General features: G+C 37.6%; 48 protein-coding genes, 1 pseudogene and 1 riboswitch (2 of these 50 only partly in view). Of the genes and pseudogenes, 35 read left to right on the plus strand and 14 right to left on the minus strand.

Features of this window, described 5'->3' with window-relative positions:
• The 4 genes from IGI63_RS01395 to trxB form a co-directional block, all read left to right on the plus strand.
• A protein-coding gene (locus IGI63_RS01395) for an acyl-CoA dehydratase activase-related protein (RefSeq protein WP_429975972.1) crosses the window boundary here: on the plus strand, window positions 1-80 show its 3' portion. Its footprint begins 4168 nt before the window's first position; the window shows 80 of its 4248 coding nt (coding positions 4169-4248); its start codon lies beyond the left edge, outside the window; the stop codon is at window positions 78-80.
• Window positions 81-285: 205 nt separating this feature from the next.
• The gene (locus IGI63_RS01400) at window positions 286-993 is read left to right on the plus strand and encodes a GntR family transcriptional regulator (protein WP_002357800.1); all 708 of its coding nucleotides are present in this window, start codon (window positions 286-288) and stop codon (window positions 991-993) included.
• Window positions 994-1810: 817 nt separating this feature from the next.
• Window positions 1811-2233, plus strand: a complete 423-nt coding sequence (locus IGI63_RS01405; RefSeq protein ID WP_429975175.1) for a cupin domain-containing protein — start codon at window positions 1811-1813, stop codon at window positions 2231-2233.
• Between the two features lie 178 nt (window positions 2234-2411).
• The gene (trxB, locus tag IGI63_RS01410) at window positions 2412-3326 is read left to right on the plus strand and encodes a thioredoxin-disulfide reductase (RefSeq protein WP_002357780.1); all 915 of its coding nucleotides are present in this window, start codon (window positions 2412-2414) and stop codon (window positions 3324-3326) included.
• Between the two features lie 42 nt (window positions 3327-3368).
• Here trxB and IGI63_RS01415 read toward each other — a convergent pair whose 3' ends face one another.
• The 3 genes from IGI63_RS01415 to IGI63_RS01425 all read right to left on the minus strand — a co-directional run bounded on the left by IGI63_RS01415 (window position 3369) and on the right by IGI63_RS01425 (window position 6985).
• Window positions 3369-3830, minus strand: coding sequence for a hypothetical protein (locus IGI63_RS01415; RefSeq protein WP_002373132.1), 462 nt, complete (start codon window positions 3828-3830; stop codon window positions 3369-3371).
• A gap of 196 nt (window positions 3831-4026) precedes the next feature.
• Window positions 4027-4527, minus strand: coding sequence for a plasmid sex pheromone cAM373 precursor (camE, locus tag IGI63_RS01420; protein WP_429975176.1), 501 nt, complete (start codon window positions 4525-4527; stop codon window positions 4027-4029).
• Between the two features lie 118 nt (window positions 4528-4645).
• On the minus strand, window positions 4646-6985 hold the full coding sequence (locus IGI63_RS01425; RefSeq protein ID WP_025188434.1) for an ATP-binding cassette domain-containing protein: 2340 nt from the start codon (window positions 6983-6985) through the stop codon (window positions 4646-4648).
• A 124-nt stretch (window positions 6986-7109) separates the two neighbouring features.
• Between IGI63_RS01425 and IGI63_RS01430 the strand changes: the two genes are divergently transcribed.
• Window positions 7110-7619 carry a MarR family winged helix-turn-helix transcriptional regulator gene (locus tag IGI63_RS01430; RefSeq protein WP_429975177.1) on the plus strand — a complete coding sequence of 170 codons (510 nt, stop codon included), beginning with the start codon at window positions 7110-7112 and terminating at the stop codon, window positions 7617-7619.
• Between the two features lie 37 nt (window positions 7620-7656).
• Here IGI63_RS01430 and IGI63_RS01435 read toward each other — a convergent pair whose 3' ends face one another.
• The 3 genes from IGI63_RS01435 to IGI63_RS01445 all read right to left on the minus strand — a co-directional run bounded on the left by IGI63_RS01435 (window position 7657) and on the right by IGI63_RS01445 (window position 11203).
• The gene (locus IGI63_RS01435) at window positions 7657-8520 is read right to left on the minus strand and encodes a sugar ABC transporter permease (RefSeq protein ID WP_002360454.1); all 864 of its coding nucleotides are present in this window, start codon (window positions 8518-8520) and stop codon (window positions 7657-7659) included.
• Between the two features lie 3 nt (window positions 8521-8523).
• Window positions 8524-9867: a carbohydrate ABC transporter permease gene (locus IGI63_RS01440; protein ID WP_002357775.1), complete on the minus strand. Its 1344-nt coding sequence runs from the start codon at window positions 9865-9867 to the stop codon at window positions 8524-8526.
• Between the two features lie 85 nt (window positions 9868-9952).
• Window positions 9953-11203 (minus strand): extracellular solute-binding protein, encoded by a 1251-nt coding sequence (locus IGI63_RS01445; protein ID WP_429975178.1) that lies wholly within the window; start codon window positions 11201-11203, stop codon window positions 9953-9955.
• A 259-nt stretch (window positions 11204-11462) separates the two neighbouring features.
• Here IGI63_RS01445 and IGI63_RS01450 point away from each other — a divergent pair, with 259 nt between their 5' ends.
• The 9 genes from IGI63_RS01450 to lpdA all read left to right on the plus strand — a co-directional run bounded on the left by IGI63_RS01450 (window position 11463) and on the right by lpdA (window position 26205).
• A complete protein-coding gene (locus IGI63_RS01450; RefSeq protein ID WP_429975179.1) occupies window positions 11463-13229 on the plus strand; it encodes a glycoside hydrolase family 13 protein in 1767 nt (588 codons plus the stop codon).
• A gap of 27 nt (window positions 13230-13256) precedes the next feature.
• The gene (locus IGI63_RS01455) at window positions 13257-14882 is read left to right on the plus strand and encodes a glycoside hydrolase family 13 protein (protein ID WP_174121290.1); all 1626 of its coding nucleotides are present in this window, start codon (window positions 13257-13259) and stop codon (window positions 14880-14882) included.
• Window position 14883: 1 nt separating this feature from the next.
• Window positions 14884-16497: a glycoside hydrolase family 13 protein gene (locus IGI63_RS01460; protein ID WP_429975180.1), complete on the plus strand. Its 1614-nt coding sequence runs from the start codon at window positions 14884-14886 to the stop codon at window positions 16495-16497.
• Between the two features lie 171 nt (window positions 16498-16668).
• A complete protein-coding gene (locus IGI63_RS01465; protein WP_002407466.1) occupies window positions 16669-17250 on the plus strand; it encodes a TMEM175 family protein in 582 nt (193 codons plus the stop codon).
• Window positions 17251-17331: 81 nt separating this feature from the next.
• Window positions 17332-17499, plus strand: a riboswitch (M-box (ykoK) riboswitch).
• Between the two features lie 223 nt (window positions 17500-17722).
• A complete protein-coding gene (mgtA, locus tag IGI63_RS01470) occupies window positions 17723-20335 on the plus strand; it encodes a magnesium-translocating P-type ATPase (protein WP_429975181.1) in 2613 nt (870 codons plus the stop codon).
• A gap of 598 nt (window positions 20336-20933) precedes the next feature.
• Complete coding sequence (gene pdhA, locus IGI63_RS01475; protein ID WP_002357768.1) at window positions 20934-22049, plus strand: pyruvate dehydrogenase (acetyl-transferring) E1 component subunit alpha; 1116 nt, start codon at window positions 20934-20936, stop codon at window positions 22047-22049.
• Window positions 22050-22051: 2 nt separating this feature from the next.
• Window positions 22052-23029 (plus strand): alpha-ketoacid dehydrogenase subunit beta, encoded by a 978-nt coding sequence (locus tag IGI63_RS01480; RefSeq protein ID WP_002357767.1) that lies wholly within the window; start codon window positions 22052-22054, stop codon window positions 23027-23029.
• A 142-nt stretch (window positions 23030-23171) separates the two neighbouring features.
• On the plus strand, window positions 23172-24791 hold the full coding sequence (locus tag IGI63_RS01485; RefSeq protein ID WP_002357766.1) for a dihydrolipoyllysine-residue acetyltransferase: 1620 nt from the start codon (window positions 23172-23174) through the stop codon (window positions 24789-24791).
• Between the two features lie 7 nt (window positions 24792-24798).
• Window positions 24799-26205, plus strand: a complete 1407-nt coding sequence (gene lpdA, locus IGI63_RS01490; RefSeq protein ID WP_002357765.1) for a dihydrolipoyl dehydrogenase — start codon at window positions 24799-24801, stop codon at window positions 26203-26205.
• Window positions 26206-26316: 111 nt separating this feature from the next.
• Here lpdA and IGI63_RS01495 read toward each other — a convergent pair whose 3' ends face one another.
• Window positions 26317-27303, minus strand: coding sequence for a PocR ligand-binding domain-containing protein (locus tag IGI63_RS01495; RefSeq protein WP_002382271.1), 987 nt, complete (start codon window positions 27301-27303; stop codon window positions 26317-26319).
• Window positions 27304-27464: 161 nt separating this feature from the next.
• Here IGI63_RS01495 and IGI63_RS01500 point away from each other — a divergent pair, with 161 nt between their 5' ends.
• From IGI63_RS01500 to IGI63_RS01520, 5 genes and pseudogenes are all read left to right on the plus strand, one after another.
• Window positions 27465-28604 (plus strand): glycerol dehydrogenase, encoded by a 1140-nt coding sequence (locus IGI63_RS01500; protein ID WP_410496469.1) that lies wholly within the window; start codon window positions 27465-27467, stop codon window positions 28602-28604.
• Window positions 28605-28616: 12 nt separating this feature from the next.
• On the plus strand, window positions 28617-29015 hold the full coding sequence (dhaM, locus tag IGI63_RS01505; RefSeq protein WP_002357762.1) for a dihydroxyacetone kinase phosphoryl donor subunit DhaM: 399 nt from the start codon (window positions 28617-28619) through the stop codon (window positions 29013-29015).
• Window positions 29016-29999 (plus strand): dihydroxyacetone kinase subunit DhaK, encoded by a 984-nt coding sequence (gene dhaK, locus IGI63_RS01510; RefSeq protein ID WP_002357760.1) that lies wholly within the window; start codon window positions 29016-29018, stop codon window positions 29997-29999.
• 13 nt (window positions 30000-30012) lie between these two features.
• The gene (gene dhaL, locus IGI63_RS01515; protein ID WP_010822768.1) at window positions 30013-30615 is read left to right on the plus strand and encodes a dihydroxyacetone kinase subunit DhaL; all 603 of its coding nucleotides are present in this window, start codon (window positions 30013-30015) and stop codon (window positions 30613-30615) included.
• 123 nt (window positions 30616-30738) lie between these two features.
• Window positions 30739-31526 (plus strand): annotated as a pseudogene (locus IGI63_RS01520) (hypothetical protein).
• Window positions 31527-31598: 72 nt separating this feature from the next.
• Here the strand turns inward: IGI63_RS01520 and IGI63_RS01525 are convergent.
• Window positions 31599-32750 carry a hydroxymethylglutaryl-CoA synthase gene (locus IGI63_RS01525; protein WP_002357756.1) on the minus strand — a complete coding sequence of 384 codons (1152 nt, stop codon included), beginning with the start codon at window positions 32748-32750 and terminating at the stop codon, window positions 31599-31601.
• A 185-nt stretch (window positions 32751-32935) separates the two neighbouring features.
• Between IGI63_RS01525 and IGI63_RS01530 the strand changes: the two genes are divergently transcribed.
• Window positions 32936-35347, plus strand: a complete 2412-nt coding sequence (locus IGI63_RS01530) for a hydroxymethylglutaryl-CoA reductase, degradative (RefSeq protein WP_429975182.1) — start codon at window positions 32936-32938, stop codon at window positions 35345-35347.
• Window positions 35348-35366: 19 nt separating this feature from the next.
• Here the strand turns inward: IGI63_RS01530 and IGI63_RS01535 are convergent, their stop codons facing one another.
• From IGI63_RS01535 to IGI63_RS01555, 5 genes are all read right to left on the minus strand, one after another.
• A complete protein-coding gene (locus IGI63_RS01535; protein WP_002357754.1) occupies window positions 35367-36419 on the minus strand; it encodes an AI-2E family transporter in 1053 nt (350 codons plus the stop codon).
• A 16-nt stretch (window positions 36420-36435) separates the two neighbouring features.
• Window positions 36436-37641, minus strand: a complete 1206-nt coding sequence (locus tag IGI63_RS01540; protein WP_164548328.1) for a YdcF family protein — start codon at window positions 37639-37641, stop codon at window positions 36436-36438.
• Between the two features lie 155 nt (window positions 37642-37796).
• Entirely contained in the window at window positions 37797-37997 is a 201-nt protein-coding gene (locus IGI63_RS01545; RefSeq protein ID WP_002357750.1) for a cold-shock protein, read from the minus strand.
• Between the two features lie 297 nt (window positions 37998-38294).
• Complete coding sequence (locus tag IGI63_RS01550; RefSeq protein WP_002357749.1) at window positions 38295-39416, minus strand: hypothetical protein; 1122 nt, start codon at window positions 39414-39416, stop codon at window positions 38295-38297.
• Window positions 39417-39752: 336 nt separating this feature from the next.
• On the minus strand, window positions 39753-40103 hold the full coding sequence (locus IGI63_RS01555) for a helix-turn-helix domain-containing protein (RefSeq protein ID WP_002365589.1): 351 nt from the start codon (window positions 40101-40103) through the stop codon (window positions 39753-39755).
• Window positions 40104-40294: 191 nt separating this feature from the next.
• Here IGI63_RS01555 and IGI63_RS01560 point away from each other — a divergent pair, with 191 nt between their 5' ends.
• The 5 genes from IGI63_RS01560 to IGI63_RS01580 all read left to right on the plus strand — a co-directional run bounded on the left by IGI63_RS01560 (window position 40295) and on the right by IGI63_RS01580 (window position 45355).
• Window positions 40295-41728 carry an MFS transporter gene (locus tag IGI63_RS01560; protein ID WP_429975183.1) on the plus strand — a complete coding sequence of 478 codons (1434 nt, stop codon included), beginning with the start codon at window positions 40295-40297 and terminating at the stop codon, window positions 41726-41728.
• 204 nt (window positions 41729-41932) lie between these two features.
• A complete protein-coding gene (locus tag IGI63_RS01565; RefSeq protein ID WP_002419777.1) occupies window positions 41933-42607 on the plus strand; it encodes a metal-dependent hydrolase in 675 nt (224 codons plus the stop codon).
• A gap of 9 nt (window positions 42608-42616) precedes the next feature.
• Window positions 42617-43936: a DRTGG domain-containing protein gene (locus IGI63_RS01570; RefSeq protein ID WP_002357743.1), complete on the plus strand. Its 1320-nt coding sequence runs from the start codon at window positions 42617-42619 to the stop codon at window positions 43934-43936.
• A gap of 13 nt (window positions 43937-43949) precedes the next feature.
• On the plus strand, window positions 43950-44903 hold the full coding sequence (locus tag IGI63_RS01575; protein WP_002357742.1) for a DHH family phosphoesterase: 954 nt from the start codon (window positions 43950-43952) through the stop codon (window positions 44901-44903).
• Between the two features lie 113 nt (window positions 44904-45016).
• Window positions 45017-45355, plus strand: coding sequence for a zinc ribbon domain-containing protein YjdM (locus tag IGI63_RS01580; RefSeq protein ID WP_002357741.1), 339 nt, complete (start codon window positions 45017-45019; stop codon window positions 45353-45355).
• Between the two features lie 60 nt (window positions 45356-45415).
• On the opposite strand, the gene IGI63_RS01585 is transcribed toward IGI63_RS01580, so the two are convergent.
• Window positions 45416-45814 carry a hypothetical protein gene (locus IGI63_RS01585; protein WP_002382283.1) on the minus strand — a complete coding sequence of 133 codons (399 nt, stop codon included), beginning with the start codon at window positions 45812-45814 and terminating at the stop codon, window positions 45416-45418.
• A 55-nt stretch (window positions 45815-45869) separates the two neighbouring features.
• Here IGI63_RS01585 and IGI63_RS01590 point away from each other — a divergent pair, with 55 nt between their 5' ends.
• From IGI63_RS01590 to mobA, 10 genes are all read left to right on the plus strand, one after another.
• Window positions 45870-47051 carry a VanZ family protein gene (locus tag IGI63_RS01590; RefSeq protein WP_002377637.1) on the plus strand — a complete coding sequence of 394 codons (1182 nt, stop codon included), beginning with the start codon at window positions 45870-45872 and terminating at the stop codon, window positions 47049-47051.
• 62 nt (window positions 47052-47113) lie between these two features.
• A complete protein-coding gene (locus IGI63_RS01595; protein WP_429975184.1) occupies window positions 47114-48487 on the plus strand; it encodes a DEAD/DEAH box helicase in 1374 nt (457 codons plus the stop codon).
• Window positions 48488-49006: 519 nt separating this feature from the next.
• Entirely contained in the window at window positions 49007-49690 is a 684-nt protein-coding gene (locus IGI63_RS01600) for a helix-turn-helix domain-containing protein (protein ID WP_002381934.1), read from the plus strand.
• Between the two features lie 345 nt (window positions 49691-50035).
• A complete protein-coding gene (gene alaS / locus IGI63_RS01605; RefSeq protein WP_429975185.1) occupies window positions 50036-52678 on the plus strand; it encodes an alanine--tRNA ligase in 2643 nt (880 codons plus the stop codon).
• Between the two features lie 202 nt (window positions 52679-52880).
• Window positions 52881-53597 (plus strand): tRNA (adenine(22)-N(1))-methyltransferase, encoded by a 717-nt coding sequence (locus IGI63_RS01610; RefSeq protein WP_429975186.1) that lies wholly within the window; start codon window positions 52881-52883, stop codon window positions 53595-53597.
• The gene (locus IGI63_RS01615) at window positions 53581-54699 is read left to right on the plus strand and encodes a Nif3-like dinuclear metal center hexameric protein (protein ID WP_429975187.1); all 1119 of its coding nucleotides are present in this window, start codon (window positions 53581-53583) and stop codon (window positions 54697-54699) included. Before IGI63_RS01610 ends, IGI63_RS01615 begins: the two co-directional genes overlap by 17 nt.
• Window positions 54700-54728: 29 nt before the next feature.
• Window positions 54729-55958, plus strand: coding sequence for a peptidase T (pepT, locus tag IGI63_RS01620; protein WP_002360428.1), 1230 nt, complete (start codon window positions 54729-54731; stop codon window positions 55956-55958).
• A gap of 145 nt (window positions 55959-56103) precedes the next feature.
• On the plus strand, window positions 56104-56370 hold the full coding sequence (locus tag IGI63_RS01625; RefSeq protein WP_002360427.1) for a DUF1294 domain-containing protein: 267 nt from the start codon (window positions 56104-56106) through the stop codon (window positions 56368-56370).
• Between the two features lie 19 nt (window positions 56371-56389).
• A complete protein-coding gene (locus IGI63_RS01630; RefSeq protein WP_002360426.1) occupies window positions 56390-57418 on the plus strand; it encodes a lysylphosphatidylglycerol synthase transmembrane domain-containing protein in 1029 nt (342 codons plus the stop codon).
• 139 nt (window positions 57419-57557) lie between these two features.
• Window positions 57558-57671: the beginning of a molybdenum cofactor guanylyltransferase gene (gene mobA, locus IGI63_RS01635; RefSeq protein WP_002361748.1), read on the plus strand. The gene runs 462 nt beyond the window's last position; 114 of the gene's 576 nt are visible here — the first part of the coding sequence; it begins with the start codon at window positions 57558-57560; its stop codon lies beyond the right edge, outside the window.

A 57671-nucleotide genomic window follows, 5' to 3' on the forward strand; every position in this document is an offset into this window, starting at 1 on the left:
TGGTTAATCAGTTGAACCGAATCCGTTTGATGATGGCCACAGCGAACAAGTTGTTGAAAGAAGAAAATGTAAAAAGATAATAACTAATAGCAATTCGTTTAAAAACATTTGACTTGGTCACTTTTTACTGACTAAGCCAAATGTTTTTGTTATAAAAGAAAGTATGCAACTAGACCAACTTTGATAAAAATTTCAATTTCTCTTTTATTTATCATTTTTTGGTTGTTTACACGGTCTATACCAGTTATAATAGAAGAGGAGATGAACGAAGAGGAGGAAGCGTAAATGGTTCAAAATATACCAATTTATATTCAAATTCACGATAAAATCAAAGAAGATATTGAAAAAGGTGTCTGGAGTATCGGGGATCGTTTGCCCTCTGAGCGAGAATTAGCCTTGAAATTTGATGTTAGTCGAATGACCTTACGCCAAGCCATCCAGACTTTAGCAGACGAAGGGATTTTAGAACGAAAAATTGGTTCAGGAACGTATGTAGCACGTAAGAAAGTTCAAGAAACAATGACAGGTACCACTAGTTTTACAGAAATTACCTTGTCTCAAAATCGCGTTCCTTCTAGTCGGACGGTGTCTTATTTTGTAGCGAAACCTAGTTCTAGTGAGATGGAAAAATTACAACTAGGTCCAGAAGATTCAATTTTACGAATGGAAAGAATTCGTTTTGCGGATGACATTCCGATTTGTTTTGAGGTGGCGAGCATTCCTTATTCATTGGTCTCGCAATATGGCAAATCTGAAATCACGAACTCTTTTTATAAAACACTTGAAGCCAAATCTGGCCACAAAATTGGCCATTCTAACCAAACAATCTCTGCTGTTCAAGCATCGGAGCAGATCGCAGAATATTTAGAGATTAAACGAGGCGATGCGATTCTGCGTGTGCGTCAAGTATCCTATTTTGAAAACGGACTACCTTTTGAATATGTTCGTACGCAGTATGCAGGAAGTCGATTTGAGTTTTATTTAGAGAAGTAGAGAAATGATAAGTATGGAAAAATGCCAAGAAATAGGCTGAGGTAAGATATTTTAACCTCCAAAAGTTGTATCTGAAAAATACAATTTTTGGAGGTTATTTTTTATGAACTTATCAGGTAGAATTCAAATTAAAATTAGTGAAAGCATCTCAATTCAAATAAATATTGAATAGAGTAGCAAGTCTGAATACCAGAAAAGTGAGATGGTTTGTCCCGCTATAAATATTGTTAAAAATAAACTTATAATAGCTGCTAGTTTATTTGCTTTTATTCTTTTTTTGGCTGTAGTTCATTTTTGTCCATTTTTTACATTTCTTTTTTAAACTGATAAACCGACATAAGTAATCTGGATAAAAATATCAAAAATTCAGGTTACTGACAAACATTTAATTAGCATCTAAAAAATAATCATGTAAATTAAATGAGCAACGAAAACATCTGTTAGGGTGCTATCAATTTTTTAAAATCTACATATGATTAAAACTTGATGCTATAATGTTACTAGTAAGGTTAATGTATACCATAGCAGTACTTGAGAAAAGTAGAAGTGTTTCTGATGTTAGATATGTGGGCTGTGTGTTGACTGATTTTCCTTTGAAGTTGAATAATAAGTTCGTGAATAATCGGAAATACTATATTTTTTCTGGTGAACAGATGGATTAGTGAAGATTGATACTGAACAGTCAATTGTTTTAAAAAAAGTGATTTTCAAATGGTAATAAAAGTATATTTAAAGGAACTCGAATTTTCAGAAAGTAGCTTCAAACTTAGTTTGAAAGAATAGCTTTCGGCTATAAAAAAGTTAAAAGGAGCCTGCCATGTTACAGAAATATATAGAAATTTTAACAAGAGACGAGGCCATCTTTCATAAAAAGCCAGATGGAACAGAAGTAAATTATTTTCTATTTCCAGAGTTTGAAATACATATAAATAGCTTGCCAGGAAAAACTGTGCAAGGTTGGCATAAGCATCACGAAATCGAAGAAGTTTTACTTGTGCAGTCGGGAAAAGTGAAAATAGAAGAGGTAGAAAATCAGCAAATTGTTTCAAGAATTTGTGCAGAAGGAGAACTTATTCGGATGCATAATAGTCTTCATCGGATTAGTAATCCTGATACGTTATCTGCATCATTTACAGTATTTCGTTTTGTTCCACAAGGGCAAAACCAACAGGAATGCATAAAAAATGATAAAGAGGAGTTCTCTGATGCGACAGTACAACGGCTTCTAAAAAATAAATGATTCGTTGTGATCGTTATTTTTAAACTTTTCTTTTCCCCTTCCTAGAAAACACAAAACCGTGGTACAATAACTTACGTAATAGACACACCTACTCCGAATGTCAAAAAAGGGCAGAAAAGTAGACAAGAAATTGTTTAAGGAGTAAAGTAAACTTACTTAAAATTTTGGGGGAAATAAAATGTATGATGTAATTATCATTGGTGCCGGTCCTGCTGGGATGACGGCAGCACTTTATGCATCACGGTCCAATCTTTCTGTATTGATGATTGAACGCGGTGCGCCTGGTGGGCAAATGAACAACACTGCTGAGGTAGAGAATTACCCAGGCTTTGATTCTATTATGGGTCCAGAATTGGCCTATAAAATGTATGAAAATGTAGAAAAATTTGGTACGGAAAATGCGTATGGCATTGTGATGGGCATCGAAGACCACGGATCCTATAAAGAAGTGATTTGTGATGACAAATCTTATGAAGCTAAAGCGGTAATTATTGCAACAGGCTGTGAACACCGAAAATTGGGTGTAAAAGGCGAAGAAGAATTTGCTGGCCGTGGTGTTTCTTATTGTGCCGTTTGTGACGGTGCCTTCTTTAAAAATAAACGCTTAGTAGTTGTTGGTGGCGGCGATTCTGCAGTTGAAGAAGCAATCTATTTAACACAATTTGCTTCTGAAGTAGTGATTGTTCACCGTCGTGATGAATTGCGTGCGCAAAAAATCATTCAAGATCGTGCCTTTGCAAATGAAAAGATTTCCTTTGTTTGGGATACAGTTGTCGAAGAAATTGTTGGCAATGAAATGGTTGTGACAGGTGTGAAAGCACGGAATGTCAAAACAGATGAAGTTTCTGAAATTGAAGCAAACGGCGTGTTCATTTACGTGGGGCTAGATCCATTAACAGAACCATTTAAGAAAGCTGGTATTACGAATGAGGCTGGTTGGATTGAAACAGACCAAGAAATGAGAACAAAAATTCCTGGTGTTTATGCCATTGGTGATGTCCGTGAAAAAACATTGCGTCAAATCACGACAGCGGTCGGTGAAGGCGGTATTGCTGGACAACAAGTATTTAACTATATTGAAGAATTAAAATAAAAAAATGCTTTTGCCTTTAATAATAAGGGCAAAAGCATTTTTTTAATAGGTTCCTTTAATGACAAAATAAGAGCCGCGAATGGTTCCAGCTAATTTTGATTTTTGACGAGCAAATTTGAATTTTCCTTCAAATTCTGCAGGGATTGCCATACCATCTGAAAGTTTAAACCCAACGGCGCGTTTGCCTTCCTCAGCTAATGTGTACATCACGTTAACTGCTAAGCCGTTTTCATAAAATACATAGGCCATTTTTATGCCATCTAAAGTGAAAGAAGAAATTTCAAGTGGCTTGTAAGGGAAATGTAACGCTCGTTCCAATAAAATTTTTTCAATCCAGGCCAATGTTTCTGGAGCTTCAGAGGCAGGGACGGTCGTAAAGCGATGTTTGTATTTATTCCAAAAATAGCGAGCTTCATTCGCTCTTAGTCCAGCAAGGGCAAGTGCCACTGGTGAACTTTCTAAACCAATAGTGGCTACTTCTTTAAAATCAACTGTATAAACCATGAATTGATACTCCCATCTTTTCTTTTAAACTAAGTATAACGGTAGCAGGGGTAACGAACAATTATTATTACTTAAAAGAATGAAATTGGGACAGAACGATCGGCTTCGGAAAATGTTAAGGTTTCCGAATGCGTAGGTTCTGTCCCAAAGAGTATTTTAAGATTTGGTTATTTCGTGATAAGTTATACGCTTGTGCTTATTTATTGGCATCTAAGGTAACTTTTTCATCTGCCGTAGTTGTTTTAACATCTACTGTATAAACAAGTTTATTGTTATTTTTGGTTAACTTCCAAGTCAAAATACGTGGAGAAAGTCCTCCAACTTCTTTTTTTGCTTTGGCTAAAACGTCGTTAACAGCGCCTAATTCTTTGACTTCAGCAGCTGAAAAGGCTGTCTCGTTTTCGCCAAGTTGATTTGCTTTAGTATTTTTGGTGACTTTTCCTGTTTCAGGATTCACGTAAAGTGTTTCTGTATCGTTGGTAAAGATATAGCTGTAGTCACTTGCTGGTTCTGTATCAAATTGGACATTTACTAATGGTTTGCTGTTGCCAGCTTCTTTTTCGTAGATTTCAGCAGCTTGCTGCAAACTAACTTTGTACTTAGTATCTGTGACAGCATCTTTTCCTATGCCACAACTAGCTAAAATAAAAATAGCTCCTAAAAGTGAAAAAAATAGTAAAAATGGTTTTTTTAACATGAAATTACCTCGTTTCTTTTTATTAAGCATTCACAATCATTTAGTATACGGTGGTTTTATAAAAATTACAAACAAAAAATAATCCTTTAAGAGAAATTAAAGGATTATTTTTTGTTATTTATTCTGCACGTAAAGCAACTGCCGCATCTTTTTTCGCTGCCATTCGGGCAGGAATATGGCCACCAATCATGGTTAAGATTGTGCTAATTACAATCAAAATAATCCCGTGAATTGGATTTAAGGTGGCAACATTTTCTAAATCAGTCAGGTTATAGAGCACTGCATTGATCGGAAATGTTGCGAGAAAGGCAATCACAACACCAAGAATACCAGAGGCAACGCCTAAAATAGCAGTTTCGGCATCGAACACCCGGGTAATATCTTTTTTACGAGCTCCTAACGCTTTCAGGATACCGATTTCTTTGGTCCGCTCAATGACAGAAGTATAGGTGATAATCCCAATCATAATCATACTTGTAACAAGGGAAATCCCAGCAAATGCAATCAGCACATAGGTGATGGCATCCATTAAACCACCTGTTAAGCGGGTCATTGTTCCAGCTAAATCAGAATAGATGATTTGGTCTTTTTTATCTTTTCCTTTGTTATAAGCATCTAAATAATCAAGAATTTTATCTTTTGATTTGAAGTCGTTTGGATAAATCATAATACTTGAAGGGATTTCGTTCGCTCCTAAATAAGACAATAGGTTTTCTTTCGCGGAAGCATCTAATGTTTCGTTAGTCATAACGTTAGTGTTGCTGGCTTCTTGCGCTTTAACAATATCAGAGTTTTTGTTTTTGGCAATCATATTAGTTGAAAGTGCATCGCTATAAGCAATTCCAGGTGCTAATAGATTCATTGTTGAAGAATCTTTAATTCGCAAAATCCCTGAAATTGTTAATTCAGTATTTTCTGGGTTATCGTAAACAGCTTGCAAATCTTGGTTAGGAATGAAGTTGCCTGTCGGTAATTTGGTGTAAAATGCATTATTATTGGCTAACTTCATTTTTGTGCCGACAATGTCTGAAAAGGCAATCTTTTGATTATCTTTCACGTCAAAGCCAAGATTTTTTAAGGCATTAATATTGGTGGTATTGTTACTATCGACGATTAAAACGACATCGGTTTCTTTTTCTGGATAATTTCCTTCAAGCAACGAGTAATTGTCTTTTAAGAAATTGTTTTTTCCATTTTCTAGTTGTTTAGGAAAAGCAGAAACGCCGACGCCAGTTTGGGCAGCCATCATAGAAGCCATCGCGTTTGATTGGCCGTCGGGTGCATCGTTTGAAAATTTGACAGCTTGTGCTTTCCCGTTGATTTCTCTTAATAAGTTCATATTGACTAGACGAGTATAGCCGATATTATTACTTAATTCAGGATCAATGTGATTGACATAGTCAATAAACTTTTGATCAATTAAATTCGTGTGTTGCGCACGGTCTGCATCGCTAATTTTAGCAGTCACTTCTTTTTCTTTCGGGAAGGTGCCTTTTTTGTCCTGATTATTGAAACTTTCTGGATCTTGATCGGTCGCTATTTTAGAAATGGTAATCGGAAATTGCGCTAACGTTTCCGACTGAGTTTTATCAATTTGTTTCTGGAATCCTGTTGAAAGAGAAAGGACAATCGCGATACTGATAATTCCGATACTTGAAGCAAAGGCGGTTAAAAAAGTTCGCCCTTTTTTAGTGCGGATATTATTAAAAGATAAACGCAGCGCAGTCGTGAATTTCATTTTGGTGCGTTTCAATTCGAAAGGTTCTTTTTTTTCATGTTCAATATGAGGACGCGAGTCATGACGAATTTGGCCATCTGAAAATTCAATAATTCGATCAGCGTATTCGTGAGCTAATTCAGGATTGTGGGTCACCATAATAACTAATTTTTCTTTCGAAAGTTCTTGGATAAGTGCCATAATTTGCAGACTGGTTTCTGAATCCAATGCACCAGTTGGTTCATCACAAAGTAAAATATCGGGATCATTAGCTAAAGCGCGAGCAATGGCAACCCGTTGCATTTGACCGCCAGATAATTGGGAAGGTTTTTTATGGATATGGTCCTTCAAACCGACACGGATGAGTGCATCTTCGGCTTTTTGGCGTCTTTCTGCTTTTGAAATACCACTCAGTGTCATACCAAGCTCGACATTATCCAAAATCCCTTGATGACTAATTAAGTTGTAACTTTGAAAAATAAAACCAATTGAGTTATTCCGATAAGCATCCCAGTCGGCTTCTTTAAAATTTTTTGTTGATTTGCCGTTAATGATTAAGTCACCAGAATCGTAATTGTCCAATCCGCCAATCACATTCAACATCGTCGTTTTACCAGAGCCGCTGGGACCCAGAATGGCTACAAATTCTTGTTTTCGAAAAGCGACAGAGACGCCATCTAAAGCTTTAGTGGTCGTTCCGCCGACAGTATAATATTTTTTTATCTCTTTGAGTTCTAGCATATTTTTCGCATCCTTCTTCCAATTTATCAACAACACAACCTTAAGTTAGTGTATAACGTAACATAATAGTTAACAAAAATCAATCATTACCATTTGATAATCAAGTGAATTTAGTATACACTAGGTGGGAAACGAGGGAGAACATATGGATAAAGAGAAGCATTCATCAAATTTAGATATTAGTGTCTTTACTGAAATTTTTTCATATATGAGCCAATTGCTTTTTAAAGACCTAGACTTGGAGGATCTAAAATTAACCAAGTTAGACATGTTAATTTTATTAATTGTGGCAACAAATGAAGGAATTAGTATGACGGAGTTAGCCAACCAAGTAGGAACGTCGAAAGTTCAAGTGAGTCGCTCTATTGCGGGGTTAGAAGAACGAGTAATTGTTCAACGTCGCCATAATCAAGAAAATCGCCGCGTGGTTAATGTTTATACGACAAAAGAAGGCGAGAAGCTCTTTAAGCAAAAAGAAAATCAAGTAAAACAGCAACTATCTGAAACGCTTAGTGTTCTTTCCTTAGAGGATTATCAAGAGGTCAATCAACACTTTTTGGCGGTCATGAAAATTTTGTCTAATTATCAAGCGCTACGAAGAAAAACGTGTAAGGAAAACAACGCCAAAAAATAAAAAACATCGTTTGGCTATAAACCAAACGATGTTTTTTCTAGCCTTTGACAGAGCCAGAAGTCACGCCTTCTACATAGAAACGTTGCATTAATATAAATAAAATAGTAATTGGAATGGCAATTAGCACACATCCGGCTGTAAAAGCCATGAATAGTGAATTGGCTGTTGATTTGGTCATCATCGAAAAGAGACCAATCGCAACGGTGTAATTTTCAACTTTATCACCCATAATAACTTTTGCGAAAATAAAATCCATCCAAGGGCCCATGAAGGCGGTTAAAGAAGTATAGACAATAATTGGTTTCGACAATGGCAACGTAATTTTTGTGAAAATTTGCCACTTGTTGGCACCGTCAATCATAGCCGATTCGTCTAAAGCCATCGGAATGGTATCGAAGAAACCTTTGGCGATGTAAAAACCTAGCGCCGAGCCTGCAGAGTAAACCAGAATTAAAGCGAATAAACTTTCAGTTAAATTTAAGGCTTTTAAAATATAGTAAACGGCAATCATGCTCATAAAACCAGGGAACATATTTAAAACGAGCGCCACTTTTAAAAATGGTTTTCTTAAGCGGAAACGTAACCGTGACAGCGCATAAGCCATTGCGATTGTAATAAAAGTTGATAACAGACAGCTTGCGATGGAGACGAACAAGGTGTTCAAAAACCAACGGACAAAGGGGAAGTTGCCAGTCTGATTTGTTAATAATACTTTATAATTTTCTAAAGTGAATGTTTTGGGAATGATATAGGGAACAAATGCACCGCCTTCGCCACGAAAACTTGTTAAGATAATCCACACAATGGGGAACATCCAAAAAACTGCTAAAATGGTTAGAATGATGTAAACGCTGGTAAGTGCAGTGCGTTGTTTTTTCTGGTAACTTTTTGCTTTAGCCATAAGTTACGCCTCCTTAAATGAATTCGTCCGTGTATAGGCAATTAAACTGAAGACTGCGGAGAGAATGAAGATTAAAATACCAATCACAGAGGCTAAATTGTAATCCATTGTATCGACAGTCAATTTGTATAGCCAGGTAACTAAAAGGTCAGTTGAGCCTGCACCGTAGAAGTTAGAATTGGCTGGACCACCGCCTGTTAATAGATAAATGACATTGAAGTTATTGATGTTGCCAATAAACTGTTGAATCAGCGCCGGGGTCATCACAAATAGAATTTGTGGAAATGTAATACTTTTAAAAATTTGCCATTTATTGGCACCGTCAATTCTAGCTGCTTCGATTTGATCTTCAGGAAGATTTTGGATAATCCCTGTAGAGATTAACATCGTAGCAGGAATACCAATCCACATATTGACAACAATAATGGTTAATTTTGCCCAATTCGGATCTGTTAAGAAGGGGATAGAAGAATCGATTAAGCCCCAGTTTAACAACAGAGCATTGATAGGTCCTGAACCATTTAAGAGGTTTCGCATAATTAAAAGTGAAACAAACGGAGGTACGGCCATCGTGATAACAAAAATAGTCCGCCAAAATGCTTTATATTTTAAGCCTTTTGTATTGATAAGCAAGGCTAAAATGATTCCAAAAAAGAAACAAGTTGCGGTTGCAAAAACAGCCCAAATCAAGGTCCAGCCAAGTACTGGAAAGAACGTTGAAGCCATATCGCCTGTGATTACATTACCTAGATTTGCCAATCCAACCCAAGTAAAAAGGTTTTTCGGTGGCAAATGATTATGGTCGTAGTTGGTAAAGGCAATTGAAATCATATATAACAACGGCAAGATGGTAAAGAAAAGAACGCCTAGTAAGGGAATCGTCATTAAAGTTGCATGGAAACGTTCGTTTAACAAGCTACGTAAATCATCCATAGTTGTTGGAATTTTTTTGCCGGCTGTCTTTAATTCATATAGGTGACGGGCGCTTTTTAAATTGATTACATATAAAATGATTAGCGATAAACAGACTAAAATTGCTGCAATTCCGAATAATAATAAGAGCATTGAATTATCGCCTTCTTTTAGAACTTCAATCCCTAAAGAATCATCATATACTAATCCTTGCTGTTGGGTCCCTAGTGTTCCTAGCATCATTAATGCGTGGAAACCATTACGGATTAACCAATAGATAAAGCCAATTTCAGCTGTTAAAAAGATGATTCCCTTTAACCACTGCTTGTTGGCAAAGTTTGCAGCACCCATAACTAAAAAAGATAGTTTTGTAGCGAAGTCGCCTTTTTTAAAGACCTCTCGAAATGACGTCTGGGCTTTCTTTTTCTTGAACATCTTCGTTCACTCACTTTCTACTTAAATAAAAAAGATAGAGGAAATGGGACAGCAGATTGAAGCTCGTCCCATTTCTTTACTCTTTTTATTCTTTTGCTTCTTTTGATGTGTCTTGGACTAATTTATCTAATTTTGCTTGATAATCCGCAGGTTTGATATTGCCTTTGTACGTATCATTGATCACTGCATCCATCGCAGGCCAGAATGAAACGATTTCTGGGATTTTTGGCATTACCACAGAGTGGGTTGGTTGTGCCATTTCTAAGATAGCTTTTGCAACAGTATCTTGTGTAATTTCTTCGTTTGTTTGTAATTTTTTGTTTGAAGGGACAAAGCCGATTTCTTTAAAGTAAGTCATTTGTGCTTTTTCGCTGGTTAAATAGTTTGCTAATGTCATTGCGGCCAATGGTGCTTGTGTTTGTTGGTTGACAGCAAAACTACGAACGCCCAAGAAAGCTTTCATTTGTTTTTCTCCATTGCCAAAATCAATGGTTGGGTAGGCAGCGGCCCCCATTTTGTCGCCAAGAGCTTTTTCTACATCGTTTTTAGACCAAGGGCCAGAAAGGAAGGCATCCGTTTTGCCAGAACCTAGATTAGACAATGCTTCTGTATTTGATTGGATCACACCAAGATTATTTTTTTGATCGGCAATCCATTGTAATACTTCTATACCTTGTTGGTTGTTAAAGTTGGTACCTTTTGGATCTTCGCCATTTTCACCATATAAGTAATCGCCGTTACTCATAAATAGAGGACCGAAGATATAATTTGCGCCATCTTCGCCAAAATTGGTACCGATTTTGCCTTTTTCAGTTAAAGACTTCCAAGTTTTGATTTCCTCTGGAGAATACGTATCTTTGTTATAATAAAGAACTTGTGACTCTACGGCATAAGGGTAGGCATAGACTTTGTCTTTCCAAGTGACTCCTTCGACTGCCGAGTCGATATTGTTTTCTTTGACTTCTTTTTCATATTTTGTGTTAGGGTAAATCAGACCAGCTTCTGCCATTTGACCAATTTGATCATGCGGCATCATGAAAACATCTGCGGCAGCTTTAGGATCTTTTGCAATGTCTTTTTTAGCATCTGCCGAATTTCCAGCAGTTAAGTTAACTTTAATATCGGGGTTTTCTTTTTCAAAATCGGCGACAACTTTTTTAAAGACGCCCATATATTCAGTATCAACCCATAATTTTACGTCACCAGCTGCTTTATTTGCTGAACCGCTTTCATTTTCAGCTTTCGTTTTTTCTGCGCCACCACAGGCAGTAAGTAAAACCGCAGAAGCACTTAAAAGGATACCGCCCATTAAAATCTTTTTCCAATTCGCTTTCATTTTTGAACCCTCCAAAAATTATTTTTTACAAGTTTTATTATGCAACCGATTGCGGAAATAATCAAGTGTTTTTCATCGAGAAAGTTAAAAAAGTTTTTTTGTTATAAATAACATACTGTTTATTTAAAGTGGTGTATACCACTAATTGAGCATTTTAAATAAAAAAGTAAAAAAGGGTATACAAATGCAATCGTTTGCGCTAAAATGTGTTCGAGTATTAGAAAATACACGAAAAGCGACAATTAAAGGAGAGAATTAAATGAACACTGCTGCAATCTACCATCGTCCAGAAAGTGAATTTGCTTATCTTTATACAGAAGAAACAATGCATATTCGTTTGCGTACGGCAAAAGGCGACATTGCCTCTGTCCAATTAGTGCAAGGAGATCCTTATCTTTTAGGGAAAGAAAAGTGGTACCAACAGTCGTTAACCATGGAGAAGTTAGTATCTACGGAGTTATATGATTACTGGTTTATTGCATTAAGTGCAAAATTTAAACGCCTTTCATATGCTTTTACTTTAGTAGGGACGGATGGCTTGACGGTGTTTTATGGCGAACACGGCATTTATCCTTTAGAAGAAAAGTATTTAGCGATGGCGAATAATTATTTTCGGATGCCGTATTTTCATGAAATCGATCGTTTTAAAGCGCCTGAATGGGTAAAAGAAACGGTTTGGTATCAAATATTTCCAGAGCGTTTTGCAAATGGTGATCCCGCCAATGATCCTAAAGGGACGTTGCCGTGGGGATCTAAAAGACCAGATCGACAAGATTTTTTTGGTGGGGATTTGCAAGGGGTGCTAGATCATCTTGATTACATTGAAGATTTAGGTGTTAATGGCTTATATTTTTGCCCGATTTTTGAAGCGTTTTCTAATCACAAATATGATACGATTGATTATTTAAAAATTGACCCAGCTTTTGGTGATGGCGCTACCTTTAAGCGTTTAGTCGAAGAGTGTCATCGACGGGGCATCAAGATTATGTTGGACGCCGTTTTTAACCATATGGGGGACACTTCGCCTCAATGGCAAGATGTGTTAAAAAATGGCCAGGACTCAATTTATGCCGATTGGTTCCACGTAAATGAGTTTCCAGCTAGCTATGAAGAAAGTGCTGATTTTGAAGAAGCAAGCAACATTACCTATGATACTTTTGCATTCACTCCGCATATGCCTAAATTAAATACAGCAAATCCAGAAGTGCAAGCCTATCTTTTAGAAATTGCTCGTTATTGGATTGAGGAATATGATATTGACGCCTGGCGTTTAGATGTGGCAAACGAAGTGGATCATGCGTTCTGGAAAAAATTCCGGCAAACATGTGATGACGCAAAAGAAGATTTTTATATTTTAGGAGAAATTTGGCACTCGTCGCAAAGCTGGCTCCAAGGAGACGAATTTCATGCAGTGATGAATTATGCATACACAGATGCGATTATGGGCTACTTTGTCAAGCAAGAACTGTCCTTGGAAAAGATGCTTTCTGAAATGAACAACCAGTTAATGCTCTATCGACAACAAACGAATCAAATGCAGTTTAATGTTTTAGATTCCCACGATACACCACGCTTATTGCATGAAACGAAAGAGGATAAAGAGTTGATGCGCCAAGTATTAGCGTTTACGTATATTCAACCAGGCGTCCCTTGTCTTTACTATGGTGATGAAATTGGTATGACAGGTGATATGGATCCTGATTGTCGTCGTTGTATGGTTTGGGAGGAAAATCAGCAAGATTTGGATTTGAAGGAATTTGTAAAATCATTGATTGCCCTTCGCAAAAAGTATGCGGCTGTTTTTTCTGGTGGAACAATCGATTGGACAGGAACTTCTTTTGAAACGGGGTTGATTAGACTCGCTTGTCGTTTGGAGGAACAGACGATTTATGGGATTTTTAATACTGGCCAAGAGACACAATTTGTCGATAGAACTGATCGAGAAGTTTTGCTAAGTTCTTCTATCGAAATTGCTTCAGAACAGATAATGGTTTTACCAAAAGGTTTTCTTTTATATCAAGCATAATAATTAAGCAAAGGAATGTGAAGAAGAATGGAAAAACATTGGTGGCAAGAAGTCGTGGTTTATCAGATTTATCCTCGCAGTTTTAAGGATAGCAATGGAGATGGCATTGGAGATTTACCAGGAATTATTGAAAAATTGGATTATTTGGAAACGTTAGGCATTGGGGCTATTTGGTTATCACCAGTTTATCAATCACCCAATGATGACAATGGTTATGACATTTCTGATTATGAAGCGATTATGACAGAGTTTGGGACGATGGCGGATATGGATCGTCTAATTGAGGAAGCGAAAAAGCGAAAGATTGAAATTATTATGGATTTAGTGGTTAACCATACGTCAGATGAACATCGTTGGTTTATTGAAGCGAAAAAAAGCAAGGAGAACCCCTACCGAGACTATTATGTATGGGCTGATCCTGCTTCAGATGGCGGTGTGCCTAACCGATTGAAATCTGCCTTTTCGGGTTCGGCGTGGACGTTTGATGAAGCGAGTGGGCAATACTATTTGCATTTGTTTAGTAAAAAACAACCAGATTTAAATTGGGAAAACCAACAAATGCGTCAGTCGGTTTACGAGATGATGAATTTTTGGATTGATAAAGGAATTGGCGGTTTCCGTTTAGATGTAATTGACTTAGTGGGTAAAATTCCAGGAGAAGAGATCACCGCGAATGGACCTCATTTACATCGTTATTTACAAGAAATGAACGCCGCGACATTTGGCGGCAAAGAGCTGTTAACTGTAGGTGAAACATGGGGGGCCACACCTGAAATTGCAAAAATGTACTCTAGTCCAGAGCGTCATGAATTATCCATGATTTTTCAGTTTGAACATATGAGCTTGGATCAACAACCAGGTAAAGAAAAATGGGACCTTCAGCCAATGGAAGTTGCCAAGTTGAAACAGGTTTTTGCAAAATGGCAAACAGAATTAGGAAATGATGGCTGGAATTCTTTATTTTGGAATAACCATGATTTACCGAGAATGATTTCGCGTTGGGGAAATGATCAGGAACATTGGTTGGAAAGTAGTAAGTTATTCGCTATTTTACTGCACATGATGAAAGGCACACCTTATATTTATCAAGGGGAAGAAATTGGTATGACCAATACGCCGATTACAGATATTCGTGAAGCGCGGGACATCGAAACGATTAACATGTACCATGAGTATCTAGAAAAAGGATATTCTAAAGAAGAAATTTTGCTGAAAATTAATACTAAAGGTCGCGACAATGCACGCCGGCCTATGCAGTGGACCGCTGAAAAAAATGCGGGCTTTACGACTGGTACACCTTGGATTGATGTTAATTCCAATTATCAAACGATTAACGTCGCTGCTGCTTTGGCAGATAAAAATTCACTATTCTATACGTACCAAGAAATGATTCGTTTGAGAAAAGAACATCCTTTAATTGTTTGGGGCGACTTTGAATTGCTGGAAACAGTGGACGAAGTGATCAGTTTTTATCGTACCTATGGTGAGGAACGCTGGCTTGTTGTAACGAACTTTTCTGACAAAGTTCAGCCATTTTCTGCAGACGTTCATGTAGAACAAGTAATGATTGAAAATATGCCGACAGATGTCACTGCTTTAGCAGACTATTCGTTAGCGCCTTGGCAAGCATTTGTTGTGAAAGTGAGTCAATAAGATGGGCCAATGGTGGAAAAATGCTGTCGGTTATCAAATTTATCCTCGGAGTTTTAAAGATAGCAACGGGGATGGCATTGGTGATTTGCAGGGAATTATTGAGAAATTACCGTATTTAAAAGAACTAGGGGTCGATTTTTTATGGTTAAATCCGATTTACACTTCGCCGAACGTTGACAATGGTTATGATATTGCGGATTATCAAGGGATTCAGCCAGAATTTGGTACGATGGAAGATTTTCAAGAACTTTTGGACCAAGCGCATCAATTAGGTTTGAAGATTATTCTTGATTTAGTGGTCAATCATACAAGTGATCAACATCCGTGGTTTGTTGAAGCGAAAAAAAGTTTAGATAATCCGTATCGTGAGTATTATTTATGGGCCGATGCGACACCAGATCGTATGCCGAATGAATGGCAAAGCTTTTTTGGTGGCTCGACTTGGACGTATGACGCGGGTACAAAACAAGCATATTTTCATGTGTTTGCAAAAGAGCAACCTGATTTGAACTGGGAAAATCCTAAAGTTCGTGAAGAGATTTATGCGATGATTCGCTGGTGGTTAGATTTGGGAATTGATGGTTTCCGATTGGATGCGATTAGTCATATCCAAAAAGAACCTTGGGATTTTAAAATTACCACGAATCCGTGGGCTCCATTTATGAATGTAAAAGGCATTGAAGACTATATGCTGGATTTGAAAGCTATTTTTGCTGAGTATGACATCATGACAGTGGGGGAAGCTAGTGGCGTTTCAAGTAAAAAAGCGGTGGAATGGACCAATGATGCGGGCTATCTGAATATGATTTTTGAATTAGAGCACAATGTTCGAGAAGGAAAGCCAGGAGAAGAACGGTTAAATATTTTAGGCTATAAAAAAGTAATGGCTCGCTGGCAAAAGCATTTAGGGACAGAAGGCTGGAATGCATTATATGTAGAAAATCATGATAATCCCAGAATCAATTCAATTTTAGGCAATGAAACCTCTCATTCTGCTAAGGCGATTGGAACAATCGCCTTGCTCTTGCGAGGAACGCCGTTTATTTATCAAGGACAGGAAATCGGCATGGTTAATTATCCGTTTCAACAGATTGACGAGTTAGATGCTAAAGATTCTCATAACCATTATCGTTTGCTTATAGAAAGTGGCTACGATGCGAAACAAGCATTGAAAGAAGTGGCGCATTGGACGCGGGACCATTCGCGTACGCCTATGCAGTGGACGAGTCAAGAGGCAAGTTCATTCACCTCGGGGCATCCGTGGTTAGCAATTCATCCCAATTTCAAAGAAATAAATGTGGCTGACCAAGAAACGGATGCACAATCCGTGTTGAATTATTATAAAAAGTTAATTGCGCTGCGGAAAGAAAATCCAGTCTTTACAGATGGACAGTTTGAACTATTAGCGCCCAATCATCCGTCTGTTTTTGCTTTTTTAAGAAAAACAACTGAGGCAACAGCGTTAGTGATTGTCAATTTAAGTGGAGAAAAGTGCCAATTTGACTTGCCGAATAAATTACTAGGCAGAAAGTGGCAACAATTATTAGGGAATCAAGATTTTACGGTGAAGAAACGGATGCAGTTAGCACCTTATCAGGCAGGCGTATTCCAATAACTGATTTGTTCTATAACGAGTGCAAGAGGCTTACTTTTAAGTGGGGCTCTTGCACTCGTTTTTAGGAACTTCAACAACCGAGAGACTTCATAAATAATTGAATTTTTACAGAAATGCGTTATACTTACTTTGAGTAAGTTATTTAATTTTTTATGAAAGTAGGGGGAAATGATGCCGAAAACACGTGTAGAAGCATTTACAGATGCAGTGATTGCGATTATTTTAACGTTATTAATTTTAGAATTAAAAATTCCTGAAAAAGCAGATTGGTCTGCTCTGACTCAATCTGGACACAAAATCATTATTTATTTAATTAGTTTTGTTACTTTATTAATTTACTGGAACAATCATCATCATTTATTTCAAAGTGTCCGTAAAATTGATGGACGTGTCCTTTGGATGAATAATTTTCTAATTTTGACGTTGACGTTTTTCCCGTTTGTTACTGGTTGGGTAGGTGAACATCCGTTTTCTTGGCCGCCACAAGCTTTGTATGGCTTAGTAGTATTAGGAGCTGATGTTGCTTATTATCTAGTGGTGCGGGCATTGATTCAGGCAAATGGGCCCAAATCCGAAGTACAACGTTTGTTTGGCCATTATCCAAAATTAACGCTTTCGATTGTGTTGAATATTATTGCGTTGATTGTAGGCAAACTGGTAGCGCCAATCGCTGTCCTGATTATTGATACGATTGTTTTAGTCATGTGGTTTATTCCTGAGCGAAAAGCAGAAATAAAGGAAATTTTAAAGTAGTCATTTTTTATTTATAACAAAAAAGTCATAAATCTTTTGACAAGAATGTCAAACTCCTCTATTATAAGAAGTGGATAAAAACTGAATAATTGTTAGGTGAGGCTCCTATTTGGACAAATGCTGCTGCCGCGAAAGGATCGAGAGACCCTTAGTTGGTTGAACAGGAATAATCGTGAAGGTTATTCATAATGTAGCTGATACATGTTATCTACGCCCTATAGTGCTAAAGCTCAACGATAGAGAATCTTATTTAAAGATGGTATTTTGGGACGTACTCTATTGTTGAGTAGGTCCTTTTTTGTGTGTTTGGCAAAAAAGCAATTATTCACTGGAAGTATAAATAAGAAAAAGAAAGGATGACTGTCATGGAAGACCCTGGAAGTGAACAGAGAAACAAAATACAGTCACCAACGAAAGGAGAAGATTTTAGCACTCTTTTCGGCAGGTGACCACAACCTTGGAGGAAAAGAAAATGATGAACAAAAAAACAATGGATATGAGAAAAGCAACCAAAGATCAAGAATTACGTAAATTGGCGTTGCTTTCTGAACGGGAATTAATGATGGAATTACGGACATCTGAAAAAGGACTCTCGAATGAAGATGCCGAAAAAAGATTAGAGGAATTTGGACCAAACGAAGTTTCTGCACAAAAGCCAACCCCAGCAATTATTTTATTTTTAAGTGCATTCAAAGATCCGTTTGTCTATGTCTTAGCCTTATTGATGGTCGTTTCAACTTTAACGAAAGATTTCGAAGCCGCTATCGTGATGGGCGTGATGATTTTAGCCAGTGTCTTGATTGCTTTTATACAAGAATATCGTTCTCAAAAAGCAAGTTTGGATTTAAAAGAATTAATTGAAAACACCGCTGCAGTGACACGGGAAGGAATTACGAAAGAAATTCCAATGGACGAAATTGTTCCAGGAGACATTGTAACTTTAGCTACAGGAGACATGATTCCTGCAGATGCCGTGTTGATTTGGACCAAAGATTTATTCGTTAATCAATCGTCGCTAACAGGCGAATCCATGCCTGTCGAAAAATTTGTGGATGCAGGTGTGGATCGTCAACAAACAGAGGTTTCTGCATTAGATATGCAAGACCTAGTGTTTATGGGCACAGATGTCTTGAGTGGACAAGGAAAAGCGATTATTTTAAAAACTGGGCAACATACATTTTTTGGTGATATTGCTAAAAATGCTACAACACAACGAGGAAAAACTAGTTTTGACTTAGGCTTAGCAAAAGTCAGTAAGTTTTTATTACGAATGGTAATGATTTTGTTTCCAATCGTTTTCTTGATTAATGGTTTAACTAAAGGTGCTTGGGGCGAAGCGTTTTTCTTCGCGATTGCCGTTGCAGTTGGTTTGACACCAGAAATGTTGCCAATGATTGTTACGAGTAACTTAGCCAAGGGTGCATTATCCTTATCGAAACATAAAGTCATTGTTAAAGAATTAGCGGCTATCCAAAATTTGGGTGGTATGGATGTGCTCTGTACAGATAAGACTGGAACGATTACCGAAGATCGTGTAGTTTTGGTTCAACATTTGAATCCATTAGGTGATTTGAGTGACGAGGTTCTAAATTTAGCCTACTTAAATTCTTCTTATCAAACAGGTTGGAAAAATTTAATGGACATTGCCGTTATTAATTTTTATGAAGAGCATCAATGGAAAACGCCGTTTAAAAATGTCACTAAAATTGATGAAATTCCTTTTGATTTTTCCAGACGCCGCTTAACGGTTGTCGTGAATGCAGATGATCATCAATTGATGATTACGAAAGGCGCCGTGGAAGAAATGGAAGAAGTGTGCACGCATGCGCAAATTAATGGCGAAATTGTACCATTAAGCAGTGCTGTGCGAGAAGAACTACGCCGAGTAAATGTTCAAATGAACAAACAAGGGATGCGTGTGTTAGCGGTAGCTGTAAAAAAAGATGTCCATAAAGAAGCAGTTTATTCAGTTGAAGATGAAAAAGAGATGACATTGATTGGGTTTATGGGGTTTCTTGATCCAGCAAAAGAGTCAGCCGTCAGCGCTATCCGCTCCTTACATGAACATGGTGTCAACGTGAAAGTGCTAACGGGCGATAATGACATTGTCGCCAAAAAAGTCTGTAAAGATGTAGGCATTGAAGTTTCCCATGTGCTATTAGGCTCTCAAATTGAAGTAATGACAGATGAAGAGTTGCGGGCGCAAGTGGAAGAAACTAATTTATTTGCCAAATTAAATCCGATGCAAAAATCTAAAATTATTGAATTGCTACAAGCAAAAGGTCATACGGTTGGTTTTATGGGGGATGGCATTAACGATGCACCGGCATTACGAAAAGCTGATGTGGGCATTTCAGTAGATACTGCAGCTGATATTACTAAAGATGCTAGCTCGATTATTTTACTGGAAAAAAGTTTAAATGTACTGGAATCTGGTGTGATTGAAGGACGAAAAGTATTTAGCAATATGATGAAATATATTAAAATTACCATCAGTTCTAATTTTGGGAATGTCTTTTCAATTTTAGTAGCCAGTGCCTTTTTACCATTTCTACCAATGCTTTCCTTACAACTCTTGATTCAAAATTTGATTTATGATGTGGCTCAGTTGACAATTCCTTGGGATAATGTCGATGAAGAAGAGTTATTAAGCCCTGTTCGGTGGGAAACGAACGGACTAGCGAAATTTACAGTATGTATTGGCCCGGTAAGTAGTATTTTCGATATTCTAACGTATCTTGTCATGTGGTTTGTGTTTAGCGCCAATAGTTTGGCAACTCAACATTTATTCCAAACAGGTTGGTTTATGGTGGGACTTGTTAGTCAAACGTTAGTTGTTCATATGGTCCGGACGCGGAAAATACCATTTATTCAAAGTCGTGCGTCAATGCCTGTGATGCTAAGTAGTTTAGGCGCAATCTTACTCGGTTTCTTGATTGTAGCAACGCCCATAAGAGAGGTTTTTGACTTTGTGAAACTTCCGGCTAACTACTGGCCATGGTTCTTTGGAATCATCATTGCGTACATGTTAACTGTTGAAATAGCTAAACGTTTATATATTAAAATTACCAAGGAATGGATTTAGTAAAATCTACTGAAAGAGAAAAGAATTTGCTAAGCTGTATTACTCGTTTTGCGAAAATTTGGTGATTTTAAGCAATGAATGTTCGTGATAAAACCTAAGGTAAAGTATTTGGCAAAAAAACGAGCCAAAAAAAATAAAAATTAACGAAAAAAACTTTGTTCTCCAAAAAATAAAAAACCGCATGCTGAGTAGGTTACTCGGCTGACGGTTTTTATTTTTTGGTTTTTTCAAGATAATTTTCATGAAAACGCAAAGTTCGGAAATCAGATTACTAGCCAGCTCGGGTATGAGGGGGCTCGAATTAATAGAACTGTTATATAATATTTTCAAAATAGAATATAACAGTTGGGAGAAAAATAGTACAGAAGAAGTGTGGAACAGAAACCGTTTTCTTGTTTGTGAAAATTATCACTAAACCGCAAAAACATGCGGTTTTGCTCTTTTGTGAAAAAATGAAGAAATTAGAGTTTTTTTCTTGCGCTTTTTCGAATTTAGTGATAATTTGTTAAGTGTAGTCGATAAAAAGTAATACAGTTTCGCACTCTGTTTTACTTTTATCGAAATTAAAGAAACGTAATAGAGAGGATTGTGTGACAAAATGGCAAAGGCTAAGAAACAAAAACCTATTGACTTTAAAGAGCTAATGGCTAAAGTCGACGCTGATTTCCCAACTTTCCAAATCTTGGATCAAGATGGAAAAATTGTGAATGAAGATTTAGTACCTGATTTATCGGATGAGGAATTAGTTGAATTAATGACACGCATGGTTTGGTCTCGTGTGTTAGACCAACGTTCTACTGCATTAAACCGTCAAGGACGCTTAGGATTCTTCGCGCCAACAGCTGGACAAGAAGCAAGCCAATTGGCAAGCCAATTTGCAATGGAAAAAGAAGACTACTTACTACCAGGTTACCGTGATGTACCTCAATTAGTACAACATGGTTTACCACTAAGAGAAGCTTTCTTATGGTCTCGTGGTCACGTAGCAGGGAACTACTACGCGGAAGATTTAAATGCATTACCACCACAAATTATCATTGGTGCTCAATACATCCAAGCAGCTGGTGTTGCTTTAGGATTGAAAAAACGTGGAAAAGAAAATGTTGTCTTCACTTATACTGGTGACGGCGGTTCTTCACAAGGGGACTTCTATGAAGCAATTAACTTTGCTGGTGCTTACCAAGCAAACGGTGTCTTCATTATCCAAAACAATGGTTTTGCGATTTCTACACCTCGTGAAAAACAAACAGCGGCTAAAACTTTAGCTCAAAAAGCTGTTGCAGCAGGAATTCCTGGTATTCAAGTTGATGGTATGGATCCATTAGCAGTTTACGCAATTGCAAAAGAAGCACGTGATTGGTCAGCTGCAGGAAACGGTCCAGTTTTAATTGAAACATTAACCTATCGTTATGGTCCACATACTTTATCTGGAGACGATCCAACACGTTACCGTTCAAAAGAAATGGATGACGAATGGGTACAAAAAGATCCATTGACTCGTTTCCGTAAATATCTAACAGATAAAGGCTTATGGTCTGAAGCAAAAGAAGAAGAAATTATTGAAAAAACAAAAGAAGAAATCAAAGTAGCGATTGCAGAAGCGGATAAAGCGCCAAAACAAAAAGTTTCTGATTTCTTGAAAAATATGTTTGAAGTTCAACCTCAAACAATTAAAGAACAAATTGCATTTTATGAAGCGAAGGAGTCGAAATAAAAATGGCACAAAAAACTATGATCCAAGCAATTACAGATGCCTTAGCTCTTGAATTAGAGAAAGACGAAAATGTCTTAATCTTCGGTGAAGACGTTGGTAACAACGGTGGGGTTTTCCGTGCAACTGAAGGTTTACAAGAAAAATTTGGTGAAGACCGCGTCTTCGATACACCTTTAGCTGAATCTGGTATCGGTGGATTGGCTTTCGGTCTTGCCTTGCAAGGTTACCGTCCAGTTCCTGAAATCCAATTCTTTGGTTTCGTTTTTGAAGTATTTGACGAAATCGTTGGTCAAATGGCTCGTACGCGTTACCGTATGGGTGGAACTCGTAATATGCCAATTACTGTTCGTGCCCCATTTGGTGGTGGTGTTCATACACCAGAACTTCACTCAGATAACTTAGAAGGATTAATCGCACAATCACCAGGTGTTCGTGTTGTTATTCCATCAAACCCTTACGATGCAAAAGGACTATTAATTTCATCTATTCGTAGCAACGATCCAGTTGTCTACTTAGAGCACATGAAATTATACCGTTCATTCCGTGAGGAAGTGCCAGACGAAGCTTATGAAGTGCCTTTAGATAAAGCGGCTGTAACTCGTGAAGGAACAGACGTATCAATCATCACTTACGGCGCTATGGTTCGTGAAGCGATTAAAGCAGCTGATAGCTTAGCGAAAGACAATATTTCAGCAGAAATCATTGACTTACGTACAGTGGCTCCTTTAGATGTGGAAACAATTATTAACTCTGTTGAAAAAACTGGCCGTGTGGTTGTCGTTCAAGAAGCACAAAAACAAGCTGGTGTTGGTGCTATGGTTGTTTCTGAAATTTCTGAACGTGCCGTATTGTCATTAGAAGCACCAATCGGACGTGTATCTGCTCCAGATACAATCTTCCCATTCGGACAAGCAGAAAATATCTGGTTACCAAATGCGAAAGATATCGAAGCAAAAGCTAGAGAAATCGTCGAATTTTAATAGTTATTCGAAGTAGATAAACGAAGAATTAAACAGGTGGAATACGGCTATAGGCATGAAATGTTCAGCTACTATAGTCGTTTCCCCGCGTTTTGCTCCTAAGAAAATAGACAGATCCAACGAAGAAGGGAAGACTTAAAAAATGGCTTATCAGTTTAAATTACCGGATATCGGTGAAGGGATTGCCGAAGGCGAAATCGTTAAATGGTTTGTAAAACCTGGCGATACAATCAACGAAGACGATACGTTATTAGAAGTACAAAATGACAAATCAGTGGAAGAAATTCCATCACCAGTAACAGGTACTGTAAAAAATATCGTTGTACCAGAAGGAACAGTTGCAAACGTTGGTGACGTGTTAATCGAAATCGACGCACCTGGTCACGAAGATAACGATGCAGCACCAGCAGCTCCTGCACAAGAACAAACACCAGCACAACCTGCTGCTGTACCAACAACCGAAGCAGCTGGCGGATTTTTCCAATTCAAATTACCAGACATCGGTGAAGGAATTGCCGAAGGCGAAATCGTTAAATGGTTCGTTAAAGCTGGCGACACAATTAATGAAGATGATTCATTATTAGAAGTACAAAATGACAAATCAGTAGAAGAAATTCCATCACCAGTAACAGGTACTGTAAAAAATATCGTTGTACCAGAAGGAACAGTTGCAAACGTTGGTGACGTGTTAGTTGAAATTGACGCACCTGGTCATAATTCAGCAGCACCGGCAGCCGCAGCACCAGCTACTGACGCTCCTAAAGCGGAAGCATCAGCTCCAGCCGCTTCAACAGGCGTAGTTGCAGCCGCTGATCCAAACAAACGCGTTTTAGCAATGCCATCTGTTCGTCAGTATGCACGTGAAAAAGACGTTGATATTACACAAGTAACTGCAACTGGTAAAGGTGGCCGTGTCATTAAAGCGGATATTGATGCCTTTGTTTCTGGTGGCTCTCAAGCAGCACCAGCTACTGAAGCTGCCGCAACAGAAGCAGCACCTAAAGCGGAAGCAGCTGCACCTAAAGCAGCGCCAAAAGCCTTTACTTCTGATTTAGGCGAAATGGAAACACGTGAAAAAATGACACCAACACGTAAAGCAATTGCTAAAGCAATGGTTAACAGCAAACACACTGCTCCTCACGTAACATTACATGATGAAGTAGAAGTTTCTAAATTATGGGATCACCGTAAGAAATTTAAAGATGTTGCTGCTGCAAATGGTACAAAATTAACATTCTTACCATACGTTGTAAAAGCATTGACTTCAACTGTTCAAAAATTCCCAATCTTGAATGCATCAATCGATGACGCAGCACAAGAAATTGTTTACAAAAATTACTTTAACATTGGTATCGCTACTGATACAGATCATGGCTTATATGTACCAAATGTTAAAAATGCTAATACGAAGAGCATGTTTGCTATCGCTGATGAAATCAACGAAAAAGCAGCATTGGCTATCGAAGGTAAATTAACTGCACAAGATATGCGTGATGGTACAATCACAATTAGTAACATTGGTTCAGTCGGTGGCGGCTGGTTTACACCAGTAATCAACTACCCTGAAGTTGCTATTTTAGGCGTTGGTACAATTGCACAAGAACCAGTTGTTAATGCAGACGGCGAAATCGTTGTGGGACGCATGATGAAATTATCATTAAGCTTTGACCACCGTATCGTTGACGGCGCAACTGCTCAAAAAGCAATGAACAACATTAAACGCTTATTAGCTGATCCAGAATTACTATTAATGGAAGGATGATTAACAAATGGTAGTAGGAGATTTCGCCATTGAACTAGATACAGTCGTAATCGGAGCTGGTCCTGGAGGATACGTTGCCGCAATTCGTGCCGCAGAAATGGGTCAAAAAGTTGCGATTATCGAACGTGAATACATCGGAGGCGTTTGTTTAAACGTTGGATGTATTCCTTCAAAAGCTTTAATTGCTGCTGGACATCATTACCAAGAAGCACAAGATTCTTCAACTTTTGGTGTAACAGCTAAAGGAGTCGAATTAGACTTTGCAAAAACACAAGACTGGAAAGATAACACAGTTGTTAAATCATTAACAGGCGGCGTTGGCATGTTATTGAAAAAACACAAAGTAGAAATTATTGAAGGCGAAGCATTCTTCGTTGACGAAAATACATTGCGTGTTATTCACCCAGACTCAGCACAAACTTACTCATTCAATAATGCTATTGTAGCAACAGGTTCTCGTCCAATTGAAATCCCAGGATTCAAATTTGGCGGACGCGTGTTAGATTCTACAGGCGGTTTAAACTTAAAAGAAGTTCCTAAAAAATTCGTTATTATCGGTGGCGGTGTCATCGGTGCTGAATTAGGTGGCGCTTATGCTAACTTAGGTTCAGAAGTAACAATTTTAGAAGGTAGCCCATCAATTTTACCAACTTATGAAAAAGATATGGTTAAAGTTGTCACAGACGACTTCAAGAAGAAAAACGTAACAATCGTGACTTCAGCAATGGCTAAAGAAGCTGTTGACAATGGCGATAGCGTCACTGTTAAATATGAAGTTAACGGAAAAGAAGAAAGTGTTGAAGCAGATTACGTAATGGTCACTGTTGGACGTCGTCCAAACACAGACGACTTAGGCTTAGAACAAGCGGGCGTTGAAATTGGCGAACGTGGTTTAATCCCAGTTGACAACCAAGGACGTACTAACGTGAAAAACATCTTCGCAATCGGCGACATCGTACCAGGTGCTGCGTTAGCGCATAAAGCAAGCTACGAAGCAAAAATTGCTGCTGAAGCAATTTCTGGTAAGAAAGTTGCAGTTGATTACAAAGCAATGCCAGCTGTTGCCTTTACTGATCCAGAATTGGCAAGCGTTGGTATGACTGTTGCAGAAGCAAAAGAAGCGGGAATCGAAGCAAAAGGCTACAAATTCCCATTTGCTGGTAACGGCCGTGCAATCTCTTTAGATAAAACTGAAGGATTCATGCGTTTAGTAACAACTGTAGAAGACAATGTCATCATCGGTGCACAAATTGCCGGTGTCGGTGCAAGTGACATGATTTCTGAATTAGCTTTAGCTATTGAATCTGGCATGAATGCAGAAGACATTGCTTTAACAATCCACCCACACCCATCATTGGGCGAAATTACTATGGATACAGCTGAATTGGCTTTAGGTTTACCAATTCATATTTAATAGTATCACTTTGTCGCACGACAGATATAATGCGCCTTTTGCACTTGTTGCATTAGCCACAGCAAGAGCAAAGGTGTAAAAAAACAACGACTTCTCGGAGTCGTTGTTTTTTTATGCTCTGTTCTTTCTTTTACGGTATTTAAGAGGTGTTTCACCCGTTTCTTGTTTAAAGATACGGACAAAATAGCTATCTTCAACAAACCCTAAATCTTCACTGATTTGGGCGATCGTTTTATCTGTCTCCAAAAGAAGCTGTTTAGCCCATGTGATTTTTAATTGTCGATAAAATTGACTAAAGGGAATACCAAACTCCTCTTTTAATAAACGACTTAAATACGTCGGTGTCAAATGAACAAGGTCTGCCAGTTCTTGTAAATTTAAACGCAGCGATTTGTTTTCCCAAAGGGCATCTAAAACCGGTTGTAATTGCTTATTTTTAGTTTGATAGGCACTTGAAGGAGTTAATTGAGCAGTTAATAAAGTTTGTTGAATATCTTTTTGGATCATATTTAATGGCTCCAGTTCTTCTTTTCGCGAACTAATCTGTAAGGATTGTTTGTACGTATTGATTAAATAATCTTTTTTGATGGCTTCAGAAATAATATATTGGCTTAGATCAGCGATTAATGTCGCGCTCTTTTCTAAGTCTGCTAGTTCTAAAACAGGGTATTGTTGATACAGCTCTTGGTGTGTTACTAAAAATTCTTGAATGAAGGCATCATTCATGGTTAAAACCTGTTCTAACTCTTCTTGGTGATCTTCGAGCAAAACTTCACCAGCCATAATGGCTCCTACATATTGGTCATCAACAATAATGGGGATGGCCATATCAACGATGTTAAAGTGACAACGGTAGATAAAAGGCTGACCAGTGCGAACAGCTTCCAAGCCACCACGAGCATCACATTTTTCACAAAGTTTCGAGAGCTCAGGGGAGTGACGTACCAGTTGGCAAAAGGGTTGAACTTGACTATGTTTCGTCACAGGTCGCCCTTTATAATCGACTAAAATAATGGCTAAACGAGTGCTTAAGGCCAATGATTCTTGCAATTTTTCCCACTTTTCTAAATCTAAAATATTTTTTAATTCTACAGTCATAAGGCAATCCTTCAATCTAAAGTTTAAAAATCATAATATTTTATTATTTCACAAAATAATTCTATCATTTTTTGCAAGAAAACGATACCAAAAGTTCAATGCTTTTTTTGATGAAAGCGTTTTATACTATGAATGTAAACAAAATATAGGAGGCTATCAACATGAGAAAAGCATTGATTTTACCAACGAAATATGTTCAAGGGGAAGATGAATTACTAAACTTAGGTTACTTCGTTTCAACTTTTGGAAAAAAAGCGTTACTAATTGCAAATCCTGCTGACGTTGATCGTGTACGTCCACAATTGGAAGAAACAGCGAAAAAGTTTGACATTACCTTCGTAGAGGGTGGCTTTAGTGGAGAAGTAACGCGTGAAGAAACAAAGCGCTTGCAAAACGTTGGACAAAAAGAACAAGCAGACTGTATCATTGGTTTAGGTGGCGGTAAAGCAATCGATGCTTCAAAAGTCGTAGCAGAAGGTGAAAACTTAATTATTGTACCAACGATTGCGGCTCAAGATGCACCAACTTCGCATTCAGCTGTACTATATCATGAAGATGGCTCATTTGATGATTATGCTTACTTTAAACAAAGTCCAAGCGTCGTTATGGTTGATACAAAAGTGGTTGCCAAAGCGCCAACTAGATTTTTAGTTGCTGGAATGGGGGATGCCTTATCCACATATTTTGAAGCACGCGCAACACACAATTCATATTCTCGGGTTAATGCTAGTTTGCCAATGGGTTCAAGAGAAGGCTTAACGCCTGCTGCTAGCGGCACATATGCAGCTTTAGCCATGGCAAAACTTTGCTGGGAAAACCTCCAGGAAGATGGGTTAAAAGCGAAATTAGCTTGTGATGCAAATGTGGTTACTGAATCATTGAATAAGATTATCGAAACAAATATCTTACTTTCAGGCTTAGGTTTTGAAAGTGGTGGTTTAGCTGCAGCGCATGCGATTCATAACGGTATGACAGTCTTACCTGGTGCGCACAGTTATTTACATGGTGAAAAAGTAGCCTTTGCAACGATTGCACAACTTGTATTAGAAGATGCAGCAAAAGACGAATTAGAAGCTGTTTTAGACTTTAGCGCTTCTGTAGGTTTACCATTAACGCTTTCAGATATTGGTGTCGATGAAATCACTTATGAAGAAGCGTTGAAAGTAGCCAAAATTGCTTGCATTCCAGAAGAATCAATTCATTCAATGCCATTCCCAATTGTCGTTGAAGAAGTAGCGAATGCAATCATTGTTGCAGATAAAGTCGGACAAGAATATAAAACAAGACATAAATTAGATTAAGGAAGTGTCCACATGAAAGCAGATATTTTACTCGTTTCACATAGCAAAATGATTACAGATGGTATTAAAGAGATGATTGAACAGATGAATGCCAGTGAAGAAATTACGATTCATTCACTTGGTGGCACATCAGATGGTTCATTAGGTTCAGATCCAATGAAAATCATTGACACGATTAACGAAGCGGACTCTGACCGAGAATTTTTAATTTTTGCCGATTTAGGCAGTGCCGTTTTAAGTTCAGAATTAGCTTTTGATATGCTAGAAGAAGACCAACAGAAACATTATCATTTAGTCGATGCACCATTGGTTGAAGGTGCCTTTGCGGCAGCAATTACTGCAGGTGTCTCAGATGATTTGACGCAAATTTTAGCAGAAGCTCAAAATGCTGGTAAGAAAGGGTGGAACTAAATGAAAAAAATTATTAATGAACCTGGTAAAATTGTCGAAGAAATGCTCCAAGGAATTGTGAAAAGCTATGGAAACCTTGTTCATCAAGTCGAAGATTCTCGCGTGATTGCTCGCAACGACTCAAACAAACAAGTTGGGTTAGTATCTGGTGGTGGAAGTGGTCATGAGCCTGCACATGCTGGGTTTGTTGGTGATGGAATGTTAAATGCCGCAGTTTTAGGTGATGTCTTTACTTCACCAACACCAGATCAAATTTTAACAGGGATCCAAGCGGCAGACCAAGGGGCCGGTGTTCTGTTAATCGTAAAAAATTATACAGGCGATATTTTGAACTTTGAAATGGCCAAAGATATGGCTGATATGGAAGACATTCATGTAGAAATGGTCGTTGTCGATGACGATATTGCAGTCGAAGATAGCACCTATACCGCTGGAAAACGAGGCGTTGCCGGGACTGTTCTTGTCCATAAGATTTTAGGACATCATGCCCGCCAAGGTGCTTCTTTAGAAGAGCTCGTTTCTTTAGGAGAAAAGATTGTAGCAGCCACGAAAACAATTGGAGTGGCTTTAAAAGCAGCCACTGTGCCTGAAGTTGGCAAACCAGGTTTTACTTTACCAGAAGATGAAATTGAATTTGGCGTAGGGATTCACGGAGAACCAGGCTATCGTCGTGAAAAAATCCAACCATCGAAAGAGTTAGCGAAAGAATTAGTTGAAAAAACATTAAGTAGCTATGAACAACAACCACAAACAGTTGGGGTACTTGTCAATGGCATGGGCGGCACGCCATTAATGGAACAATTTGTATTTATGAACGACGTGCTAACATTATTAGAAGATAAAGGTGTTCAAGTGACCTTCCATAAAGTGGGTAACTATATGACGTCTATTGACATGCAAGGATTATCTTTAACGATGATTGACTTGGCGACAAAAGACTGGCAAACAGCGCTAGAAAGCAATGTAACAACAATTTCTTGGTAAGGGTGATAAAAAGATGGAATTAACAGTAAAAGACATTCAAACATGGTTAGACAATTATTCAAAAGTTATTGAAGAAAAAAAAGACTATTTAAGTGAATTAGACACGCCGATTGGTGATGGGGATCACGGTAACAACATGGCTCGTGGTATGGCTGAATACAAAATTGCGTTTGACAAAAAAGTACCAACAACAATCACGGAGACATTTAAAGTCCTATCCATGGCTTTGATTTCAAAAGTTGGCGGAGCTTCTGGTCCTTTATATGGTACTGCGTTTATGAATATGACTAAAGCGACAAAAGATTTGGAAACCATCAGTTCGCTAGAGCAATTAAAAGAAATTGTTCAGCAAGGTCTAGCTGGGATTCAGATGCGTGGCAAAGCTGAACCAGGAGATAAAACGATGGTTGATGTCTGGGCACCTGTTGCTGAAGTAATTGGAACGGAACAATTTAATGAAGAAAAAATTGAACAATTTGCTGAAGCAACAAAAGATTGGGTGGCGAAAAAAGGACGTGCCTCTTATTTAGGGGAACGAGCAATTGGTCATATTGATCCAGGAGCAGCATCTAGTGCATTATTATTTGAAGAACTAGTCAAAGTAATCAATCAATAACAGTGAGAAAAAAGTTTAGCAAGTGCCTCTCTTGAAGCGCTTGCTAAACTTTTTTATAAATAATGGTTTCTTTTGTTCATCTATGGGATAATTTAAGTAACAAAAAATAACAAAGATAGACCAATGGGGGATTTAAAGATGAAAAAGCATGTGATTGTGGGATGTTTATTAATCGTTAGCTCAATGTTTGTAAGTGCTTGTGGAAATTCGTCAGACGTGACCACGGAAAAAACCAGTGTCACAAAACAAGTCGAAGCTACGGGACAAAGCACATCCTCTTCCGTAGACCAAACCAAGTATGATGCCATTATTACAGAAGCTAAAAAGTTAACGGCAGAGGGGCAAGGCAATATAAAGAATCAGAAGAAAAATTAGCTACGATCCCTGTTAGCGATTTAGGGAAACCACACTATTCGATCGTTAAAGAAACGGTTGAGAAACTAAATAATCAAAATAATGAAGGCTTAAAAAGACAAGAAGAAGTCGCGGTTGAAAGGCAAACGAAGTCGAGTCCGGCACCAACAGAATCACTTAAACCAATTCCAGATGAATTTGCTAAATGGGCAACCACGTATCTTTTTTATTATCCACGAGGAGATCAAAAGCAAGCGGGGTTAATCATTGAAGCGAATGGAGCGGTCACGCAGACGAATACGAATGGCGAAATTTACACAGGAAAAGCCGAAATAAGTGGAGCTTCGGGCACTATTTTAAGTTATGATACGACTAGTTATCGCCCGACGACCCAACCAGCTACAAAATCGATTACTCCAAATGTTAAAATCACTGTTACTTGGAACAATGGCGGCGGTGTTGATGTTTATTATGGCTACGTTTCTTATTCACAACGTTTAGCTTTGACAGATGGTATCGCCGTGACAGACGGGGTCAAAGAAGTTTGGCTTTCATAAAAAGAGCTAGACATTCAAGCAAAAACTTGAATGTCTAGCTCTTTTGTTGATTGAATCGGGGGATTTAAATACTTAGTTTCGATAAGAACGAACGGTATTATTAATAGCAGAAATACTATATTTTAATTCATCTTCTAACGTTTGATCAATGTCTGTGTCTAAAGTTTCTGCAAACATGGCTTCATATTCAGCGATAGAAAGTTCTGTCCGATTATCCAGCAGTGCTAAATGAGTTTCTTTTTGTAAATGATTTTGATAACCAGCTACTAATTCACCAGTGAAAAATTCAGCGACAGCACCAGAACCATAACTGAATAAACCAATTTGATTGCCTGCGGTTAAAGTCGTTGCATTTTCTAAAAGGGAAATGAGTCCCAGATAAAGTGAACCCGTATACAAGTTTCCTACGCGACGACTATAGATGATGCTTTCTTCATAACGAGCTAAAATTCGTTCCTGTTCTGCCTCAGTTTGGTCGGAGATTTTTGCTAATAAGGCTTTTTTGCCCATTTTTGTGTAAGGAATATGGAACGCTAAAGCATCATAATCTGCAAAATCAAGACCGGTCCGTTTTTTATGTTCATCCCAGACTTGGGCAAAAGATTGGATGTAGGTTTCGTTTGACAAAGGACCATCGACCATAGGATATGGATGGCCTGTTGGACGCCAAAAGTCATAGATATCTTGCGTCAGCATCACATTATCCTCTTTTAAAGCCAAGATGCGCGGTTCACTAGCAACTAACATTGCAACCGCCCCAGCTCCTTGTGTAGGCTCACCGCCAGAATTTAAGCCATATTTTGCAATATCTGCTGCTACAACCAAAACTTTTTTATCTGGATGTAAGGCTACGTGATTCTTAGCTAACTGTAAGCCTGCTGTTGCTCCGTAACAAGCTTCCTTGATTTCGAAAGAGCGAGCGAAAGGTTGAATCCCCATTAAACGATGTAAGACAACTGCGGCCGCTTTTGACTCATCGATACTGGACTCAGTCCCGACAATCACCATATCAATGGCCTCTTTATCTTCTTTGGTCAAGATGGCTTCTGCGGCATTGGCTGCAAATGTCACAATATCTTGGCTGATTGGGTTCACCGCCATTTGGTCTTGCCCAATACCAATATGAAATTTTCCAGGGTCTACATTTCTGGCTTCAGCCAGTGCCGTCATATCAATATAATAAGGGGGCACAAAAAAACTAATTTTATCAATCCCAATTGTCATTTCTTTAACTCCTTTACGATAAATAGATTCATTATATAAAATAGCACGAAATGAACCAAAATGGGGAATTTTTGTATTAACTTCATAGATTATTAAAAAATATCTTATAAGTCTGTTAACATTCAGTAATTCGCACTTGTGATTCTGGGATTTTATGATATATTTCAAGATGGAGGTGCATTTAGTTGAAAACAGTAGTTATTATTGATGCATTACGAACACCAATTGGAAAATATAAAGGCAGCTTAAGTCAAGTAAGTGCCGTAGACTTAGGAACACATGTTACAACACAACTTTTAAAAAGACATTCCACTATTTCTGAAGAAATTGATCAAGTAATCTTTGGAAATGTTTTACAAGCTGGAAATGGCCAAAATCCCGCACGACAAATAGCAATAAACAGCGGTTTGTCTCATGAAATTCCCGCAATGACGGTTAATGAGGTCTGCGGATCAGGAATGAAGGCCGTTATTTTGGCGAAACAATTGATTCAATTAGGAGAAGCGGAAGTTTTAATTGCTGGCGGGATTGAGAATATGTCCCAAGCACCTAAATTACAACGTTTTAATTACGAAACAGAAAGCTATGATGCGCCTTTTTCTAGTATGATGTATGATGGATTAACAGATGCCTTTAGTGGTCAGGCAATGGGCTTAACTGCTGAAAATGTGGCCGAAAAGTATCATGTAACTAGAGAAGAGCAAGATCAATTTTCTGTACATTCACAATTAAAAGCAGCTCAAGCACAAGCAGAAGGGATATTCGCTGACGAAATAGCCCCATTAGAAGTGTCAGGAACGCTTGTGGAGAAAGATGAAGGGATTCGCCCTAATTCGAGCGTTGAGAAGCTAGGAACGCTTAAAACAGTTTTTAAAGAAGATGGTACCGTGACAGCAGGGAATGCATCAACCATTAATGATGGAGCTTCTGCTTTGATTATTGCTTCACAAGAATATGCCGAAGCACACGGTCTTCCTTATTTAGCTATTATTCGAGACAGTGTGGAAGTCGGTATTGATCCAGCCTATATGGGGATTTCGCCGATTAAAGCCATTCAAAAACTGTTAACGCGGAATCAACTTACTACGGAAGAAATTGATCTGTATGAAATCAACGAAGCTTTTGCAGCAACTTCAATCGTGGTCCAAAGAGAACTGGCTTTACCAGAGGAAAAGGTCAACATTTATGGTGGCGGTATTTCGTTAGGTCATGCGATTGGTGCCACAGGTGCTCGTTTATTAACGAGTTTAAGTTATCAATTAAATCAAAAAGAAAAGAAATATGGAGTGGCTTCTTTATGTATCGGCGGTGGCTTAGGACTTGCTATGCTACTAGAGAGACCTCAGCAAAAAAAAAACAGCCGATTTTATCAAATGAGTCCTGAGGAACGCCTGGCTTCGCTTCTTAATGAAGGCCAGATTTCTGCTGATACAAAAAAAGAATTTGAAAATACGGCTTTATCTTCGCAGATTGCCAATCATATGATTGAAAATCAAATCAGTGAAACAGAAGTGCCGATGGGCGTTGGCTTACATTTAACAGTGGACGAAACTGATTATTTGGTACCAATGGCGACAGAAGAGCCCTCAGTGATTGCGGCTTTGAGTAATGGTGCAAAAATAGCACAAGGATTTAAAACAGTGAATCAACAACGCTTAATGCGTGGACAAATCGTTTTTTACGATGTTGCAGATCCCGAGTCATTGATTGATAAACTACAAGTAAGAGAAGCGGAAATTTTTCAACAAGCAGAGTTAAGTTATCCATCTATCGTTAAACGGGGCGGCGGCTTAAGAGATTTGCAATATCGTGCTTTTGATGAATCGTTTGTATCTGTCGACTTTTTAGTAGATGTTAAGGATGCAATGGGGGCAAATATCGTTAACGCTATGTTGGAAGGTGTGGCCGAGTTGTTCCGTGAATGGTTTGCGGAGCAAAAGATTTTATTCAGTATTTTAAGTAATTACGCAACGGAGTCGGTTGTTACGATGAAAACGGCTATTCCAGTTTCACGTTTAAGTAAGGGGAGCAATGGCCGGGAAATTGCTGAAAAAATTGTTTTAGCTTCACGCTATGCTTCATTAGATCCTTATCGGGCAGTCACGCATAACAAAGGAATCATGAATGGCATTGAAGCTGTAGTTTTAGCTACAGGAAATGATACACGCGCTGTTAGCGCTTCTTGTCATGCTTTTGCGGTGAAGGAAGGTCGCTACCAAGGCTTGACTAGTTGGACGCTGGATGACGAACAACTAATTGGTGAAATTTCAGTTCCGCTTGCTTTAGCCACGGTTGGCGGTGCCACAAAAGTCTTACCTAAATCTCAAGCAGCTGCTGATTTGTTAGCAGTGACGGATGCAAAAGAACTAAGTCGAGTAGTAGCGGCTGTTGGTTTGGCACAAAATTTAGCGGCGTTACGGGCCTTAGTCTCTGAAGGAATTCAAAAAGGACACATGGCTCTACAAGCACGTTCTTTAGCGATGACGGTCGGAGCTACTGGTAAAGAAGTTGAGGCAGTCGCTCAACAATTAAAACGTCAAAAAACGATGAACCAAGACCGAGCCATGACTATTTTAAATGATTTAAGAAAACAATAAAAAAACAGTTCAGCAGAAATTATTCTGCTGAACTATTTTTTTTCACATTAGGTAGCCGTTTCAGGCCACGAATTGGTTTTACTTTTAAGACATCTAAGAAGAAAGTGAACACAGGGATTCCTACAATAAGTCCCCATACACCAAAGAGACGCTCACTAACTAATAAAATGACAAACGTATAAAAGATTGGTAACTCTGTTTTACTAGACATGAATTTAGGATTTAGCACGTAAGATTCAAATAAATGGACGATTGTAATTAAAGCTAAGATATAAATCACATCGTTCAAGCCACCTTGGGAATAAGCGATGAAACTTAGCGGAATGCAGGAAATAATCACACCAGCAACTGGGACTAAGCTCAAAATGAAGATCATAATAGCTAAACTAGGTAGCTGAGTAAAGCCGATTATCGCCAAGGCCAAGGTAGTAATGACTGTATTCACCACAGCAATGAAAAACTGAGCTTCCATTACGACACCAAATGTGTTGACGAACTTGTTGGCAAAATAATAGATATCCTGAAAAAACCAATCAAAATCACTTTTTAAAAATAACTTAGAAAAATCAGCCATTTGCTTCTTCTCAATCATAAAGAAGAAACTTAAAATAAAGGACATGACAAATGATAAACCGACAGCGCCAATATCTTGAATGTAGCGTAAAATCATTGAAGCACCATTCTGGAGTTGAGAGAGTAAGTTAGATTTTTCCAAGTATTGATCAATAAATTGCAATACTTGATTTGTATCTGTATGTGGACTTTGATAAAAATCAACTACAGAATTAATCATTTGAGTCGTTTGGTTAACTAGAACGGGAACATATTTAGTAATCGCTAAATAGATTAGAAAAACAACCAATGCATAGGTTAAGAGAACGATGACAATCGTCGGGATTTTCATATAGCGTTGAACAAAATGGACCAAACGAACAGCTAAATAGGTAAAGATAAATGTTAAAAGAATTGTTGTAATCATGCTTCTGGATAAATAAAGCACAAAAATAATCAAAGCAAGGACGCAAAAACGTCGCAAACGTTCATTTTGAATAAATTTTTGATACAAACTCATAGGGGAAACTCCTTCTTTACTGAATAATCAATCCTGTTAAGAATAACATAACCATACCGATGGCAGCTAGGCCGCAAACAATAATATGGCGGCGTTTGTACATCACTACAATGGCGATGAACTCTCGAATAAACGCGTTAGGTAAAAAATAAAAAGCGGTTTTTGCACCAATGCCATCAGCTTTTAAGCCAGCCATTCGAGCGAAAAGACCCGCTCGGAAAAGGTGATAATTGTTTGTAGTAAAAATGGCTTGGAAATTAGCATTTCCAAAATCCTCAATCATTGTTTCTTTGGAAAAACGCATATTTTCTAGTGTGTTTTTTGAATGAGCTTCTACTAAAATATCATCATCAGGAATACCTTGTGTCAAAGCATACATTTTCATCGCGACACTTTCAGGAAGTAATTCATCGGGACCTTGGCCACCAGACATGACGATTTTTGGTGGATTTAACGTTGCGCGATTTTGAGCCTTGTAAAATTGAATTGCTTTGTTGATGCGGGCTTGCAATAATGGCGGCACAATCTCACCATTGATTAACCCCGAACCTAACACAACAATATAATCCTGTGTATATTTTGGCTGATTAAATTGATACAACGTAGAAACAGTTAAAAAATTATAAAAAACAAACGCGAAATAAGTCAAAATAAATGGCGCAATAGTTAATGGTAAGGAGAGCCACGTTGGTAACAACGATTGAAAAAAGAAATTATAAATTAATAGTAATGTTAAGCCAATTGCCAGCAACAACGTCAACAAGTTCCCTAGAGACCGACCTTCTTTTCTCATAACAACGACCGCATTCCAATAGAGGAAAATAATTAAGGCATAGAGTCCTAAAGCCAAAGCGATAAAAATTGCCAGCAGGGCAATAATTGCTAAGGTGATTAGAAAGTAGTTGTTTGTACGAATCGCAGTAATCCCTAAATAAGTCGCTAGAACCACAAGAAAAATATTAAATAATGTTCCATTCAGTAAACGCCTTTTTTCTTTGAAGTAGAAGAGCGCAAACAAGCCAAAAAAAGCAATGGGAATTAAAAAGAAGACTGTGCCACGAATGATTTCTAAATATAAAACATATGAGAAGAACATAAAGACGGTCCAGCCAAACATCCACGGCAACCAATCGTGTTCTTTTTTCTTTTTCCGCCACGAGGGAATGAAAAAGAGACCCAATAAATAAACACCTAAAAAGGTTAAATCACCATAAAATTGCATAAATAAACTCCTTTAAAACATTTTTCCTCTTCAGTATAACGAAAACTCTTCAAAAAAAATAGAGGAAGCACTTAGTTTCAGAAAGTTTTCTTGTTCTTTTTTTTATAAAAAAAACCTGACGATTAACGTCAGGTTTTTGAGTCAGTATTGTTTAATTAAGCTTTAGTAACGTTAGTTGCTTGAGGGCCACGTTGACCTTCTTCGATTTCGAAAGTTACTGCTTGACCTTCTTCTAAAGTTTTGAAGCCGTCACCTTGGATAGCTGAGAAATGTACGAATACATCGTTTCCGTTTTCTGCAGTGATGAAGCCAAAGCCTTTGTCTGAGTTAAACCATTTTACTGTACCTGTTTCCATAATAAATATCCTCCTAGATGTGTGTTATAACACATTCATATTTTGCAATTACTTGAAAGGTGAAAAATGTGGAAGATGTTTATTTGAAACAGCTACCCATATTACCGAACAAAAACTACATCTATTACTATAGCATACTAACTGGTTTTTGTATAGCGATAACCTTATTTTCTTTTTTATCGGATGTTTTTTAAAAACTAGAAAGTGAAGATAAGGCTGTTATAGTGCTGTTTCAATAAGTCTCAGAAAAAAAGCCCATTGTAAGGCGCTTTCTTACAATGGGCTTTTCGCCTGTTTTTAATAACGGAGGATAGCCGCTAAAGATTTTTCATCTGGTGCAGCTTTTTGGTCTAAAACAAAAACTTGACCGCCGTTTTGAATAACTTGGTAAGCAATGGTGTTTAAAAGTTTGCGACGATCATACTCTTCAGATGACATTTCATTGTTTTCAGTAACAAAGAGTGACGTTGCAATAAAAAGATGGGAAATTTTGCCGTCAGCTGCCGCTGGCGAAATATCTGTAAATTGGTCTAAGAATTTACGATCTAGTAATTTGTTATAAGAAGCTGTTTCTTTTTCTGTTAACTCTGCAGCTATTTTTTCACTAGCGCTGCGGATATCTTGAATGGTTGCTTGTGCAGGTGAAGCAGCAACTGAAATTGAGCAATCATAATAAGGATTTTTAGCAATCTTTTTAAAGAGTGTTTGGTTTTCTGGTAAAGCATAAAGATAAAGCGGTAATTTTTCAGGATTATCCAGTTGATCTTTTAAGAAAGTATCGACTGCTTGATAGTAGTTCACCCAATCAATTTCAACTTCTTTATCTTTAGTATTGATGCTATGATAAGCGACACCTTCTTTAGAACCGTTAGAACTACCTTGAGTTGAAAAGTTTAAATTACCACCCGTTAATTCATCACCTAAAGCTGTGACCACGTCTGTTGGTGCATCTTTAGGCAATTCAACAGGAGTCACAGTCGTATGATCGACCTTGTAAAGTTTCATTGAATCGCGATTTAGAGCAAGTAGGTAATAATGGTAGTTAAATTGTTTGTCTTTGACTAGTCCAAGTAAATAAGGAATCGTGTCCACGTAATATTGATCGTCAACGGGCACATCTAATCGTTGAACAAAGGTGTTTTCTGGAGATAAGATGATTGAAACACTTGCTGTGCCGTTGCGCCAGAAGGAAGCATCAGCTAGAAGTGCGTCAATTTTTTCTTGAAAAACGGCCCATTTTTCCTCAGGAAATTTTTTTTCAAAGCGTGTTTTTGCCGCTTTTGCAAAATTTTTCAAAACAAGCGAATCTTTTTCTACGTTTTGATGAGCGACATGGGTGTTAAACAAGAAAGTAACAAACGGTCCATGAACTTCTTCAGAAAATAATGTTGATAAGCTATCTTTTTTTTGATTTGCCATAATAAAATCCCCCTTCTAAAAGTAAGTGTAGCACAGGAAATCGAATGTTTAAAACAATATGTTCAATAAAAGAAAACGCTTTAAAGAATCTAAATAAAGGACTGTTAATGGTGTTCTAATAAAAGTTTTATAAAAAATATAGCTGAAACTCATGATAAAAAAGGCACAAACTACTATACTTACGTTATGCCAATTATCCCGAATTGGTTTTTTCATACTTACTCCTACCAAGAGTAAATAACAACCTTCATTTCCACCACAGACGACGGTCGTGGTGGTTTTTTTTGTTTAGGTTCTAGTTTTTGCTATTAATTGACTAGGAGAAGTGAACGTTCTTTAAGAATTTGTCATTTCAAATTTACGGAACCGCAAGAAACGATTTGCTTCTTCCTCTAACTGAGTAATTTCTTCTTCTGTTAACTCTTCCGTAGTAATGTGAATATGTAACTCTTTTTGTGTGCTTGTCATAGGTGCCTGATGATTAATCTCTGTTTGTTGGGTGCGGCCCATTAAATAGTCCAAGGAGACAGAAAAATAGTCTGCTATTTTTAAAAGATTCTCTACTTTAGGCGAAGAGGTATCCCAACGACGAATTTGTCCATTGGAAATGCCGACGTTTCTTTCTAATTGGGCGAGGGTTAGTTGCCTTGACTGAGCTAATTGTTTAATGCGAGAAATTAAGGTCATTTCAAGTCCTCCTTGTGTTTTCCGTTTGCTAATTTTAAATTAGCGTAAAAGCGAATGGTTGTCAATTGCGAGCGTGTAATAAGAAGGTGAACATCTCATGAGTGATTTTTTAGAAAATTTCCGATGAAAAAAAGAAGAAATAGAGTTATTATTAGTAAGTAAACTGTTTTGGAGCGAGAGGGGATGAATCAATGGAGAAAATTAAAAGTTACCAAGAGGATTCTGAAGTGCAGAAAAATCGTTGGTGGATCTTAGTTTCTGTGGCTATGTTTACCTTCATGTCTACATTAGATTCCAGCATTGTAAATATTGCTTTACCGACTATTTCAAAAGAAATGTCCGTACCCATGAATCAAGCGGAATGGGTCGTATCTATTTATTTAATGGTTGTCTGTGCTTGTTTATTATTATTTGGAAAAATTGGCGACAGTTTTGGAAAAATAAAAGTTTATCGAATTGGCACGGTTATTTTTACGATTGGTTCGTTACTTTGTGGCTTTAATCAATCGCTGAGCTTTCTATTATTTGCGCGAGTCGTTCAAAGTATTGGTGCTAGCATGACCATGGCGACCAATTCAGGAATTATTACGGAAGTATTCCCTTTAAATGAAAGAGGGCGGGCGCTTGGTGCAGTAGGTGCCTTTGTCTCTTTAGGCGCGATTGCTGGTCCTGGGATTGGTGGATTGATCTTATCAAACTTTTCTTGGTCGTATATTTTTTGGATTAATGTTCCCGTGGGGCTAATTACAATTTTAATTGGCGAAAAGTTTCTACCAAAAGATATTACAAAAACAAAAGAAAAAATCGATTTTTCAGGATTTGCTTGTATTGCCATTGCGATTATGACGTTCTTCGGCGGGATTTTCCTCGGACAAGAGAGCGGGTTTGGCTCGTTACAATCCTATTTATTGTTCATTATTGCAGTAATCGCACTAGGATTATTTATAATGGTTGAACGAAAAAGAAAAAGCCCACTTATTAAGTTCGCAATTTTTAAAAACAAAATTTTTACTTTAAGTTTATTGTCCGCCGTTTTAATTTTTGCCTCAAACTTTTTTGTAAATGTTGTCATTCCATTTTATTTGCAGGATGCACGCAAACTAAGTGCTAGTTATGCTGGTCTATTAATGATGGTATTTCCGTTATTAATGGTGGTTGGGGCTCCTCTGAGTGGCTATTTGACGGATAAAATTGGCCCAGGTATTTTAACATTTGGCGGATTGTTGCTTTTGTGCTGTACGTCGTTAATGTATATGTTTTTAGATATGAATTCGCCCATCTGGTATTATGTGATTGCAACAGCCATTATGGGCTTGGGAAATGCACTTTTCCAGTCTCCAAACAATACAATGGTTATGAGCAGTGTTGAAAAGCAAGATTTAGGTGTAGCAGGAAGTATGAATTCTTTTGCTAGAAACTTAGGAATGGTCATTGGGATTGCGTTGTCAACGACCATTTTATATCGTGGCATGAGCGAAGCCTATGGTGAACGAGTAACCACGTATCTGGCTAATCGCCCAGATATATTTATTTTGGGAATGCGTGAAACCTTTTTTGTCGCCTTTCTATTATGTGTGGCGGCCTTTATATTAACGATTTTACGTTTTCGGAAAACAACCAAATAAGTAAAAAGAAACAGACGAGAAAGATTCATGATTTTTCTCGTCTGTTTCTTTACTAGCTAAGAAAATAAGCAAATGCGATTGTATATTTCTAATTCTCTGTTACAATAAAGAAAGTAAACTGTACTAAACTGTACTACTTTTAAGAATGAATTTGACGATTAATTATCATAAGATTGTGTAGAAAATACCGTAGGAGGAATACAAATGGAACTGATAGGACATGGACATTCATGTATTGAAATTCGTCTAAACGACGGCACGAACCTTTTATTTGATCCTTTTATTAATGGCAACCCTTTAACGGACGTTTCACTTGCAGATTTACACCCTGATTACATCTTAATCACCCACGGACACAGCGATCATATTGGCGATATGCTAGCAATTGCTCAAGCCAACAAGGCAACGATTATTGCGATAGCTGAAGTGGCTACGTATGCGCAGTCGCAAGGGGTAAAAGCGCATGGAATGAATCTAGGTGGGCGTTATGTCTTTCCTTTTGGTTCGGTTAAATTTGTGCCAGCTTTGCATAGTTCCGGTTATGAAATAGACGGCGTAATGACCTACATGGGCGAAGCAAGTGGGATTATTTTAGAAGCAGAAGATAAAAAAATTTATCACGCTGGTGATACGGCGTTGTTTTCAGATATGCGCCTTTTTGCAAAAGACAAATCCATTGATGTAGCGTTCTTACCAATTGGCGATAATTACACGATGGGACCAGAGGATGCGCTACAAGCAGTCTCTTACTTAAATCCCAAAATAACCATTCCAATTCATTACAATACCTTTCCTGTTATCCAACAAAATCCAGCAATATTCGTAGAGCAAGTAGTTGGCGGGAAAGTATTAAACCCAGGAGAGACGATCCTAGTTTAGGAGGAAATTATGGCGACGAAACATGATCAAATTTTAAAACATATTGAAGAATTACCAATTGGCGATCGAATCTCTGTTCGAAGCATTGCCAAAAGTTTAAGTGTTAGTGAAGGAACAGCGTATCGGGCCATCAAAGATGCAGAAAATATTGGGCTTGTTTCCACCATTCAACGTGTTGGTACGATACGAATTGAGCGGAAGTTAAAAAAACATATTGAAAAATTAACATTTGGTGAAGTGGTCCGGATTATTGAAGGGGATGTGTTAGGCGGTAGCTCTGGTCTAGACAAAGTCCTTAATAAATTTGTAATTGGTGCGATGACAGAAACCGCGATGACGCGATATATTACTCCCGGATCCTTAATGATTGTTGGTAACCGCCAAGGCGTGCAAAAGCTTGCTTTAGAAAATGGGGCAGCCGTTTTAATTACAGGTGGATTTGAAACATCTGAAGAGATTGCGCAGTTAGCAGATCGTCTGGGTATGCCTGTCTTGAGAACCACATATGATACATTTACTGTGGCTACTATGATTAACCGTGCTTTAAGTGATCAGCTGATTAAAAAAGACATTTTACTCGTCAGTGATATTTATACAGCGCTTGAAAAAACCAATTATTTGTTGACAACTCAAACGATTGCAGATTATCAGGCATTATCTGAAAGTACCCATCATTCTCGTTTCCCAGTAGTAAATAAGAAATTACGTTTAGTGGGGATTGTCACAGCCAAAGATGTCATTGGTAAAAGTGAACATTTAACCGTGGATAAAGTCATGACAAAGGACCCCAATGTTGTGAAAAAGATGATGAGTGTAGCGAGTGTCAGTCATCAAATGATTTGGGATGGTCTAGAAGTCATGCCGGTGGTGGAAGATGATTTAGCGCTTGTTGGGATTGTTTCTCGCCAAGATGTGATGAAAGCTATGCAATTGGTGCAACGACAACCACAAATTGCAGATACAATTTCAGATCAAATTTCCGGGGAAGTGATGCCTGTTGAAGAAAATGGCAAAGAAACAACCCGTTTTCGTTTTTCGGTTGCGCCCCAAATGGTTAACAGTGTTGGTACTATCTCGTTCGGTGTCCTAAGTGAAATTATTTCTAACGTGACACAACGAACAATGTTGATGAATCAAAAAAGAAATGTACTAATTGAACAAGTGAATCTACATTATTTGCGGCTAATCCAGTTGGAAAGTGAATTGGACATTCGTCCACGGATTTTAGAAATTGGTCGTCGCTCTGCAAAATTAGATATTGAAGTTTATTTAGAAAATGTCATTGTGGCAAAAGCAATTGTTGTTTGCCAAGTGATGGAGAGAACGTAGGAGGCTACAAAGAATGGACGTAGTAAAAGAAATTATGGCAGCAATTAAACAATATGAAACAATTATTATTCATAGACATCAAAGGCCCGACCCAGATGCAATTGGCTCACAGGTTGGGTTAGCAGAACTCTTAAGAGCGAGCTTTCCTGAAAAAAATATTTATCAAGTAGGCGGACCAGTGGAAGGCTTAGAGTTTTTAGCTGAAATGGACGTTATTACTGACGATGTCTATCGAGGTGCATTAGTCATTGTAACAGATACTGCAAATGCTCCACGAATTAGTGATGCGCGTTTTTCTTTAGGCGATCAATTAATTAAAATCGATCATCATCCGAATGATGAACCCTATGGAGATTTAGTTTGGGTGAATACAAATGCAAGTAGTTGTAGTGAAATTATTGTTGATTTTTGGCAACAGCATTTAGCAGAATTAACGATGACAGATAATGCAGCTCGTTTATTGTATGCTGGGATTGTGGGGGATACAGGACGTTTTCTTTATCCTTCCACTTCGGCGCATACACTCGCTGTCGCTGCGCAATTGCGTACGTTTAACTTTAATGCCGCAGACTTAAATCGTGAGTTAGACCAAATGCCTTTAAAGGTTGCTAAATTAGCGGGTTATATTTATCAAAATTTAGAAATCGACGCAAATGGCGCTGCTCGTGTCGTTTTACCACAAAGTATTTTAAACAGTTATGATATTGTCGATTCTGAAACGGCAGCCATTGTTTCAATGCCAGGAAAAATTGAAGATGTTCTCTCATGGGCAATCTTTGTTGAACAGCCGGAAGGTTATTATCGCGTTCGGTTACGTTCCAAAGGACCAATCATTAATACAATTGCTAAAAAACATCATGGCGGCGGCCATCCTTTGGCAAGTGGCGCTAATGCACGTGATGCGGCTGAAATTGAAGTGATTTACCAAGAAATCCAAGCAGCTTGCCAAGAGTGGGCTCAAAAATAAATAAGTAATTAGAATGTAGTTATCGGACGTTGATAAATCATTAGGACTACTTTTCATTCACTAGAAAATAAGGTAAAATGAAAAAGAATTATTTTTTACAAAGGAGAACGTTAATGACAGAGCAATTACCAAACTGCCCTGAATGTGGGTCGGCATATGCCTATGAAGATCGCGGATTATTTATTTGTCCAGAATGCGGTCATGAATGGTCACCAACAGAAGAAGTTGCAGAAGAAGGCTTAGTAGTCAAGGACTCAAATGGCAATCTTTTAGCGGATGGTGACAGTGTTACTGTAATCAAAGATTTGAAAGTTAAAGGTGCCAGTGGCGCAATTAAACAAGGCACAAAAGTGAAAAACATTCGTTTAGTGGAAGGTGATCATAACATCGATTGTAAGGTAGATGGCTTTGGTCCAATGAAGTTAAAATCAGAGTTTGTTAAGAAAAATTAAATTTCATTTGAATGATGAGACAGTAAGAGTCTAGGACACAACCATCGTCCTAGACTCTTACTAATGTTTATCGGTCTTGTATTTTATCATTGTACGAAGGCCGTGCCAAGCGTTGTAAAGTGTGAGGATTAACCCGATACCTAAAGGAATCCATAACCATTGCGGAGAATAAGCGGCATCTTTTAACGTTTCAGGGTTGATGGTCCATGATTCTTGCAATACTTGGAAACTAAAAACCATGAGAAATGTTGAAATAAGTAACAAAATAAACCGTAAATAATGAATCGTTGTCTGACGGTGAATCAGTGCAAAGAGTAAGTAGAGCACAAGTAAAAATAGCGGCACTCCAAACGCAAAATATGGCTGTAACATGAGAACGTCCTCCTTTTTCTTAATGATACTGCAAAGGAGAGGATTTGCAAAATAAAATTTATTGTTGGTACATTTTTTTAGAAACAAGTATAGTGTTATTGAGGCATTCATACTTGAAATTGTTTATCTTGGAGGAATTTTTATGGCAGTATATAGCGAACCAATTAAATGGGCAATCATTATTTTCCCGTTTCTAGCATTTTTTATTTCTGGGGCATTATTAATCTATGAATACCGCAAATATGGTTCCTTTGTTTGGACACGAGCAATGATTTTGTATTCATTTGTTTTTTATTTATTATGTGCCTATTTCTTGGTGATTTTACCGTTGCCTTCTCGGGCAGAAGTGGCTCAATACACAGGACCAACAATGGAACTGCGGCCTTTTCATTTTATTTCAGGGATTTTAAACGAAACTGTTTTTTCGCTCAAAGATCCTAGTACGTATTTGCCAGCATTAAAACAGCATGCCGTTTTAGAACCACTGTTTAATGTTTTATTAGTTTTACCTTTTGGTGTGTATTTACGGTATTATTTCAAATGTTCATTTTTAAAAACAGTTCTTGCGAGTTTTTTATTGTCATTATTTTTTGAATTAACACAGTTATCTGGCCTTTATTTTATTTATCCACGTTCGTATCGCCTGGCGGATGTCAATGATTTAATTAATAATACCGTCGGAGGCATGGTCGGTTATTGGTTGACGCCACTCTTTACCTTTTTATTGCCAACAAGAGAAGAAATTGATGCCACCTCTTATGAAAAAGGTCAGACAGTTAGCCTGTTAAGACGTTTCTTTGCATGGGGGATTGATTGGTTGGTGATTGGCTTTGTGCAAGGCCTGCTCGTTTTTGGACTAAATTTCATTCCAGCTTATAAAAATTGGGCAACCAATTATCCGATTTTTTCAGATCGGATGTGGTTCTTTATCATGGTGTTTGCGGTCTTTATCGTCATGATGAAACTGACAAATGGTCAAACGTTAGGGAAAAAAGTTGTTCGCATTCGGGTGGTTGAAACAGGACATGAAAAAATTCGTTTAAAAGCCTTGTTTGTTCGCTACGGTTATTTGTATTTTGTGTATGGTTTAATTAGTATTTATCTAGCTAATGCCACTGATTTATTGAATTCTTCTAATCGGATGTTACAAATGGTGTCACTGCTTCTGTATTTGTTCTGTTTAATTTTATATTTACTATTTTTGATCAACGTTTTGTTAACCTTGATTCGTAAAAAACGGCGTTTGTTTTATGAAAAAGCCAGCCATACTTATACAGTCAGTACATTAGAAGTTGCGAAAACAAAGGAATCAGCAGGTGAGTAAAAGTTGTTTTTGTGTTATAATGCCAAAGTGCATAAAGAATTTAACGAGAAGAGGTGAGGCAAGTGCCTTCATTTAAACAATTTCAATTTCAACCTTTTATCAACGAAGCACTCGCAGAAAAAGGGTTTGAAGAACCAACAGAAGTCCAAGAAAAATTAATCCCAATCATTAAGAAAGGGAAAAGTGTCATTGGACAATCGCAAACAGGAAGTGGAAAGACGCATACTTTTTTACTTCCATTAATGGATAAAGTTAAGCCAACTATCGACGAAGTACAAATTGTGATTACTGCGCCTAGTCGTGAATTAGCCAATCAAATTTATCAAGAAGCGCAGCAACTGGCTCGTTTCAGTCAACCAGAAATTCGAGTGTCAAATTTTGTTGGCGGAACAGATAAACAACGTCAATTAAATAAATTAAAGCATCAGCAACCTCATGTGGTGATTGGTACACCAGGGCGGATTTTAGATATGATGAATGAACAAGCCTTGAAAGTGCATACGGCTTTTGCCTTTGTTGTCGATGAAGCAGACATGACATTAGATATGGGCTTTTTAGCAGAAGTCGATCAAATTGCTGGTCGTTTGCCAGAAAAATTACAAATGCTCGTTTTTTCTGCAACCATTCCAGAAAAATTACGACCATTTTTAAAAAAATATTTAGAAAATCCAGTGATTGAACATATCAAACCAAAAGCAGTTATTTCAGAAACAATTGACAATTGGTTGATTTCCACCAAAGGAAAAAACAGCAATCAAATAATTTATCAATTATTGACTATCGGGCATCCTTATTTAGCGATTGTTTTTGCAAATACTAAACAAAGAGTTGATGAAATCACCGATTACTTAAAAGATCAGGGCCTAAAAGTTGCCAAAATTCATGGAGACATTACACCACGCGAAAGAAAACGTGTGATGCGTCAAGTTCAAAATCTTGACTACCAATATGTAGTAGCTACTGATTTAGCCGCACGTGGGATTGATATTGAAGGGGTTTCACATGTCATCAATGCAGAAGTTCCACATGAATTGGACTTCTTTATCCATCGGGTTGGCCGCACAGGACGTAATGGATTGAATGGGACTGCCATAACATTATATTCACCAGCAGATGATGAAGCGATTACTCAGATTGAGCAGTTAGGTGTTTCTTTCAAACCAAAAGAAATTAAAAATGGTGAGATTGTAGAGACGTATGATCGTAATCGTCGAACAAAACGAGAAAAATCTCGAGAAGAATTAGACCCAACGTTAATTGGTTTAGTGAAAAAGAAAAAGAAAAAAATTAAACCAGGATACAAGAAAAAAATTAATTGGGCAATTGAAGACAGCAATAAGAAAAAACGTAAAATTGAACGTCGTCAAAAAGATCGTTCTGCTAGAAAAGCAAAAAGAATTCTTCTAACTAAAAACGTTGTGGATTATAAAAAGTAAGGGACTAGAATCGTAAAGATTTTAGTCCCTTACTTTTTATATGATAAATATTTAAGTCACTTTTAAAATAACTCTTTTTTAAAAGTAGTTATCGTTAAAAGTAGAGAAAATTACCGATTAATTGTAAAGATTTTTGTCGAAAACATCAAAATGTTAGTGTTAAACATCAACATTTTGATGTTTTCTCGAGAAAAAAATAATAAAATTACAGAATTTTTGGCGTGTTTTAGCAAAAAGTAGGAAGTTTCGGCACTTTTTTTGTTAAAAAATCAGCTTTATTAGTTGATATTAAAGGAAATTCATTTTTTTACGGAGGATAAAAAAATTTTACACACAAAAAAAATCATTTTCTAATATAATATAAATAACCACCAAAATAAAGAATAAAGGAGCGAAGAGAGATGAAGATAAAAAGGTGTTTATTAACCAATCGATGGAGAAAACACGCGATTTGGTAACGTATTTTGATTGGTGCGTTTAGTTATTGGTAGCAGAAAGAGTTCTAGGAGGAAAGAAGAAATGAGAAGGATTTTGGTATTAACAAAGAACATTTTAGTTGAGCAAACATTTCAGCAGCAATTACAACATTTAAATTATGAAGTCTTTTGTACGAACTGCTGTGAAGAAACTATAGAACATGAGTTAACTTTTTTTAATTATTTTGATGCAATTGTATTAAGCGAAACACTATCTCAGAACGATTGCTTGAGATTATTAGGAAGTCTTTCATCGTTAGAGAAGCCGATTTATCGACGTTCACAATCGATGTGTAATAAACGTGAAGCGGAGATTTGGCAGGAAAGAGGTATTATCCGGTGGTTAGGCCTCAAAGATTCATTGGAAGATATTCGTGAAAAAATTGATACTGTCGATCAAAGTTTTGCCGAAGTCACAGCCGAGCTACTTGATGACCAAGTAAAAAAGATTCGCTTTACAAAAAACGAACAACGCTTTTTAAAAATCTTGTATCAGCATGCCCACGAAGGGTTGGATCGTGATCAAATTTGTCGCTTGCTTTGGCAGAAAGAACCAGATGCTTCTACAAAATCGCAGCTGTCTTTCGTATGTAAACGAGTGAAACAAAAATTTAGTGATGCAGGTATGAACGAAGAGATTATTACAACCTCTTGGGGAAAAGGGTATCAAATAAATGAACAAATTTTGCCTTATTTAGAGCAAACGTTATTTGAAACAGCTCAGTAAGGAAAGATTCCTACGAAAACAATTGACTTTTTAGCAGATCTTTCTTATACTTTTGACTATAAGCTAAAGGATATGAGGAATCTTATTTTGATCACAGAAAGCCGTTCATTGCTGAGAGAAGGGCATCAGATAAATTTACTTGCTCCCTTTAGATGGACTTGATAGAAATATCAACGCAACTCTGCGTTATAGAGCTTAAGAGGTAATGATCCAACATCATTGCAATCAAGGTGGTACCGCGAGCAATCGTCCTTGACTGCAATGGTGTTTTTTGTGTTCACAATCTGCCACTTAAGAGGGTACAAAATATAAATAGTTAATTATTAATAGAAAGTAGGAAAATCAATGAAAGAATTAACAAGTAGTCAAGTTCGCCAAATGTATTTAGACTTCTTTAAGTCTAAAGGACATTCAGTAGAACCAAGCGCTTCTTTAGTACCAGTAAACGATCCAACATTATTATGGATTAACTCTGGTGTTGCAACCTTGAAAAAATATTTTGATGGCTCTGTTGTGCCAGAAAATCCAAGAATTACGAATGCTCAAAAATCTATTCGTACAAATGATATTGAGAATGTTGGGAAAACGGCTCGTCATCATACAATGTTTGAAATGTTAGGGAACTTCTCAATTGGAGATTATTTTAAAAATGAAGCGATTCACTGGGCCTGGGAATTTTTAACTGGTGCTGAATGGCTTGCTTTTGACCCAGAAAAATTATATGTGACTGTTTATCCGAAAGATACAGAAGCAAAACGCATTTGGCGTGATGAAGTTGGTTTATCTGAAGACCATATTATTGATGTAGAAGATAACTTCTGGGATATCGGTGCTGGTCCAAGTGGTCCGGATACGGAAATCTTTTATGATCGCGGCGAAGAATTTTTAGATATTCCAGAAGATGATCCAGAAAATTATCCTGGTGGCGAAAATGAACGCTATTTAGAAATTTGGAACTTAGTGTTCTCTGAATTTAACCATACACCAGAAGATACGTATGAACCATTACCACATAAAAACATTGATACGGGCATGGGCTTGGAACGTGTTGTATCTATCATTCAAGATGCACCAACAAATTTTGAAACTGATTTATTTATGCCAATCATTCATGCGGTAGAAGCTTTAGGAACCAACGTGAAATATGGAGATGCACCACAAACGGATGTTTCCTTTAAAGTGATTGCTGACCATATTCGTGCTTTATCCTTTGCAATTGGTGATGGTGCGCTTCCTTCAAATGAAGGTCGTGGCTATGTGTTACGTCGTTTATTACGTCGTGCGGTAATGCACGGGGAAAAATTAGGCATTAATGAAGCCTTTTTATACAAATTAGTGCCTGTTGTTGGCGAAATCATGGTAAGCTACTATCCAGAAGTATTACAACAAAAAGACTTCATCGAAAAAGTGGTTCGGACAGAAGAAGAACGTTTCCATGAAACCATCAATGAAGGTTTAAGCATGTTAAATGAGGTTATTAAAGAAGTTAAAGATGCAAAAGGCGATACATTAGATGGAAAAATTATCTTCAAACTTTATGATACTTTTGGCTTCCCGGTAGAATTAACGGAAGAAGTTGCGGAAGATGAAGGCTTGAAAGTCGATCATGCTGGGTTTGAAACAGAAATGGAAGCACAGCGTGAACGCGCTCGTTCTGCCCGCAGTAAAGAAACTTCAATGGGTGTTCAATCTGCTTTATTAACAGATATTAAAGTAGAAAGTAAATTTGTTGGCTATACAGAATTAACACATGATAGTGAATTATTTGTTATTATTCAAGGTGACGCACTAGTAAATGAAGCATCTGCAGGAACAGCCGAATTAATTTTTGCTGAAACACCATTTTATGCTGAAATGGGTGGACAAATTGCTGACCGCGGCTATGTAAAAAATACCGCAGGGGAAGTCGTTGCCAACGTGGTGGATGTGAAAAAAGCACCAAACGGTCAATTTTTACACAAAGTAGAAGTTTTGGCGCCATTAGCAGAAGGTCAAATTTATCAATTGCAAGTGGACGAACGGATGCGGACACGTATTTTGAAAAATCATACGGCAACCCATTTATTGCATCGTGCTTTAAAAGATGTGTTAGGGGAGCATGCCAACCAAGCAGGCTCATTAGTTGCACCAGGACATCTACGTTTTGACTTTACTCATTTTGGGCAAGTTACATCAGAAGAACTAGCGCGGATGGAAGCCATCGTTAACGAAAAAATTTGGGAAGCTATTCCTGTTGTCACAATTGAAACAGATATTGATACAGCGAAAAACATGGGCGCAATGGCGTTATTTGGCGAAAAATATGGCAAAGAAGTCCGTGTAGTTAATATTGGGGATTACTCTATCGAATTATGTGGTGGAACACACGTTGCTAATACAGAAGATATCGGGATTTTCAAAATTGTTTCTGAATCTGGAATTGGTGCAGGAGTACGCCGTATTGAAGCAGTGACGAGTAAAGAAGCGTATCAACTTTTACAAGAAGAAGAACGTCAATTGAAAGAGATTGCTACATTAGTTAAATCACCTCAATTAAAAGAAGTGGTTACGAAAACAGAGCAATTGCAACAACAATTACGTGATCTACAAAAAGAAAACGAACAATTGGCTGGCAAATTAGCGAACCAACAAGCTGGTGACATTTTTAAAGATGTCAAAGACGTCAACGGTGTTCGTTATATTGCCGCTCAAGTCAATGTTAAAGACATGAATCAATTACGCCAATTGGCTGACCAATGGAAACAAAAAGAATTGTCTGATGTACTAGTTCTGGCAACTGCACAAGATGAAAAAGTAAGCTTGTTAGCGGCTATGACAAAAGACATGAACGGGAGAGGCTTAAAAGCCGGTGACTTAATCAAAGCAATTGCGCCAAAAGTTGGCGGTGGCGGCGGTGGTCGTCCTGATATGGCTCAAGCTGGTGGGAAAAATCCAGCAGGGATTGCGGATGCCTTAGCAGAAGTTGAAAACTGGTTGGCAAATGCCTAATTAAAAATGTTTTCCCTATTATTAATATAAGGAGAATGCTCTTTATAGCAATAATGACAGCCCTCTTCAAAGTTATGAAATTGATTTTGAAGGGGGTTCTTTTTTATAAGTGATTACGGAGAGAAAACAGTAGATTGCACGAATGTGTAAGTTTTCATCTTCAATTGACAATGGTATAATAAGCAACGGAGGAATCAAAAATATGAATGAAAATCAATTATCAAAACGTCTCGCAACGGTTGGTGATTTAATCCCTAGAGGAAGTCGCTTAGCAGACATTGGTTCAGACCATGCTTATTTACCAGTTGCTTTAATGTTAGAAAATAAACTGTCTTTTGCTGTGGCTGGGGAAGTGGTAGAAGGCCCTTATCAATCTGCCAAAACCCAAGTCAGTAAATCCAATTTGACGGATAAGATTATCGTACGTTTAGCGAACGGGCTAGATGCAATTGAACCTGAAGATCAAATAGACGTCATTAGTATTTGTGGAATGGGCGGCACATTAATCCGAGATATTTTAGAAGCTGGACGCAAAAAAAATCGTTTAACAGGGAAGGAACGCCTTGTTTTACAACCGAATATTGGTGAACCAACTTTACGCCGCTGGTTAATGGCAAATGACTACAGTATTGTTGATGAAACAATCGTGGAAGAAAACCGTAAATTGTATGAAATTATCGTAGCTGAAAAAACAGAGCAATCCGTTTCTTATACGGACCAAGAATTACTATTTGGGCCAGTTTTAATTAAAAAACAAGGACCGGTTTTTACCAAAAAATGGCATCGAGAATTAAAACAGCGCAAAACTGTTCTTGCACAACTAGCAAAAGCAAGTGGAGAACATATTGAAAAACAAGTAAAACTACAGCAAGACCAACAATTAATTGAGGAGGTGCTGGCCAATGGCTGTGAACGGTAAGACATTGATTCGACGCTTCAATGACTATTGTCCCGAATGGTTAGCAGAAACGGGAGATCCTGTGGGCTTGCACATTGGTACGTTAGATAAACCAATTGAAAATGTGATGGTTACCTTAGATGTTCGTCCTGAGGTCGTTGCAGAAGCAATTGAGAAGCAGGTTGATTTAATTATTGCGAAACACCCACCTATTTTCCGCCCAGTTAAGCGATTAACCACAGATAATTTTCAAGTAAAAATGTACGCTGATTTATTAAAACACGATATTGCTGTTTATGCAGCGCATACTAACATGGATATTATTGACAATGGGCTAAATGATTGGTTTTGTGAATTATTGGGAATTAAACAGACCACCTTTTTAACTAAAACACATACTGTTCCTTATAAAAAATTAGCCGTTTTTGTGCCAATTGATGAAGCTCCCCAAATGAGAGAAGCTTTAGGTCTAGCTGGCGCTGGAGCTCAAGGTGATTATTCTAAAACAAGTTACTCTTTAATTGGAACAGGACGTTTTACACCAACACAAGGAGCAAATCCAACGATTGGCGATATTGGTCAAGAAAGTGTCGTCCAAGAAGCAAAAATCGAAGTGATTTTCCCTGAAACTAAACAAGAACAAGTTCTTGCAGCTATGTTACAGGCGCATCCTTATGAAGAACCGGCGTATGATGTTTATACCATTGAAAATCAATCAAAAGAATTTGGTTTAGGTCGGGTTGGAGTATTAGACAAGCCTGTGAGACTCTCTGATTTTGTACAGCAAGTCAAGGAAGCTTTCCAATTGGATGGCTTGCGGGTCATTGCAAAAGATGATACTAAAATGATTCAACGGGTAGCCATTTGTGGTGGAAGTGGTGAAAAATTCTATCATGATGCATTACGTAAACAAGCCGATGTCTATATTACTGGTGATGTGTATTATCATACGGCACATGACATGATTGCTGAAGATTTACCAGTTATCGATCCTGGTCATTACATTGAAGCGCTTTGTAAGCCAAAACTTGTGGAATTAATGAATCAATGGAAACAAGAAAATGAGTGGGCTGTATCCATTTTTGAATCAGAAGCGAATACCAACCCATTTCGTTTTAAATAAAAAAATGAAGATTAAAGGAGTGTTCTTTTATGTATGAAAATCTATTACCTCGTTTTTTACGCTATGTGAAAACAGAAACACGCTCAGATGCAACAAGCACAACGACACCATCAACACAAACACAAGTAGCCTTTGCACAAACCTTAAAAAAAGAATTAGAAGAATTAGGGATGAGCGATGTTATTTATAACGAAACAAATGGTTTTGTGATTGCTACGTTACCTAGTAACGTGGAGAAAGACGTTCGTTCAATCGGCTTTATTGCCCATATGGATACCGCTGATTTTAATGCAGTGAATGTTTCTCCGCAAATTGTTGAGAACTATGACGGAGAATCAACGATTCCTTTAGATAAAGAAGGCAAATTCACTTTAAACACGAAAGACTTTCCTAACTTAAAAAATTATCGTGGTGAAACACTTATCACAACCGATGGTACCACTTTATTAGGAGCTGATGATAAATCAGGTATTGCGGAAATAATGACAGCCATGGAATATTTAATTAATCACCCAGAAATTAAACATGGCACCATTCGTGTGGCTTTCGGTCCCGACGAAGAAATTGGTGTAGGTGCCGACAAATTTGATGTCGCTCAATTTAACGTGGATTTTGCTTATACAATGGATGGCGGACCAGTAGGTGAATTACAATTTGAAACGTTTAATGCGGCGCAAGCAGAAATTACAATTCAAGGGAAAAACGTTCATCCAGGAACAGCAAAAAATACAATGATTAATGCGTTACAATTAGGAATTGATTTCCATAATGCCTTACCTGCTGACGAAGTTCCAGAAAAAACAGCAGGTGAAGAAGGCTTTTATCATTTAGCAGCGTTTGCTGGAACGCCAGAAGAAGCTACAATGACGTATATTATTCGCGATCACAATCGCGAGATTTTTGAAGCACGTAAAGCTAAAATTAAAGAAATTCAGCAAACATTGAATGCACCATTTGATGAAGAACGAATCAAAGTTGATTTATTTGATCAATACTATAATATGCGAGAAGTGATTGAAAAAGATATGTCCATTGTCGAAATTGCTAAACAAGCAATGGAAGAATTGTCAATTCAACCAATTATTGAACCTGTTCGCGGTGGAACGGATGGCTCAAAAATTTCTTATTTAGGGATTCCCACACCAAATATCTTTGCTGGTGGCGAAAATATGCATGGCCGTTTTGAATTTGTTTCATTACAAGCCATGGAAAAAGCGACCAATGTGATTATTAAAATTGCTGAATTAAATGCAAAATAAATGAGGCACTCAATAGGAAAGTAAGAAAACGGGCAACCGAGAACTTACTTTCCTGTTGTAGTTTCATGAGTCATTGAAAAATTTTTTGCAATTAGAATCAGAACAAGGTATCCTAGTACAGTAACTAGTTAGGAGGCCAGAAAGAATGCTTCAGTGGATAGTAATCATTTATTTCCTCGTCATTAATTTAGTATTGTTTAGTATGATGGGTTATGATAAAAAACAAGCAAAACGTGGGAACTGGCGTATTCCAGAACGCCGCTTATTGACGATAGGACTTGTCGGTGGCGGTCTAGGTGGGCTAATGGGACAAAAGAAATTTCATCATAAAACCCAAAAACCAGTTTTTGCATTGTGTTATTCAATTGGCGTAATCGCGATGATTAGTTGCATCTATCTAACGTTTAAGTAAGAACAAAAAAGGAGAAGCGATGAAAGGAAAAGTAAAAATTGGCTTAAATATGTTGTTAATGATTATCGTTTTAGGCGTAATCTTTTATGTCATGGATAATTCATTAAGTGATATTTTTGCTCAACTGATGGAAACGAGTTGGCTGGTGCTGATTGCTGTTATTTTTTTTGGAGTAGTTTATCAATTTGCAGAAGGGCGCTCAATCAAGGAAATAGCTCGTTATTTTAACAAAGACTTTACAACAGTGGATGGTTTTTTTACTTCTTGTTATGTAGCATTTTATCGGATTATTTCATTTGGCACGGGAACCTTGCTTTCAGAAATTTATTTTTATAAGAAAAAGGGAATTCCTGTTTCTAAAAGTGTGGGGATAACGGCATTACATATGATTATGTACAAAGCAGCCGTGATTTTTTTAGCAATTATTGGTTTGATTATTCAATTTTCCCTGTTTTATGAAAATGCGCCTAAGATGATTCCATTCATTTTAGCAGGTGTTATTTTAACATTAGTAATAATTGCAGCATTACTTATTTTATCTAGTAGCTTAAAGTTGCAAGTTTTATTGGTTAAGTTTGCCAATCGTTGGTTTAAACGACCAAAACTAAGAGATTGGGTGGATAATTGTAATTTACAAATCTATTCCTTGCGGGCAGCTGTCCAAACAATTACACAAGATCGCTCAGCGTTGCTTCGAATCTTTTCATGGAATGTATTTAAATTATTATTTTGGTACATTATTCCTTACATTGTTTTAGTAGAAAATCACCCGAATATTGATTTATTATTAGTGATGTCCTTTACCAGTTTTGCTGTTATTCTTTCAGGAGTTATTCCAACACCTGCTGGCATTGGTCCATTTGAATTTGTTTACTTATTGTTGTTTAAACCATTGGTCGGCAATGTTGATGCCGTAGCATCTGTTTTACTGTATCGATTTGGTAGCTTTGTGTTACCCTTTTTGATTGGCTTGGTTTATGTCGCCATTGAGAAACGAAAATCATTACGCATTGAGATTGAAGAAATAAAACGTCAAACAGATGAATAAGGTAGAACGAGAAAAAGAGTCGCTCTTTTTCTCGTTCTTTTTTTTAAAAGGAATTGACTTGTACGAGGGATGTCTTATAATAGACTTAATAGATGACTAAAAAATATTTTTTTGAACTAATAAAAATTATGGTAAAGGGGTGGCGAAAATTATTGCTGATTGTACAGCAGTGCTGTTATGCGGCGGGAAAAGTTCACGGATGGGATTTGATAAAGCATTATTGAAAATTCAAGGCCAATACGTGATCTTGCAA

Origin of the sequence: Enterococcus sp. DIV0086, assembly GCF_050498705.1 — a bacterium.
Taxonomy (GTDB): domain Bacteria; phylum Bacillota; class Bacilli; order Lactobacillales; family Enterococcaceae; genus Enterococcus; species Enterococcus faecalis.

Bases quoted from the DNA above. Each gene is read 5' to 3' on its own strand.
- IGI63_RS01445 (WP_429975178.1), bottom strand. From the start codon at position 11,203: ATGAAAGCGAATTGGAAAAAGATTTTAATGGGCGGTATCCTTTTAAGT.
- IGI63_RS01400 (WP_002357800.1), top strand. From the start codon at position 286: ATGGTTCAAAATATACCAATTTATATTCAAATTCACGATAAAATCAAA.
- IGI63_RS01460 (WP_429975180.1), top strand. From the start codon at position 14,884: ATGGGCCAATGGTGGAAAAATGCTGTCGGTTATCAAATTTATCCTCGG.
- IGI63_RS01450 (WP_429975179.1), top strand. From the start codon at position 11,463: ATGAACACTGCTGCAATCTACCATCGTCCAGAAAGTGAATTTGCTTAT.
- pdhA (WP_002357768.1), top strand. From the start codon at position 20,934: ATGGCAAAGGCTAAGAAACAAAAACCTATTGACTTTAAAGAGCTAATG.
- dhaL (WP_010822768.1), top strand. From the start codon at position 30,013: ATGGAATTAACAGTAAAAGACATTCAAACATGGTTAGACAATTATTCA.
- IGI63_RS01565 (WP_002419777.1), top strand. From the start codon at position 41,933: ATGGAACTGATAGGACATGGACATTCATGTATTGAAATTCGTCTAAAC.
- lpdA (WP_002357765.1), top strand. From the start codon at position 24,799: ATGGTAGTAGGAGATTTCGCCATTGAACTAGATACAGTCGTAATCGGA.
- dhaM (WP_002357762.1), top strand. From the start codon at position 28,617: ATGAAAGCAGATATTTTACTCGTTTCACATAGCAAAATGATTACAGAT.
- IGI63_RS01455 (WP_174121290.1), top strand. From the start codon at position 13,257: ATGGAAAAACATTGGTGGCAAGAAGTCGTGGTTTATCAGATTTATCCT.
- IGI63_RS01485 (WP_002357766.1), top strand. From the start codon at position 23,172: ATGGCTTATCAGTTTAAATTACCGGATATCGGTGAAGGGATTGCCGAA.
- IGI63_RS01615 (WP_429975187.1), top strand. From the start codon at position 53,581: ATGGCTGTGAACGGTAAGACATTGATTCGACGCTTCAATGACTATTGT.
- IGI63_RS01525 (WP_002357756.1), bottom strand. From the start codon at position 32,750: ATGACAATTGGGATTGATAAAATTAGTTTTTTTGTGCCCCCTTATTAT.
- IGI63_RS01495 (WP_002382271.1), bottom strand. From the start codon at position 27,303: ATGACTGTAGAATTAAAAAATATTTTAGATTTAGAAAAGTGGGAAAAA.
- pepT (WP_002360428.1), top strand. From the start codon at position 54,729: ATGTATGAAAATCTATTACCTCGTTTTTTACGCTATGTGAAAACAGAA.
- IGI63_RS01600 (WP_002381934.1), top strand. From the start codon at position 49,007: ATGAGAAGGATTTTGGTATTAACAAAGAACATTTTAGTTGAGCAAACA.
- alaS (WP_429975185.1), top strand. From the start codon at position 50,036: ATGAAAGAATTAACAAGTAGTCAAGTTCGCCAAATGTATTTAGACTTC.
- camE (WP_429975176.1), bottom strand. From the start codon at position 4,527: ATGTTAAAAAAACCATTTTTACTATTTTTTTCACTTTTAGGAGCTATT.
- trxB (WP_002357780.1), top strand. From the start codon at position 2,412: ATGTATGATGTAATTATCATTGGTGCCGGTCCTGCTGGGATGACGGCA.
- IGI63_RS01440 (WP_002357775.1), bottom strand. From the start codon at position 9,867: ATGTTCAAGAAAAAGAAAGCCCAGACGTCATTTCGAGAGGTCTTTAAA.
- IGI63_RS01545 (WP_002357750.1), bottom strand. From the start codon at position 37,997: ATGGAAACAGGTACAGTAAAATGGTTTAACTCAGACAAAGGCTTTGGC.
- IGI63_RS01570 (WP_002357743.1), top strand. From the start codon at position 42,617: ATGGCGACGAAACATGATCAAATTTTAAAACATATTGAAGAATTACCA.
- IGI63_RS01555 (WP_002365589.1), bottom strand. From the start codon at position 40,103: ATGACCTTAATTTCTCGCATTAAACAATTAGCTCAGTCAAGGCAACTA.
- IGI63_RS01625 (WP_002360427.1), top strand. From the start codon at position 56,104: ATGCTTCAGTGGATAGTAATCATTTATTTCCTCGTCATTAATTTAGTA.
- dhaK (WP_002357760.1), top strand. From the start codon at position 29,016: ATGAAAAAAATTATTAATGAACCTGGTAAAATTGTCGAAGAAATGCTC.
- IGI63_RS01465 (WP_002407466.1), top strand. From the start codon at position 16,669: ATGCCGAAAACACGTGTAGAAGCATTTACAGATGCAGTGATTGCGATT.
- IGI63_RS01405 (WP_429975175.1), top strand. From the start codon at position 1,811: ATGTTACAGAAATATATAGAAATTTTAACAAGAGACGAGGCCATCTTT.
- IGI63_RS01480 (WP_002357767.1), top strand. From the start codon at position 22,052: ATGGCACAAAAAACTATGATCCAAGCAATTACAGATGCCTTAGCTCTT.
- IGI63_RS01550 (WP_002357749.1), bottom strand. From the start codon at position 39,416: ATGGCAAATCAAAAAAAAGATAGCTTATCAACATTATTTTCTGAAGAA.
- IGI63_RS01535 (WP_002357754.1), bottom strand. From the start codon at position 36,419: ATGAGTTTGTATCAAAAATTTATTCAAAATGAACGTTTGCGACGTTTT.
- mgtA (WP_429975181.1), top strand. From the start codon at position 17,723: ATGATGAACAAAAAAACAATGGATATGAGAAAAGCAACCAAAGATCAA.
- IGI63_RS01610 (WP_429975186.1), top strand. From the start codon at position 52,881: ATGAATGAAAATCAATTATCAAAACGTCTCGCAACGGTTGGTGATTTA.
- IGI63_RS01500 (WP_410496469.1), top strand. From the start codon at position 27,465: ATGAGAAAAGCATTGATTTTACCAACGAAATATGTTCAAGGGGAAGAT.
- IGI63_RS01560 (WP_429975183.1), top strand. From the start codon at position 40,295: ATGGAGAAAATTAAAAGTTACCAAGAGGATTCTGAAGTGCAGAAAAAT.
- IGI63_RS01435 (WP_002360454.1), bottom strand. From the start codon at position 8,520: ATGGCTAAAGCAAAAAGTTACCAGAAAAAACAACGCACTGCACTTACC.
- IGI63_RS01575 (WP_002357742.1), top strand. From the start codon at position 43,950: ATGGACGTAGTAAAAGAAATTATGGCAGCAATTAAACAATATGAAACA.
- IGI63_RS01540 (WP_164548328.1), bottom strand. From the start codon at position 37,641: ATGCAATTTTATGGTGATTTAACCTTTTTAGGTGTTTATTTATTGGGT.
- IGI63_RS01590 (WP_002377637.1), top strand. From the start codon at position 45,870: ATGGCAGTATATAGCGAACCAATTAAATGGGCAATCATTATTTTCCCG.
- IGI63_RS01630 (WP_002360426.1), top strand. From the start codon at position 56,390: ATGAAAGGAAAAGTAAAAATTGGCTTAAATATGTTGTTAATGATTATC.
- IGI63_RS01425 (WP_025188434.1), bottom strand. From the start codon at position 6,985: ATGCTAGAACTCAAAGAGATAAAAAAATATTATACTGTCGGCGGAACG.
- IGI63_RS01415 (WP_002373132.1), bottom strand. From the start codon at position 3,830: ATGGTTTATACAGTTGATTTTAAAGAAGTAGCCACTATTGGTTTAGAA.
- IGI63_RS01580 (WP_002357741.1), top strand. From the start codon at position 45,017: ATGACAGAGCAATTACCAAACTGCCCTGAATGTGGGTCGGCATATGCC.